This is a genomic window from Thermostichus sp. MS-CIW-25, assembly GCF_054060015.1.
The window spans coordinates 1-52789 of sequence record NZ_JBSSCS010000021.1 but is presented as its reverse complement, the minus strand read 5'-3'; the positions used below and the strand labels follow the sequence as shown (position 1 = coordinate 52789).

The 52789-nt window shown below is 57.3% G+C and carries 49 protein-coding genes, 1 tRNA gene, 1 other RNA gene and 3 pseudogenes; 22 read left to right on the top strand and 32 right to left on the bottom strand.

What is annotated here, in order from left to right:
* The coding region (locus tag ACVWZ1_RS09015) for a helix-turn-helix domain-containing protein (RefSeq protein ID WP_457503184.1) at nucleotides 1-137 on the bottom strand (137 nt) is incomplete at its 3' end.
* Nucleotides 138-194: 57 nt separating this feature from the next.
* Between ACVWZ1_RS09015 and tnpA the strand changes: the two are divergent.
* Nucleotides 195-634, top strand: a pseudogene (gene tnpA / locus ACVWZ1_RS09010) (IS200/IS605-like element ISSoc10 family transposase).
* 33 nt (nucleotides 635-667) lie between these two features.
* On the opposite strand, the pseudogene ACVWZ1_RS09005 reads toward tnpA, so the two are convergent.
* The 4 genes and pseudogenes from ACVWZ1_RS09005 to apcD form a co-directional block, all read right to left on the bottom strand.
* Nucleotides 668-1123 (bottom strand): annotated as a pseudogene (locus tag ACVWZ1_RS09005) (Uma2 family endonuclease); the annotation flags it as partial.
* A 307-nt stretch (nucleotides 1124-1430) separates the two neighbouring features.
* The gene (locus ACVWZ1_RS09000; RefSeq protein ID WP_457387765.1) at nucleotides 1431-2831 is read right to left on the bottom strand and encodes a chlorophyll a/b binding light-harvesting protein; all 1401 of its coding nucleotides are present in this window, start codon (nucleotides 2829-2831) and stop codon (nucleotides 1431-1433) included.
* 39 nt (nucleotides 2832-2870) lie between these two features.
* Nucleotides 2871-3356 carry an allophycocyanin subunit beta gene (locus ACVWZ1_RS08995; protein ID WP_099812041.1) on the bottom strand — a complete coding sequence of 162 codons (486 nt, stop codon included), beginning with the start codon at nucleotides 3354-3356 and terminating at the stop codon, nucleotides 2871-2873.
* A gap of 267 nt (nucleotides 3357-3623) precedes the next feature.
* Nucleotides 3624-4097 carry an allophycocyanin subunit alpha-B gene (apcD, locus tag ACVWZ1_RS08990; protein ID WP_099812040.1) on the bottom strand — a complete coding sequence of 158 codons (474 nt, stop codon included), beginning with the start codon at nucleotides 4095-4097 and terminating at the stop codon, nucleotides 3624-3626.
* A gap of 331 nt (nucleotides 4098-4428) precedes the next feature.
* On the opposite strand from apcD, the pseudogene rpsU reads away from it, so the two are divergent.
* Nucleotides 4429-4572, top strand: a pseudogene (gene rpsU, locus ACVWZ1_RS08985) (30S ribosomal protein S21).
* Here the strand turns inward: rpsU and ACVWZ1_RS08980 are convergent.
* From ACVWZ1_RS08980 to ACVWZ1_RS08965, 4 genes are all read right to left on the bottom strand, one after another.
* Nucleotides 4569-8189 carry a PAS domain S-box protein gene (locus tag ACVWZ1_RS08980; RefSeq protein ID WP_457503180.1) on the bottom strand — a complete coding sequence of 1207 codons (3621 nt, stop codon included), beginning with the start codon at nucleotides 8187-8189 and terminating at the stop codon, nucleotides 4569-4571. The pseudogene rpsU and the gene ACVWZ1_RS08980 overlap by 4 nt on opposite strands.
* A 287-nt stretch (nucleotides 8190-8476) precedes the next feature.
* Nucleotides 8477-9064, bottom strand: a complete 588-nt coding sequence (locus ACVWZ1_RS08975) for a hypothetical protein (protein WP_414424759.1) — start codon at nucleotides 9062-9064, stop codon at nucleotides 8477-8479.
* A gap of 92 nt (nucleotides 9065-9156) precedes the next feature.
* Nucleotides 9157-9771: a Uma2 family endonuclease gene (locus tag ACVWZ1_RS08970; protein WP_457394103.1), complete on the bottom strand. Its 615-nt coding sequence runs from the start codon at nucleotides 9769-9771 to the stop codon at nucleotides 9157-9159.
* A gap of 111 nt (nucleotides 9772-9882) precedes the next feature.
* Nucleotides 9883-11214, bottom strand: coding sequence for a serpin family protein (locus tag ACVWZ1_RS08965; protein ID WP_457503179.1), 1332 nt, complete (start codon nucleotides 11212-11214; stop codon nucleotides 9883-9885).
* 36 nt (nucleotides 11215-11250) lie between these two features.
* On the opposite strand from ACVWZ1_RS08965, the gene ACVWZ1_RS08960 reads away from it, so the two are divergent.
* The 10 genes from ACVWZ1_RS08960 to ACVWZ1_RS08915 all read left to right on the top strand — a co-directional run bounded on the left by ACVWZ1_RS08960 (nucleotide 11251) and on the right by ACVWZ1_RS08915 (nucleotide 20883).
* Entirely contained in the window at nucleotides 11251-11427 is a 177-nt protein-coding gene (locus tag ACVWZ1_RS08960) for a hypothetical protein (RefSeq protein WP_457503177.1), read from the top strand.
* Between the two features lie 72 nt (nucleotides 11428-11499).
* Entirely contained in the window at nucleotides 11500-12024 is a 525-nt protein-coding gene (locus ACVWZ1_RS08955) for a DUF192 domain-containing protein (RefSeq protein WP_414352063.1), read from the top strand.
* Between the two features lie 166 nt (nucleotides 12025-12190).
* Nucleotides 12191-13486: a bifunctional sterol desaturase/short chain dehydrogenase gene (locus tag ACVWZ1_RS08950; protein WP_457503176.1), complete on the top strand. Its 1296-nt coding sequence runs from the start codon at nucleotides 12191-12193 to the stop codon at nucleotides 13484-13486.
* 183 nt (nucleotides 13487-13669) lie between these two features.
* The gene (locus tag ACVWZ1_RS08945) at nucleotides 13670-14440 is read left to right on the top strand and encodes a DUF4397 domain-containing protein (protein WP_457503174.1); all 771 of its coding nucleotides are present in this window, start codon (nucleotides 13670-13672) and stop codon (nucleotides 14438-14440) included.
* 183 nt (nucleotides 14441-14623) lie between these two features.
* Nucleotides 14624-15514, top strand: a complete 891-nt coding sequence (locus ACVWZ1_RS08940) for an FAD-dependent thymidylate synthase (protein ID WP_414373723.1) — start codon at nucleotides 14624-14626, stop codon at nucleotides 15512-15514.
* Between the two features lie 77 nt (nucleotides 15515-15591).
* The gene (locus ACVWZ1_RS08935; protein ID WP_457503173.1) at nucleotides 15592-16329 is read left to right on the top strand and encodes a class I SAM-dependent methyltransferase; all 738 of its coding nucleotides are present in this window, start codon (nucleotides 15592-15594) and stop codon (nucleotides 16327-16329) included.
* Nucleotides 16330-16835: 506 nt separating this feature from the next.
* On the top strand, nucleotides 16836-18395 hold the full coding sequence (locus tag ACVWZ1_RS08930) for a sugar transferase (RefSeq protein ID WP_457503172.1): 1560 nt from the start codon (nucleotides 16836-16838) through the stop codon (nucleotides 18393-18395).
* 9 nt (nucleotides 18396-18404) lie between these two features.
* Nucleotides 18405-19181, top strand: a complete 777-nt coding sequence (gene purC, locus ACVWZ1_RS08925; protein WP_099812564.1) for a phosphoribosylaminoimidazolesuccinocarboxamide synthase — start codon at nucleotides 18405-18407, stop codon at nucleotides 19179-19181.
* A gap of 7 nt (nucleotides 19182-19188) precedes the next feature.
* On the top strand, nucleotides 19189-19773 hold the full coding sequence (locus tag ACVWZ1_RS08920; protein ID WP_457503171.1) for a DUF2157 domain-containing protein: 585 nt from the start codon (nucleotides 19189-19191) through the stop codon (nucleotides 19771-19773).
* Between the two features lie 246 nt (nucleotides 19774-20019).
* Nucleotides 20020-20883: a hypothetical protein gene (locus ACVWZ1_RS08915; RefSeq protein ID WP_414344428.1), complete on the top strand. Its 864-nt coding sequence runs from the start codon at nucleotides 20020-20022 to the stop codon at nucleotides 20881-20883.
* Nucleotides 20884-21356: 473 nt separating this feature from the next.
* Here the strand turns inward: ACVWZ1_RS08915 and hemC are convergent, their stop codons facing one another.
* Nucleotides 21357-22343, bottom strand: a complete 987-nt coding sequence (hemC, locus tag ACVWZ1_RS08910) for a hydroxymethylbilane synthase (protein ID WP_457503170.1) — start codon at nucleotides 22341-22343, stop codon at nucleotides 21357-21359.
* A gap of 278 nt (nucleotides 22344-22621) precedes the next feature.
* On the opposite strand from hemC, the gene ACVWZ1_RS08905 reads away from it, so the two are divergent.
* The 4 genes from ACVWZ1_RS08905 (at nucleotide 22622) to serS (ending at nucleotide 27150) form a co-directional block, all read left to right on the top strand.
* The gene (locus ACVWZ1_RS08905; RefSeq protein WP_011433386.1) at nucleotides 22622-23083 is read left to right on the top strand and encodes a YlqD family protein; all 462 of its coding nucleotides are present in this window, start codon (nucleotides 22622-22624) and stop codon (nucleotides 23081-23083) included.
* A gap of 187 nt (nucleotides 23084-23270) precedes the next feature.
* Nucleotides 23271-24752 carry a glycosyltransferase gene (locus tag ACVWZ1_RS08900; RefSeq protein WP_457503169.1) on the top strand — a complete coding sequence of 494 codons (1482 nt, stop codon included), beginning with the start codon at nucleotides 23271-23273 and terminating at the stop codon, nucleotides 24750-24752.
* A 63-nt stretch (nucleotides 24753-24815) separates the two neighbouring features.
* Nucleotides 24816-25808 (top strand): ketol-acid reductoisomerase, encoded by a 993-nt coding sequence (gene ilvC / locus ACVWZ1_RS08895; RefSeq protein ID WP_457503168.1) that lies wholly within the window; start codon nucleotides 24816-24818, stop codon nucleotides 25806-25808.
* Between the two features lie 34 nt (nucleotides 25809-25842).
* A complete protein-coding gene (gene serS / locus ACVWZ1_RS08890; protein ID WP_414380859.1) occupies nucleotides 25843-27150 on the top strand; it encodes a serine--tRNA ligase in 1308 nt (435 codons plus the stop codon).
* A gap of 202 nt (nucleotides 27151-27352) precedes the next feature.
* Here the strand turns inward: serS and ACVWZ1_RS08885 are convergent, their stop codons facing one another.
* From ACVWZ1_RS08885 to ACVWZ1_RS08830, 12 genes are all read right to left on the bottom strand, one after another.
* The gene (locus ACVWZ1_RS08885) at nucleotides 27353-27775 is read right to left on the bottom strand and encodes a hypothetical protein (RefSeq protein ID WP_457466947.1); all 423 of its coding nucleotides are present in this window, start codon (nucleotides 27773-27775) and stop codon (nucleotides 27353-27355) included.
* Between the two features lie 62 nt (nucleotides 27776-27837).
* Nucleotides 27838-27935, bottom strand: an RNA gene (gene ffs, locus ACVWZ1_RS08880) — signal recognition particle sRNA small type.
* A 72-nt stretch (nucleotides 27936-28007) separates the two neighbouring features.
* Nucleotides 28008-28724: a carbon dioxide-concentrating mechanism protein CcmK gene (locus tag ACVWZ1_RS08875; protein ID WP_011433391.1), complete on the bottom strand. Its 717-nt coding sequence runs from the start codon at nucleotides 28722-28724 to the stop codon at nucleotides 28008-28010.
* A 32-nt stretch (nucleotides 28725-28756) separates the two neighbouring features.
* Entirely contained in the window at nucleotides 28757-29440 is a 684-nt protein-coding gene (locus tag ACVWZ1_RS08870) for a hypothetical protein (protein ID WP_457503166.1), read from the bottom strand.
* A gap of 66 nt (nucleotides 29441-29506) precedes the next feature.
* Nucleotides 29507-31468: a ribulose bisphosphate carboxylase small subunit gene (locus ACVWZ1_RS08865; RefSeq protein ID WP_457503165.1), complete on the bottom strand. Its 1962-nt coding sequence runs from the start codon at nucleotides 31466-31468 to the stop codon at nucleotides 29507-29509.
* 71 nt (nucleotides 31469-31539) lie between these two features.
* Nucleotides 31540-31839, bottom strand: a complete 300-nt coding sequence (locus tag ACVWZ1_RS08860; protein ID WP_457503163.1) for a EutN/CcmL family microcompartment protein — start codon at nucleotides 31837-31839, stop codon at nucleotides 31540-31542.
* Complete coding sequence (locus ACVWZ1_RS08855) at nucleotides 31839-32180, bottom strand: carbon dioxide-concentrating mechanism protein CcmK (protein ID WP_011433395.1); 342 nt, start codon at nucleotides 32178-32180, stop codon at nucleotides 31839-31841. Before ACVWZ1_RS08855 ends, ACVWZ1_RS08860 begins: the two co-directional genes overlap by 1 nt.
* 71 nt (nucleotides 32181-32251) lie before the next feature.
* Nucleotides 32252-32560, bottom strand: coding sequence for a carbon dioxide-concentrating mechanism protein CcmK (locus tag ACVWZ1_RS08850; protein ID WP_011430450.1), 309 nt, complete (start codon nucleotides 32558-32560; stop codon nucleotides 32252-32254).
* A gap of 525 nt (nucleotides 32561-33085) precedes the next feature.
* Nucleotides 33086-33811 carry an energy-coupling factor ABC transporter ATP-binding protein gene (locus ACVWZ1_RS08845; RefSeq protein WP_457503162.1) on the bottom strand — a complete coding sequence of 242 codons (726 nt, stop codon included), beginning with the start codon at nucleotides 33809-33811 and terminating at the stop codon, nucleotides 33086-33088.
* A gap of 7 nt (nucleotides 33812-33818) precedes the next feature.
* Entirely contained in the window at nucleotides 33819-34646 is an 828-nt protein-coding gene (locus tag ACVWZ1_RS08840) for a cell division protein FtsQ/DivIB (protein WP_457503160.1), read from the bottom strand.
* Between the two features lie 57 nt (nucleotides 34647-34703).
* On the bottom strand, nucleotides 34704-34922 hold the full coding sequence (ndhO, locus tag ACVWZ1_RS08835) for an NAD(P)H-quinone oxidoreductase subunit O (protein WP_011433398.1): 219 nt from the start codon (nucleotides 34920-34922) through the stop codon (nucleotides 34704-34706).
* Nucleotides 34923-35051: 129 nt separating this feature from the next.
* Complete coding sequence (locus ACVWZ1_RS08830; RefSeq protein ID WP_457503159.1) at nucleotides 35052-35456, bottom strand: hypothetical protein; 405 nt, start codon at nucleotides 35454-35456, stop codon at nucleotides 35052-35054.
* Nucleotides 35457-36723: 1267 nt separating this feature from the next.
* Here ACVWZ1_RS08830 and petE point away from each other — a divergent pair.
* Both petE and ACVWZ1_RS08820 read left to right on the top strand, forming a co-directional pair.
* Entirely contained in the window at nucleotides 36724-37134 is a 411-nt protein-coding gene (gene petE, locus ACVWZ1_RS08825) for a plastocyanin (protein WP_457503157.1), read from the top strand.
* 183 nt (nucleotides 37135-37317) lie between these two features.
* Nucleotides 37318-37548: a hypothetical protein gene (locus tag ACVWZ1_RS08820; protein ID WP_414380853.1), complete on the top strand. Its 231-nt coding sequence runs from the start codon at nucleotides 37318-37320 to the stop codon at nucleotides 37546-37548.
* Between the two features lie 36 nt (nucleotides 37549-37584).
* Here ACVWZ1_RS08820 and ACVWZ1_RS08815 read toward each other — a convergent pair whose 3' ends face one another.
* The gene (locus ACVWZ1_RS08815) at nucleotides 37585-37797 is read right to left on the bottom strand and encodes a DUF2997 domain-containing protein (protein WP_414413734.1); all 213 of its coding nucleotides are present in this window, start codon (nucleotides 37795-37797) and stop codon (nucleotides 37585-37587) included.
* Nucleotides 37798-37951: 154 nt separating this feature from the next.
* Between ACVWZ1_RS08815 and ACVWZ1_RS08810 the strand changes: the two genes are divergently transcribed.
* Nucleotides 37952-38935, top strand: coding sequence for a potassium channel family protein (locus ACVWZ1_RS08810; RefSeq protein WP_457503156.1), 984 nt, complete (start codon nucleotides 37952-37954; stop codon nucleotides 38933-38935).
* Nucleotides 38936-38964: 29 nt separating this feature from the next.
* Here ACVWZ1_RS08810 and ACVWZ1_RS08805 read toward each other — a convergent pair whose 3' ends face one another.
* The 8 genes from ACVWZ1_RS08805 to ACVWZ1_RS08770 all read right to left on the bottom strand — a co-directional run bounded on the left by ACVWZ1_RS08805 (nucleotide 38965) and on the right by ACVWZ1_RS08770 (nucleotide 48242).
* Nucleotides 38965-39633: a PHP domain-containing protein gene (locus ACVWZ1_RS08805; protein ID WP_457503154.1), complete on the bottom strand. Its 669-nt coding sequence runs from the start codon at nucleotides 39631-39633 to the stop codon at nucleotides 38965-38967.
* 90 nt (nucleotides 39634-39723) lie between these two features.
* Nucleotides 39724-40917, bottom strand: a complete 1194-nt coding sequence (locus tag ACVWZ1_RS08800) for an RNA-guided endonuclease InsQ/TnpB family protein (RefSeq protein ID WP_457503153.1) — start codon at nucleotides 40915-40917, stop codon at nucleotides 39724-39726.
* Nucleotides 40918-41010: 93 nt separating this feature from the next.
* A complete protein-coding gene (locus ACVWZ1_RS08795; RefSeq protein WP_414419384.1) occupies nucleotides 41011-42174 on the bottom strand; it encodes a pyridoxal-phosphate-dependent aminotransferase family protein in 1164 nt (387 codons plus the stop codon).
* Nucleotides 42175-42208: 34 nt separating this feature from the next.
* Nucleotides 42209-42280 (bottom strand) — tRNA-Cys (locus ACVWZ1_RS08790).
* A gap of 82 nt (nucleotides 42281-42362) precedes the next feature.
* Nucleotides 42363-43544, bottom strand: coding sequence for a CO2 hydration protein (locus tag ACVWZ1_RS08785; protein ID WP_457503152.1), 1182 nt, complete (start codon nucleotides 43542-43544; stop codon nucleotides 42363-42365).
* Nucleotides 43545-43580: 36 nt separating this feature from the next.
* A complete protein-coding gene (locus tag ACVWZ1_RS08780) occupies nucleotides 43581-45089 on the bottom strand; it encodes an NADH-quinone oxidoreductase subunit M (protein ID WP_457466941.1) in 1509 nt (502 codons plus the stop codon).
* Nucleotides 45090-45101: 12 nt separating this feature from the next.
* Nucleotides 45102-46949, bottom strand: a complete 1848-nt coding sequence (locus tag ACVWZ1_RS08775) for an NAD(P)H-quinone oxidoreductase subunit F (protein WP_457466957.1) — start codon at nucleotides 46947-46949, stop codon at nucleotides 45102-45104.
* A 75-nt stretch (nucleotides 46950-47024) separates the two neighbouring features.
* Nucleotides 47025-48242 carry a lipid-A-disaccharide synthase-related protein gene (locus tag ACVWZ1_RS08770; protein ID WP_457503182.1) on the bottom strand — a complete coding sequence of 406 codons (1218 nt, stop codon included), beginning with the start codon at nucleotides 48240-48242 and terminating at the stop codon, nucleotides 47025-47027.
* Between the two features lie 101 nt (nucleotides 48243-48343).
* Here ACVWZ1_RS08770 and ACVWZ1_RS08765 point away from each other — a divergent pair, with 101 nt between their 5' ends.
* The 3 genes from ACVWZ1_RS08765 (at nucleotide 48344) to ACVWZ1_RS08755 (ending at nucleotide 51570) form a co-directional block, all read left to right on the top strand.
* Nucleotides 48344-48679 (top strand): hypothetical protein, encoded by a 336-nt coding sequence (locus tag ACVWZ1_RS08765; protein WP_457466940.1) that lies wholly within the window; start codon nucleotides 48344-48346, stop codon nucleotides 48677-48679.
* Between the two features lie 101 nt (nucleotides 48680-48780).
* Nucleotides 48781-49827 carry a thiamine phosphate synthase gene (locus ACVWZ1_RS08760; protein ID WP_414350712.1) on the top strand — a complete coding sequence of 349 codons (1047 nt, stop codon included), beginning with the start codon at nucleotides 48781-48783 and terminating at the stop codon, nucleotides 49825-49827.
* 219 nt (nucleotides 49828-50046) lie between these two features.
* Nucleotides 50047-51570: an AAA family ATPase gene (locus ACVWZ1_RS08755; RefSeq protein WP_457503181.1), complete on the top strand. Its 1524-nt coding sequence runs from the start codon at nucleotides 50047-50049 to the stop codon at nucleotides 51568-51570.
* A 3-nt stretch (nucleotides 51571-51573) separates the two neighbouring features.
* On the opposite strand, the gene ACVWZ1_RS08750 is transcribed toward ACVWZ1_RS08755, so the two are convergent.
* Nucleotides 51574-52536 carry a J domain-containing protein gene (locus tag ACVWZ1_RS08750; protein ID WP_457503150.1) on the bottom strand — a complete coding sequence of 321 codons (963 nt, stop codon included), beginning with the start codon at nucleotides 52534-52536 and terminating at the stop codon, nucleotides 51574-51576.
* Between the last annotated feature and the right edge of the window lie 253 nt (nucleotides 52537-52789).

Below are 52789 nucleotides of genomic sequence, written 5' to 3'. Positions count from 1 at the left end.
CAGCGGTTTTGTTCCCACCAGTTAAGCCGCTCTGCCAACCGATAGTTGTACTGCTTGCGCAACAGCTCCAGCCATTGCTCCATCAGGACAACTTGACTGGGCGTAGGCCGCAGGCGGTACTGATAGGCAGTCCTCATCTTAAGCGTACTCAGAAACCGCTACACTGATTATAGCACCAGCAGGGATTAGCGGCCATGAAGCATGATTTTGTTTCCAGCGGCAGAGCTGTATCTGATTTGAAGGCGCACTTGGTCTTAACCACCAAGTACCGTCGCAAGGTATTTACCAGCGAAATGCTGCAGCGATTACATGAGGTTATGTATGACCTTTGCCAAAAGTGGGGTTGCAAACTTATTGAGTTCAACGGCGAGGCAGACCATGTTCATCTGCTGTTCCAGTACTACCCGCAGGTGGATCTGTCCAAATTGGTAAACAACATCAAATCCGTCTCTAGTCGCAGGATGAGAAGCGAGTTTGCGGATTACATCAGCAAGATATACCGGAAAAATGTGCTGTGGAATGAATCTTATTTCATCGCTTCATGTGGTGGGGTGACAGTCTCGGCATTGAGCCAGTACATTGAAAGCCAAGGTACTCCCGCCTCTCATCCCGGCCAAGCGCTCCGCGCCGCTAGCGCGTTCGCTTCAGCGGGACGTAGTCCATACGTTCTACGGACAGAGGGGGGGCTTCTCGGCGGTTTAGCTAAATCCACCATCCACCCTAATTTGCTGCCGTGCTTTAGACAATGCAGGATATTATCGATTACACGGCTTACCCTTTGACCCGGCGAAAGAATTTCGATAATCCAGTCGGGTGCTGCGGTGAAGTCATCCTCTGGCTCGCCTGTTTCACTTAGGCGAATTCGATCCCACGCAATTACAGCAATATCGGGAACAATGGAACGACCGGCAAAAGTGCATCGCAATTCGGGTAGGGCAGTATAGCTGGTGGTGCTGCCGTCAACCTCAGCCAAAAGGCGTTTTTGCAAAATGGAATGGCGGACTTTGGGCAGCGGTTTTTGAATGGCAACTCCATCCACGTACTCCCATGCCGGAGACTCTTCTATGTGAGGCAACTTGAGGAAGTCTTCAAGAGTGAGAGCCAAATCTAGGCGAGTTGTCATAGGTTTAGGCAAAGCCCCCCCGGATCCCTGCCAGTACTGTATCCCAAACCCCAAAGCGAGGGGGAGCGGTGGAGTAGGGGTTAAAACTGCGGCAATTGGGGTAGATGGAGCGTGAAAGTCGTCCAACCGGCAGAGCTGTTGACCTCAATGGATCCCCTCAGTTGATCCACCATTTGCTTCACCAAGGCCAAGTCTAGATCGGTACTCCCTTCCTTAGCCCACACTGCGGAGCCCTAGCAAAGCAAAAAGCCCCCAGGCAGGGTAATCACCTCTCCTGAGGGCCAAACCCCCTCAAATCCCAGGTAGGTTAAGCCTGAACTCTGCTCGGCTCGTAGAAGACTTTGGGCAGAGATCGAGCAAACTTCGAGAAATCAGCCCTTGACTTGCGCGAACCATAATCTGCCTTTAAGTCAGAACGATTGAAAGCTATCTTCTCTCTTGCGGGCTCGTAGAAGATCCACCTCCTAAGGGTGTAGTTCACTTCATAGAGAGTTTGCCGAACGCCGTTTATCAACGATAGAGATCTGGAGCTGGGAGCCTTTGGCGGCTGATACCAGTAGATATCCTCGGGAGATACAGATAGAGGCTCTGGACCTGCAAAGGGCGGCTCGTAAAAAGTTGCAAAGTCAGGCTGAGGTCGGCACTGAAATTGAACCTGATACACCGACTGAGAGGTCATTTCCTGCCGACTCTGCTGCCAAAGCTGCAGCATCTTGCCGACATCAAATCCCATCGCTCGCTGAAAATGCCACAGGGATCCTTGTAGAAAAAAGAAGGCTAAGTAGAAGTGAGCATTCGCCAGCCAAACCCTTGAGGAGTAGTTCCACGCTCCCGTTTGATTTGGATCGAAGTAGTAAGGAGTAAAGGCGGATTTCAGCTCCAGGGTGGGGCCGTAAAACTCCACCGGGTAGGCCAGCGAGTTAAACCCACAGTAGTAAGAAGCCGCAAAACCGGCTAGGGCGATGCCGAATAGAGAGTAGGAGAGGATCCCATCTGCTGAGAAGAGAAAGCGAGCTTTAACCCACTCAAACGGCGGAACCAGGATATGCCACACCCCTCCCAACAAGAGAAGAGCTCCCACATAGATATGGCCCCCCACCAAGTCTTCCAAATTATTGACATCAAACAGGTGGGTGCGGTAGTTCCAAAGGGTGGCAAAGTCCAAAGTTGGAGCCGTAACCAGGCGTACCTGACCGGTGTTGGCGTCATACAGCCCCCCGAACACCATCGCCTTGGCCACCAACAATAGGGATCCCAGGCCCAAAATCAGTAGGTGGTGCCCCAAAATCACTCCCAACGTTTTGGCATCATCCCAAGTGAAGTGAAACTTGGCAGCCCTGCCGAATTCCATATCTAAGCTGGGGGGAAGTTGGGTTTGGTGGAAGTAGGCTCCTCCAGCCAACACGCCGGCAGCCACCAGGTGAATTGAGGCAATGGCCACATAGGGAAAGGTATTGACGATCTGGCCACCGGGGCCAACCCCCCACCCCAATGTGGCCAAGTGGGGCAGCAAAATCAGCCCTTGCTCGTACATGGGCCGCTCTGGCGAGAACTTGGCCAGCTCAAACAAGGTAAAGCCCCCCGCCCAAGCCATGATCAAGGCCGCATGGGCCACATGCGCCACGATAAAAGTATTAGAGAGGTTCATCAATCGAGCGTTACCTGACCACCAGGGGTAGCCCGATGGGTGCATCTTTTTGGCATTCATAGATAGCTCCTCAGTGAGCCCTCAAAAATACAGGCACGTTTAGCTCAGACCGGCAATGATATGGTCAAGATAAACGGCCATTTCTTGACTTGCCTCTGTGTCGAGACTTTCGGTCAGGACCTCTTTCATGGCATTGAGGGCCTGAATGACGCGATCGATGGGAACGCCGAGGGTGATGTAAGTTTCTTTTAAACCCTGCAACACGCGCTCATCCAAAATTGAGGGATCGGCAGCCAACATGGCGTAGGTGGCATAGCGTAGAAAATAGGTCAGGTCCCGCAAGCAAGCCGCGTAGCGCCGAGTAGGGTACATATTGCCCCCCGGTAGGGTAATATCCCCGTAGAGCAAGCTCTTGGCAACCGTTTTGCTGATAATGCTGCTGGCGCTGGAGCTGATGGTTTTGGCCGCCTTGACGCGCATGTTGCCACTCTGGAAATAGCGATTTAATTGTTCCAGAGCTGCGGCATCTAAGTAAGAGCCTTTCTCATCGGCGGGGTTAATCAGGGAAGTGATGGTATCTTTCATGGATTTTTCTCCTCTAAGCACTAGTAGGGACTGATTTCTTGAGGCAATTGGGCAAATGCTGTTCGCGTTAGCGGGACGGAGTCCTTGCACCGCTTGCTCAGGCATTGCCTGTGAGAACTCTTATGGATTGCAACTTAAGACAACTTCACAGCTTGCAGGTCAAGCTCGCAAAGCCAGCCGAAACCTCAAGCTCACAGAGGCAGGAGTAGCGCGCCTCAACTCTAAAACTGAGCGAGAGGGCAGCGATTTGTCTATCCATTCATCGATTCAAAAAGCGCGAATCAGTCGATCAAAGTAGGGGGCAGCTAGAGCCATCTCCTCTGAAGAAAGAATGCCGGCAGCTACCTCTTTTAGGCAGCTCATCGCCACCCGCAGGTTGGGTAGCGGCACGCCCAAAGAGATGTACATTTCTCGCATGCCGTTCAAGCCGATATCTTCCAGCGGCTTATCGTTGCCTGCCAAGATGCAATAGCTAACCAAGCGGATATACCAGCCTTGATCTCGTTGACAGAGGGCAGTTTTTTGAGGGTTGCCCTTATTGCTGGGGGTGTTGGGGCATTTGGCCCAAAACCGTTTGCTGCCTTCCTGGACAATTTTTTGCTCGTTCTCTGCTAACTTTTGGGCGGCTCGGATGCGAACTTGACCCTTGCTGAAGAAATCCTCTAGCTTGGCGATCTCGGCACTGCTGAGGAAGCGATCAGCCGCGTCCGACTGCGCGATGACTTGGGCAACAATGCTCATAGGTTTTTGGCAAGGAACACTCTACAGGTAACAAAGTAAGCCAGATCCTCAAGAACCGAAATCACTTATTAAGAAAAAGTTGTGAATTGAAACTTACTTGCAACAAATCCTCTCTGCCTCGCGTCTTCGGCAGCGTGACCAGATTGAGAAGGTTGGGTTGGCGGCCAATCCAGATCCCGGATACGACAGCAACCCTCAGAATACTCAGCCTCTATCTCTTCTGGCCGAGATGAGCATCTGTGTTGGGAACTATTTCCGTATCTGTTGCTACAGAACTTACAATAAGACGGGCTGTGCAGAGGTACCGGGGGAGAGAACCCCTAAGGTAGGGATCAAATCGGCGCTGCGCCGCTTTAAGGGCTAAGTTTCTGAGGCAGGAATCTTGCCAGATCTGCGTAACCATCGCTACTTTGAAACCAACCTGGAAAAGCGCAAGCGCAAAGCAGGAGTCCCCAGGGATCCGCTCAACCTTTAAAACTGGGGCAGAGGGGGCAGGTGGAGCGTGAAAGTTGTCCAGCCGGCGGCGCTGCTGACCTCGATGGATCCCCTCAGTTGATCCACCATCTGTTTTGCCAAGGCCAAGCCTAAACCCGTGCCCCCTTCTTTCCAAGGATCATGGCTGGGGATCCGGTAAAAACGATCGAAAATGCGGGTGAGTTCCTCAGCCGGGATCTCTTGGCTATTCCTGACTTGGATGCGAGTTCGGTTGGCCTCAACCCTGACTTCTAGGCGGATGGATCCCTGGCCGGGGGTGTATTTCACCGCGTTGTGCAGGAGCTCCCGCAGGATACGCCCCAAAAGGAGAGGATCTGTGGTGATGCTGCTCTCCAGAGGCACGTTGGCTTGAAAGGTTTGCCCCTTAGTACGGGCGCGTTCGCCAATAGCCAACAGCAAATCCCCCAACAAGGCTTCCCAGGTCAGCGTTTGCAGATTCAAAGCATAGGCTCCTGCCTCTAGCCGCTGCAAATCCAACAGGTCATTGATCAGCTCGATCTCCCGTTGGCATTCCCGCTGGGCGATGGATAGGTACTGGGCCTGCTTCTCCCTCGCAGGGGCAACTTGCAGCATGTGCAACGCCATCTTCAGGCTGGTGAGGGGGGTGCGCAACTCGTGGCTGACGGTGCTGATAAAGTCATCTTTGAGGCGGTTAAGGCGCTCCAGGGCTTGCACCTGCTCTTGGGCAGCTCGGAATAGGCGCGCCTGCCTTAGGCCGATAGCACATTGATTGGCCACTTGAGCTACGAGATCCATTTCCTGCTCATCAAAACTTTCCTCGCTGCTGCGAAAAACCCACAGATCCCCCAAGACTTGCTCCCCATCCCGCAGAGGGCAGACCAAGACTGATCCTTGGCGGGGGGCGTCAGGAAGTAAACAAAATATGCAGGGCTCTCCTCGCAACAACTGGGCGTAGAGATCTGGATATTGGGCAAAGGGAATACAAGTATGCAAGGCCGACCCCAAGCGAGGACAATACTCGTAGCTGATGGTGGAAAGGGTGAGATCGGCGTTGTAAAGGCCAATATCGCAGCCATCTGCATTTAGGTTTTCTCCCAGCTCGCGCAGAGCGGTGTTGAGAATTTCAGCTTCATCCAGAGAGTCGCGCACCCGGTCAGTGATGCGTTTCAGCAGGGCCTCAAATTGCAGGGATCGCTGCAACTCAGAGGTGCGTTGCCGAACCTTTTCTTCCAAGGTTTGATTGAGGGCTTGCAGTTGTTCATATAACTGGGCCTGTTGCAACGCGATGGCTAATTGATCGCTCAGCTCTTGTAAAAGCCGGATTTCCCACTCTTGCCAAGGGCGGCTGGATTGGCAGTGCTGAACTACCAATAGACCCCACAAAGCCTCACCCTGCCGAATCGGGATCACCAAGTTGGCTTGGGCCTGGAAAGATTCCAAGAGCTCCCGATAGCAAGGATCCAAATTGGCCGTCGCCACGTTGGCTATGGCTTGCACAAAGCCCTCTTGGTACTTGCGGTAGCAAGGACCCTGGGGAAGGCAAGCATCCCACACCCGGCGGCCCAGGTGGCTGGGCCAGGGATCCGCCACCGACTCAGCAGCTACAAACCCCCCTACACCTTCCTGCAACTGATAGATCATCACCCGATCCACCTGGAAAACCTCTCGCACTTCTGCAACAGTGGTTTGCAAGATAGATTGCAAATCCAAATCCTGACGGATGCGTCGCAGCAAAGCTCCAAGCAGCCGCTCCCGCTCTGCTTCTTTCAGCAACAGATCTTGGGCTTGTTTGAGGGGCGTTATGTCCACAGCGATGCCGCAAACGGCGTAAGGAGACCCCTGCTGATCCCGCAGGGCAAACTTGGTGACCCACCGGGTCAATCTCTTGCCATCGCGGAAAAAGGTTCGCTCGTAGCTGACAGGATGCGGAGATTGCAGGACTTTTTGATCCTGATCTCGAAATTCTAGAGCCTCTTCTGATGCGAACAGCTCACTATCCAACTTTCCAAAGAGCTCTTCTGCCTTGCAGCCTCTCTGTTGTAGATAAGTCTTGTTTACATGAAGATAGCGCCCTTCCAGATCTTTGAGAAAGATACAAAAAGGGATCCCATCCAGAATGGCCCTAAGCCGAGCTTCGCTTTCTTGTAGAGCCAGCTCTGCTTCTTTCTGCTCCGTAATATCTTCGGTAATGCCTGCGATGTGAACGACTTCCTGCTGCTCGTTCAAGACAGGGTAACAAGAGGTACGCAACCAGCGCAGCCTGCCATCTGGGTGGAAAATCCGATAGGTAACTGACATTTTGCCTTGGGTGGCAAGAGACAGGGTTTCCATCACTCTTGGCAGATCCTCTGGGTGGATCCTTTCCTTCCACAGATCCGGCTGGCGATAAAGCTCCTCTGGTGTATATCCGAAAATCTGTTCACAACGAGGACTTTTGTAAAGAGCGCGGCTAAAGTCTGCCGACTGTAGGAAGAAAGTCACCGGTACAGCCTCTGCAATTTCCCGAAAGCGGGCTTCGCTCTCTCGCAAAGCCAGTTCCACCTGCTTTTGTTGGGTGATATCGCGGGTACTGGAAACGATCCCCTGAACCAAAGGATCATCCAAGAGATTGGTGCAGAGGCTCTCCAGCCACACCCAATGGCCGTCGGCATGTTGCATCCGATAGACAAAGCAGAGAGTCTGGCCGGGCTGGGACAGGAGTTGCTCGCAGGCAGACGCGATGGCCTCGCGGTCTTCGGGATGAACCAGCTCCAGGGGTTGAGGCTCTCCTGGCTGGGGGGTAAGACCTAGAATCTTCTCCGCCACCGGGGGATTAAGGCAATACAGCCGGCCCTGGGCATCAACCCGGTGCAAGATGTCGTGGCTGTTGTTGATAAAGGCGCGAAAGCGTTCTTGTTGATCTGTTAGCTCTCGTTGCAGGCGCTTCTGCTCGGTGATATCTAGGACAATGCCGAGAAGCCCTAATCCTTTAGACTGATCCTGAAGCTTTACAGCGAAGCGATAGGTGTAGCGCTCCTGACCTTGAATTACTTCCTTGCCCTCGAGTTGGGAAAACCCTTGCCGCTCTAGATCGGCTAGAACTTGAGGGATGTACTCCGGCCAGTGAGGATATTCTTGAGCCACCTCCTCCAGAGAAGTACCCAGCAGATCGCCAAACCAGGCGCGGTCAGTGGCATTTTGCAAAATTAGCACTCCCTGGGGATCCCTGGCCCACACCGCCAATGGCAGGGCATCCAACAAGGTGCGCAGTTGGGCCTCCCGCAGCCGCAGGTTTTCTTCCAACTGTTTCTTCTCGGTAATGTCTCGGCCCACCCCGCGGATGAACTGCAAGCGGCCCCGCCGGTCAAAAATGCCTTGGTTGATCCACTCAAACCACCGCACCTGCCCCGCTGCATCCGATACCCTGCCAACTCGGGTGAAGGTAGGCTGCTGAGGGGTGAGCTGGGCTATCTTTTGCCGCACCTGCTCTTGCTCTTCTGCCGGCAGCACGTCAATCCAGCGCTTGCCTCGCCAATTGCCTAAGAGTTTTTGGCAAGCTCCGTTACATTCCACCACCGTCGTATCTGCACGCGCCAGCATGATGACATCGGGAAAACCCACCTGATCCCGCTGCAGCCAGCGCTTTTGCCAGTACATCACCACGGCCAGTGAGGATCCCCAAAGGAGCAGCCAAAGCCATCCGGGCAGAGTGTTTCGGTCGAGTAAGGTGTTTAGGTTGACTAGATCCCAGCAGGCGCTCATGAAGGTTGTCGATTAAGTTAAGTTTAGAGAGTGTCGAGGAGTACGCTGCTTTTCGGTAGCATTTCTAACCCAGGATCAAGCACTGTGACAACAATTCCCCATCTCCCCGAAAACTCCCCGAAAAGGAGAGCAAAGTTTGAGTCTACTGGAACGGTGGGGCAGTATCCTCGAAAAGGGGGCTTTCAGGGTGAAGAGTTGTTTCTTAGGTTTCCTAAGTGTTCGGATAGATAGTTCTGAATCCAGCGCACCAGCCGCTGAGAGAGCACGAAAGCTTCTGGTTCGTCCCCTTTGATGCCGACTTGGCTGCTAAAGCAGGCGATGACCTCCTCGTTCAGCTCCGGTTTAGAAGGATCGCTGTGAAACTGCAGCCGCACTTGGCTTTGGACCTGAAAACTCTCTTGAGCTTGGTTATCCAAAACTTCCTGACCCACTCGATGCAGCCGCACTCCTTGCAACTGAGCCAAGGGATAAGAAAACACCTGCTGCCGCCAAAAGCCCCAAGGGCCACCCAGCCGGGTCAAGGTCACCCGTTGGCTTTGGCAATCTAGATTCAGGATCTGCCCCAACCCCCAAGGGATCCCAATCCACAAGCCCATCCCCACAGCCACCAAACCCAACAGCGGCGAACGAGCCCACAGTTGGGATCCCACAATCAGCAGCACCAAGCCTGCTGCCGCCCGCCAAGCCAGTTGCTGGGAAGTGAACCGTTGTAGGGCAATGCGCAGCCGTTTGGGATTGCGCTCCAGAACCTGCGGATAAACCAATGCCATGAAATGGGATCCCACTGTTGAGACTAGTTTAACAGGGCTGCTCTTCCCTAGGTGCTGAAGGTGTCTTATCCGTACATTGCGTTGGTGAAAAACTACAACTCCGGCTCGGCAAAAAACTCTGATAAATCCAGCGCAAATCCAGGGATCACCTCTCCACCTTCCAGGATGTCGCCGGGTTTCTTCAATGCTTCAGGCTCAGGCCGGCGATAGACCAGAACGTATTTCTCTTCAGGATGAATGATCCAGACCAGCCGGGATCCATTCTCGAAATACTCAACAACCTTGTCGTGGATCTCTCCAATGGTGTTGGCATCCGAGAGAACCTCTACAGCCAAGTCTGGGGATCCCTCAATATAACCCCTTGGGATCCCGCCCAGAGATTGCAGTCGTTCTTTGGAAAAGAAAGAACAATCTGGAGAACGGCGATTGCCGGATTTCATTTTGAAGGAAGTATCGGAATCGAAGGTAAATCCAATCCTTTGACTGCGAACGTAGGAGCCCAGAATGATGTGAATCAAACTTACGTAGTACCCATGCTTTGCGCCTGCCGAGCCCACAGTAACCAGTTCTCCATTCACAACCTCATAGCGATTGCCATCCTCCGGTAAAGCCATAAACTCTTCGTCAGTCCAAATTTTTCGAGAAGCTGCCGGAGAACTATCAGCAGGTGCCTCGGCCAATTTTTCTCTTTCCAAAACCTCGACCATCATGACCTCCGCAATGAAAAACGGCTAAGGGAGCCGGTCTGGGGTCAACACATCCTGAAGAGCGATCTGCAGGCCCGGTAAGAAGTCAGCAAGCTGCCCTGAGGGATCCCCTTATTTAGGATCCACCAGGGATCCCATGAACAACACGGTTTGGGCCGCTGGGTTGCCGCCGGATCTGGAGGCCACAATGGCAAACCAGAAGGGCCGATCTGCCACAAATTGAAAGGGCTCTTGCCGGTCGACAGCAGTCCGGGAGACAATCACCCCAGTAGCGGCTGCCGCCTCGGATCCCTCTTCGTTCACTTCAATTGCTGCTTTGTGCAGGACTTTGCTGATCCGCGCTGGCTCTGGGGTCATCTGGCTGAAGTCGGCTCGGTTGGAAAAGGCAACTCCCAGGCCCAACTGCTGCAGAACGGAAGTGAGATCCGTTTCATAAGCCAATTCAAATCTCGGGATCCGCACCGAACCTGCACGGGGGCGCAGGGATCCCGTCCATTCTTGCCAAGTTTCCGGGCTCAGCTCTGCCCGCAGCGATTCCAGCTTCACTCCCTTCTTGGGCAGCAGGATCAGCATTTCCAGTTCTCCTTCCCCGTAGGGCAGGCTCACCACCTGCAACTGCTCGGTTTCCAGGTAGTCGTAACGACCTGATTGAACCATCATGGGTACTCGGACGCGGCGGCCATCCAACCGAGTAAAGGGCTGAGTTTGGGTGCGCTCCGGATCGAAGGGCTGAGTCCACTCGCCTTTGAAGTAGATGGCATTGAGCAAAACCATCAAATCCTCGCGGCTGAGGCGATCCACAATGCGGTTGATCTTGCCCTGGGTGCGCTCGGCCACCCAGCCGTTGATCTGGTTCACCGTTTGCCGGGATCCCAAATTCACCCGATTCACCACCGCTTGGTAGTAGGTGGCCAAAGCCTGCAAAAACTGGGGCTGTAAGGTGAGGGTTTGATCCACCCAGAGGCCGTTGGCCATTTGCACCTGGACTGGCCCTCCTGCCGGGGATCCCTCCGCCAGCCAGTGCACCATCTGGGCATTGGTCCAGTTCAACTCATTCAAGGAAAGGTCTTGTACCTCCAGCACCTCGGCCATTGCCGTTTGGGTCTCCCCAGAGGCGCCGTTGTAGAGCATGCTCAGGGCCAGGCGGATGCTCAAGGGGGAGAAAAAGAGGTTCTCTTGGGGCTGCTGACGGAGCAGGTGATCAAACAGTTTCAGCGCAAAGCGGCTTTGGGCTTGTTGGGCCACGGTCTTTTCCCCATACCCTTCCCCATAGGTCACCGTTGGCTCAAAGGGAATCCGCACCGGGGTTTCCTGTGAACGGGATCCCATCCCGTGAGTGGGCCAGAGGCCCAGGAGCCCCAGGCCAAGCAGAGCCAGAAGCGGGATCCGGCTCACCAAGGATCTATTGAATCTATTGAAATTGAAATTGAAAGGGTCTTTCATACGGCTCTCCTGGCAGGGTGGGGAACGATAAAGTCTATGGCTATGCTATCGGGTCGGTTGTGGGCTGCCCTTGCCCAGAGCCGCCATTCCGGCTGCGCTCAAGGGGGAAAAGCACAGGCCGCTTCCGGCAAGCAAGAATTGGCAAGGCTCTCCCAGGGGGGAACTTCCTGCATCTGGCTGGTCAAGTCGCAGCAGCAGCGTCTGGCGCGATAGGATGAAGCCTGCACAGGAGAGTGCCACATGGTTCTGTTCACGATACACGTTCCAAAAGGGTGCAGAGTCGCCTTGGGCCTGGCTCTACTGCTCCTGGGATCCGGCTTGGGATGTACTGCTGCCACGGAGAGATCTCCCGCCTCACAAACTCAGGTAACCGAAGCCATCTCTCCATCCCCCCCAGCCATAGGGCAGCCCCAGCAACTGCCGGTTGAAGCCGAAGTCACCCTTGCCGGCCAACGCTTTGAGCTAGAGGTGGCCCGCACCCCTGAGCAACAGCGCTTGGGCCTGATGTTTCGCACCGATTTGCCGCCGGATCGGGGCATGTGGTTTCCCTTTGATCCGCCCCAGCCAGCTTCTTTTTGGATGTTCAACACCCTGATCAACCTGGACATCATTTTCCTTCACCAAGGCAAGGTGGTGTACATTGCCGCCGATGTGCCCGGCTGCCCCGCCCAACCCTGCCCCACCTATGGGCCGCCTCCTTCCCAGTTGGTGGACGGTGTGCTGGAGTTCCGCGGCGGGACGGCTGCTGCTTTGGGTTTGGCCGTTGGAGATCCGGTCGAGATCCGAGAGCTTCAGCCCGCAGCCCCTTGATTTCTACCTCCCCTCTCCCTGAGGGAGAGGGGCCGGGGGTGAGGGAAGACAGGCTCGCAGATGATCTTTTGAAGAATCTTTGCGATGATTTTTGAGGGTTGCTAACTAAGCCTACAGAAGAGGCGACGACAAGCCCAAAAGCAGTTTGGCCACCGCAAGCGAGTCTATGGATGTCAGCAGCGTAAGTCATTGGATAGGGGTGGGGGCTGTCGCCCTAGCCTCCATCCTTTGGGCTGAGATCGTGCGGGATGTGCGCCATTGGCTGGCCCACCGGTGGCCCTGGCTGATGCCCAAACACATCCTGCACCACCGCCTGTTCCGCCCCGACCTTAGCGTGGTGGATGCACAGCTGTACCGAGAATCCCAGTGGCACCACGACGTTCCCGAAGCGGCGACGATGATCCTGGCCGGGATCCCTTGGGTGGTGGTGTTGGGCTGGGGATCCTGGCTGTACGGCCTGGCGGCAGCGTTGGGGGTGGTCTACTCGGCCAGTTTCTGGGTGGCTGGTATGCTGCGGGGTTGGGGGCTGGCCCTGCAGACGGATATCACCCACCAGCCGGGGCCTTTCCCCGTTCCTCCCAGCCAATGGCATGTCAACCGCGCCTACCACTGGCGGCACCACTTCGACGATACCAACGCCTATTTTTGCGGCACCCTGACTCTCGTAGATCGGCTCATGGGCACCAGTCTCTCCTTGAAAGGCAAGCGAGTAGCCGTCACCGGCGCCTCCGGCACCCTGGGCCGGGCCTTGCTCAAGCATTTTCACCAGCAGGGGGCCAAAGTCATCGCCCTCAGCTCCCATTCGGATTCGGTTCACATCGAAGTGGACGGCCAGATCCAGCCGGTGGAGACCGTTCGCTGGCAGGTGGGGCAAGAGGGATCCCTGGCTGAGCTGCTGGAGCGGGTGGATATCTTGGTGCTCAACCACGGCCTGAACGTCCACAGGCAACGGGATCCCGAGTCTGTCCGCCAGTCCTATGCCGTCAATACCTTCTCCAGTTGGCGCCTGATGGAGCTATTCTTCCAAACGGTTCGCAGCAACCCTGAGATGGCCACCAAAGAGGTGTGGGTGAACACCTCAGAGGCTGAGGCTAGCCCTGCTTTCAGTCCCCTCTACGAGCTCTCCAAGCGGGCCCTAGGCGATCTGGTTACTCTGCGCCGCCTCGATGCTCCCTGCACAGTGCGCAAGCTCATCCTCGGCCCCTTCAAGAGCCAGCTCAATCCCATTGGGGTTATGTCGGGAGATTGGGTGGCCGCTCAGATCTTGGCCCAGGCCAAACGAGACTGCCGCAACATCATCGTCACCATCAACCCCCTGACCTACTTGCTTTTCCCGCTCAAAGAGCTGGCTGTGAGCACTTATTTCCGCTTGTTTAGCCGTCGGTCTCCCCAGCCAGGGATCCCTGCCCCCAACCCAGATGCTGCAGGTGGGGCCGAGTCCGGTGATTTGCCTTTGGTTTAGTTAAAAGGAACTAGATCCCAACCCGTTCCATAGCTCTATGGCATTGGGCGCAAAAGTGGAGTAAGACAAGAGCAGGTTCCTTGGCGTGCCAATGGGAACTTTTGGGGAGCGAGAGTGCCCTCCTTGGGTTTGCAGAAATACAGCAGTTCGATCCCTGATGAGCGTTGGGTGTGAGGAGTAGGAGTGAGCGTGAACATGGTGCGACAGTGGGTGAGCGCAGTACTCTGCGTGGTGGGTGGATCGTTGATGTCGGGGCTTTTGTCCGGCTGTGCCATCCCGATGCCTTCGGCATCTGCGGGAGTTTCTGAAGTCCAAGTGCGCTTGGTGCATGTGGCCCCCAATGCCCCTCGGATCGACTTGGAAGTGGGAGGGGTGAGAGCTGCTCGGGGCATAGCCTATGGCTCGGTGAGCGAGTACGTGCGCATACCGGCGGGCGAGTACGACATTGTTTTGTTTTCAACGCCTGAGAACCCTGGCCAGCCTGCGAGTTCTTTGGTTGCGGCCAGAACCGTAGCCAATCTCAGGGGCGGGGGAGTGTTCTCGGTGGTGGCCGCCAATGAGCCGAATCGCATGACAGCCCTGGTCTTAGAGGACAACATCCATCCGCCGTTTGATCAGGCCCTGGTGCGGTTTGTCCACGCTGCTCCCGATGCGCCGGCCCTGCAATGGCAAGGAGAGCAAGGGCGGGTACTGCTGCCCCAGTTGGCGTTTGGACAGGTGTCCACCTTTCAAGCCATGCGCCCCGGCTTTACCCAAATTCAAGTGGCCATAGCCCCTTCAGCCCCTGGGCCAGGTGTGCAGTCGGCTCCCAGCCGGAGCATTCCCTTGCAACGGTTTGACCTGCAGTTGGAGGCGGGGAAAGTCTATACCCTCTATGTAGCGGGATTGTTGCGCAGCAATCCGGCCTTAAGCCTGGTGCTGGCAGAGGAAACTCGAGCTCGCAGGCTCCTATAGCCAAGGTGTTTCGGTCTCTCTTCTCCTTACACTGAGTTAAGGAATACCTCAGGGTGGGGGCAGATAGGGAATATGCTCTGTGGTGGAGCAGGCCAATGCCGTTGGCGTTCTCCGCTGCCAATATGATCTTACAAGGATCTCAGAATCCTAACATGCGGTGCGAAGCACTAGGGGATGCAGCCTGTGGATGCTTTGTTTCAAGTTGTGGTGCTGAATCAAACCCCAGATCCAGAACGGGTCATCTACCAGGCAATGCACCAGGATTACAGCCCTGATTTTGTCACCTCAGAAAGCCGGATCCCGGAAAAGTATGGAGAGGCCGTGGTGCGGCATTTGCTGGAGGGCAACCGTGGCCACTATGGGCCTCTAGAGCATCCTCAGATCACCTTTGGGGTGGGCTATTTTCCCCACGCCGTCATGCAACAGGCCCGTACTCATCGGGTGGGAATTTCTTTTGATGTTCAATCCTTCCGATATACAGGCCAGCAAATTGCCGATTTGGGCAAAAAGCTCTTGTTCGCGTCAGCGGTGCGGAGCACAACCGAGACTGCTGCTCCTGTTGGCGAGACCGGCTACGGTTGCGTCAGCGATCGCGTCAGCGGGCCGGAGGCCTATCGCGACAGCGGTGCGGAGCACATTGCGGAGCACAGTGGCGGGACGGAGTCCTCCTTGTCTTTGCAAGAGCTGGAAACTTTGTTTTACGTTCCTGCCAGCGTCAAGGAGGGCAAGGCCAAAACCCGCCAAGGCTTTAGGCCCATCTCCCCCGAAGCTTTGGATATCATTCTTGCGCAATATCGCAGCCAGGCCATTGCTTATTATCGCCTGGTAGAAGAGTGCGGATTGCCCTATGAAGATGCTCGCAACATCATTGGCTACGGGATCCGACAACACTTCGTGGTCTCTTTCAATTGCCGTAGTCTAATGCATTTTTTGGATTTACGAGCCAAAGAAGATGCTCAACGAGAAATTCAACATCTGTGTGAACTGATTTGGCCCCACTTTGAAGCGTGGTGTCCCCACGTGGCGGCCTGGTATCGTAAGCATCGCTGGGGAAAGGCTCGATTATCCCCCTAAACTTAGTTTAGATAGATATGCTCTGCTAACCCCTTCTGCGGCTAATCCTGTTTTTGATCTTTTGTTGGGTTACGGGTATGGATCCCGAAGCTTATGAGCAAATGGCAGGCTTGGAAGACCGGCATTGGTGGTTTTTGGGTCGCCGTCACATTCTGAGTCGGGTTATTGGATCCCTGTCGCTTCCCCCCTCTGCTTATATTTTGGAAGCTGGCTGTGGTAGCGGCGGCAACCTGGAGATGTTGTCCAGATTTGGCAAAGTTTGGGCTATGGAAAAGAGTGAAATTGCACTGCCGCTGGCCCAAGCTCGCGGTATTGGGATCGTGGCAGAGGGGGAGTTGCCAAACCGGATCCCCTTTGGTTCTCAACGATTTGATTTGATTGCTTTGCTGGATGTGCTGGAGCATCTGGAGAATGACAAAGAAGCTCTCCTAGCCCTCAGTCAAAGGTTAACCCCATCTGGCTACTTAGTTGTAACTGTTCCGGCTTATCCGTGGCTGTGGAGTTTACATGATGAGCTTAATCATCACAAGAGACGATATACCCGCGGGCAACTTTTGTCGTTGCTTAAAAGCTCAGGTCTAGAAGTTTATACCCTTGTTTTCTTCAACAGTTTTCTTTTCCCAATCATTTCAGGGATCCGCATAATGCAGAAAGTGCTTCGCCTGAGGGAAAGCCAAGATCTGAAAATGCCGCCGCTTTGGCTCAATCGACTGCTGACGGGTATTTTTGCTGCAGAAGCCTATCTGATACCTAGGTTTTCCCTGCCCTTTGGTGTGTCTCTGCTGGCAGTAGCCGGCCCAGCAAAGAGATCGTAGTATCCTGCCATCGTTGCTGTTCTCAGACTGCACTTTGATCGTTGCTTAATCTCTCATGTTTTGACGTTGAATGCCTGCAACTCTGGTAGTTTCTGCTGCAGTTTTTTTCGACATTGCTTAGCTTGCTCAACACGAATTTTTATAGTCATTTTAGGCTGGGGTGAGATGCCCGGACTACTGAGGAAGGCGTTCTGGCCCTGTGCATTATTGCTCCGCAACGCTGACGCGAAGACGCGACGACGCGACCGACGTTTTAGGTGTGGGCCCAGTGTCCTAGTTTGAATCAAAATGATCCTATCTCTGCACAATAGGAATCCCAATCGCTTAAAGAACTTCTTTTGTGTCTGCAGCATAAATCCCTTTGAAGCCGGGAAAGGCTGCAAGTTGATTATCTGGCGAGGGCTACCCATTCAAGTTTTGGCCAACACTGATCTCGTCCAATATCTTCAGATGCGCAATCTTTTCTGTAAGATTGTCAACAGTCTTGATGCCGAAGGAGATAACCCTTGGCCGAACGCGGCTATAAAACTCGTCTGGATCTGCATCGTTTGTGGGTGCCCTTGGCCTGTTTCGGGGATGGCCTTTGTATTTGGTTGGCCTTTGGGGCGGGCTACTGGCTGCGCAGCTTGCGTCCTCATCAGCTCTTGCCTTGGGATGTCTACGCGGCCTTGGGATTGTTGACCGCCCTCAGTTATTGGGGCATTCAGGCGGGCTTAGGCGGATACGGTGAGTCGAAGCGCTTGTCTCGCTTTGAAGAATGGGCCAGTTTGCTGGTGGGGTTGGGATTGACGTTTGGTTTGGTGCTGGCAGGGGCCTTTTTCGTTCGCTCGGTCTCTTTGTCGCGGCTGGTGGTGGGCTACGCCGGCTTGTTGGCTCTGCTGAGTTTGACTTTGGTACGGGTGGGGTTGCGGCTGGGCATGGGCTGGTTGTGCTCTAGGGGCTACGGTCGGCGGCAGGTCATCTGGGTGGGATCCTGGTCGGTGTTGGCGGAAGTGTTGGAGCGATTGCAGCGATCCCCGCAGTTGGGCTTCCAGGTAGTCGCCTGGGCAGGCGTAGAGCAAGGCTCTTTTGAGGAAGATCCCCCATCTCAAAATGGGGATCCCTGTCAAGATTCATATCCAGTACTAAACACCGCCCGCCCTACCTCTGACGGGGTTAAGTCTGCCGCCAGGACTCTGTCCGGCTCATCCCGAGGAACCCTCTCCTGCTTGTGCAGTCAGCTTGAGCCTTCCTGGTCGGCTCTCGAGCGGCTGGATCTGGCCCATTTGATCGCCTATCTGCAAGCTCACCCAGAAGTGCAAGAGGTGTGGTTTGGGCAACCGGAGCTGGCAACTGCTCCTCTATTGCTCAGTTTGCAAGCGTTGTCGGTGCAGGTGCGCTTGGTGCCGGATATCTTAAGTTTTTTAACGGTGAACTTCAGCCTGCAGTCTCTCGACGGGATCCCGCTGCTAACTCTGCGTCAGCCCCCTTTGCGCTACGCCCACAACCGTCGCATCAAACGGGCCATCGACATTCTCGGCGCCTCTCTAGGGCTTGTGCTGCTGAGCCCCCTGTTGTTGGTGATTGCCCTGTTGGTAGCCTGCACTAGCCCTGGCCCCATCTTGTACTGGCAGGAGCGGGTGAGCTTGGATGGCCGCCGCTTTTGGATTGCCAAGTTCCGCACCATGCGAGTGGATGCTGAGGCAGCCGGCCAGCCGGGCTGGACGCGCCCCGGGGATCCGCGCCGAACCAAGATAGGAGCCTTTTTGCGCCGCACCAACCTGGACGAGCTGCCCCAACTGTGGAACGTCCTGAAAGGGGAAATGAGCCTAGTGGGCCCCCGCCCAGAGCGGCCCTACTTTGTCGAGCAGTTTAGCCAGGAGATCCCCAAGTATCCGGATCGGCATTTGGTAAAAAGTGGCCTCACCGGCTGGGCCCAGATCCACGGCCTGCGGGGAGATACCAGCATTGCCCGCCGCACCCAGTATGATCTCTACTATGTGCAAAACTGGTCGCTGTGGCTGGATCTGCGCATCCTGGCCATTACCCTTTGGCAAGGGATCCGCGGACGGCTGACCGGATATTAGGGGTTGCTTATGCCATCCTCGCCCACGCCCCAAGAACTCCTTTACGAGGGCAAAGCCAAACGGGTCTACCGCACCGCCGATCCCCAGGTTTACCTCTGCCAATACAAAGACGACGCCACGGCTTTTAATGCCCAAAAGCGGGGATCCATCCCCGGCAAAGGAGAAGTCAACTGCACCGTCTCTAGCCGGGTGTTTGCCTACCTGGCGCAGCAGGGTATTCGCAACCACTTCTTGAGCCAGACCGGCCCCCGTGAGATGCAGGTGCGCGCCCTACAGATCCTGCCTTTGGAAGTGGTGGTGCGCAACCGCACTGCCGGCAGCCTCTGCCAGCGCTTAGGCCTGGAGCAGGGCCTGCCCATCGAGCCACCCCTGGTGGAGTTCTACTACAAAAACGACGCCTTGGGAGATCCCCTGGTCACTCCCGACCACATCCGCCTGTTGCACCTGGCCACGCCGGAGCAGGTGGAGAAACTGGGATCCCTGGCTTTGGCAGTCAACACTCACCTTGGCAACTTCTGGCGGCGCTGCCGGCTGGAGCTGGTGGACTTTAAGCTGGAGTTTGGCCTGGACGAGGAAGGGCAGATTTGGCTGGCGGACGAGATCAGCCCCGACACCTGCCGCCTGTGGGATCTCCAAGGGACTGAGCCGCGGGTGCTGGATAAAGACCTTTTTCGCTTTGATCTCGGCGATCCGGCAGCCGGCTACCAAGAGGTGCTGCAGCGAGTGCTCCAGGCTACTGATCCCAATCTCCCCTCTCCTGCAGCGCGGGAGAGGGGCAGGGGGTGAGGGTGCCATGACTTCTCCCCGCCCCCCCGGCCCTGACGAGCGCTTCCGCCGCCAACTGGCCGACCTGCTGAACACCTGGGTGGAGCAGGGGTTGATCGAACCTGCCCAACGGGATCGCCTGCGGGAGTATTACCAACTGGAGAGTTTGCAACGCTCAGCCGGCGGGCGATTTGCCCTGGTGCTGCTGCTGTTTGGCGCAGTTCTGGTGGGCCTAGGGGTGATCTCCTTTGTGGCGGCCAACTGGGCTGCCATTCCCCGCTGGGCAAGAGCCTGGGGGTGCTTGGCCCTCATGGTAGGGCTGCAGGTGGCTGGCTTCCAGGTTTGGCAGCAGGGATCCCGACGGCTGGGCAGCGCCCTGCTGATAGCCGGTGAACTGACCCTGGGAGCCTGTATTGGCCTGATGGCCCAGTGGGTTCAGCTTGGGGGATCTGCGGCAGGCTTGTTTTGGGCCTGGGGGATGGGCAGTTTGGCCATGGCCTACGGCTTGCGTCACAGCCCCAGCGGTGTACTGGCCTGCGTTCTGCTGGGCTCGGAGATGGTAGCCGACTTCGTGGATTGGGGGACTGTCAACTTCCTGATACATTTACGCTGAACACTGCTGAACATCACTGTTCAACTATGCAGCGATAGCATTCTGTTTGTTTCCAACCAGAATGGCGGTATCCCGCAAAGCTTTGAGTAGAATACCCAAAGCGCAGTTTCCGTGTCGTCTTACTACCAATTTTCTGCTTTGCTTTGGCTACCATGTTGGCAGACTCGAAAGTAAACAGAAAGATCAACTGGTAGTAATCCGTACTGAGCATATTATACATTATTTTCAGTATAGTTGAGCTTATTATTGACTAGAGTCATCCTCTATCCTTGGTTGACCCTGGGCCTGCTGGTTCCTCTGGCCTATTGGTGTTGCTCTCGCTGGGTTTTTGCCCTGGCCGTGGTGAACTTTGGCCTGGCGTTGCAAGGGTTAGCCGAGCGTTTGGGCAGCTCTTTCCAAGGTTTAACCCTTTTGCATCTGCTTGGTGTTGCAGTTGTGTGGGGGTTGGGTCTGTGGCACCAACGCCATAAGCCTTGGCTAAGCCGGGTTTTAACTGAAGGAAGGGATCCAGAGCTTCCCGGCGAGCTGGAGCAAGGCTTGGATTTGGCCCCGACAGCCCAGAACTTGGCTCTGCTGGGGTTGGGTGTCCTGCTCTATGTCTGGAGCTTTGTCGGGACGTGGGTCGATCTTTCCGAGGATCCCCTCTGGAACGTTGGGGATCCCTGGGCGAGCTTGTCGGCAGTGGGGTTGCTGCTGCTGGCGGGCTGGGGCTGGTGGCAGGGTTGGCAGGAGAAGAGATCCCAGCCCGTTTCGTCTTGGCTGAAGGATGCTGCTGTTCTGATTTCTCTGGTTGCCTTGGCGCTTTTGCTGGGGATCGGCAGCGCTGTGCCTTTGAACGTGACGGCAGGAGCAGCCTTGGTCCTCTTTGCCCCCTGGATAGTGACCTTGCTGTTGCTGGGGCTGTCAGCAGTGCTCTGCTGGGAAGGGCTACAGCAAGGGCGGCGGGGGCGCTTCTGGCAGGGACTGTTGGGGCTAACCCTGGTGGTGCTGACCCGCTTTTTCGAGTACCCAACCGGCCTGTTGGCCAAGTCGGCGGTGTTGGTGGCCTGTGGGATCGGGGTGATCTGGATTGGGCTGAAGTTTGAGCGGCGCATCTTCTCCAGATCCTAAGTTTTCTTTCCCTTCTGGGAAGCCAAGTCCGCTTGGTTTAATTTGGTTTAACTAAGCGCACCTTAAGGCAAAGACCTAAATTAAGCTTAATTAAATTTCACAAGGTTTGAGGAACCTGCTCGTATTCCGGAAAGTCTTTGCTACCAGATTATTTTTCCTCTCCGTCGGCTTTAGCTGTAACTGAGGAAGAACGGGCATCTCTATACTTTTAAGGTTTGGAGAACACAGATGAAAGCAGGGCTTCACTTGGGCATTTTGGCTCTACTACTCACACCGTTTTGGGAGAGTGGTTTTCTTTCGGGTGTTGCCTTGGCTGAAGATCATCTTTTAGTGGCTCAGGCCCCGGAGCCAGCTAGGCAGCCTATGCCTTCTGTGCCTAGATCGATACCCTCCCCAGTTCCCATAGCTCCGGCAGAATCCTCAGCTGACCCTAGCTGAAGTTCTCAAAGCCTACTCAGAAAAAGTAGGAAAGCCTAACGGCGGGCCTGGGCAAAAATGGCCTGCAAAATCTCGTCGGCCCCCTGTTGTTTTAGCTTTTCTGCAAGAGCCATCCCCACTGCCTCGGGATCGGCGGTGGATCCCGTCTGAGTATCGCGGATGAGCCGCCGGCCATCCAGGTCGGCCACCATACCGGTTAGGTGCAGCGCCTCCCCTCGGACTTGGCTGTGAACGCCAATGGGCACTTGACACCCTCCCTCCAAAGCCCGCAGGAAAGCTCGCTCTGCCAAGCAGCGGGCTGTGGCCTCCGCATCGGCCAAGGGTCGGATAAGCTCCAGAATCCGCTCATCTCCCTGCCGACACTCGATTCCCAGGGATCCCTGCCCAACCGCGTACAGAGACACGCTGGGATCCAACACCTCGTGGATCCGGTCGGCTTTGCCCAGACGCTTCAAGCCGGCCACCGCCAAAATCAGGCCATCGTACTCTCCCCGCTCCAGCTTAGCCAGGCGGGTGTTGAGGTTGCCCCGCACATCCTTAAAGTGCAAGTGGGGAAAGGCATGGCGCAGTTGGGCCAGCCGCCGCAGCGAGGAGGTGCCAATCACTGTTCCTTCGGGCAGGGTGGCCAGTCGGTAATCCCGGAACTTTTCCCCCACCACCAAAGCATCCAGGGGATCCTCCCGCCGCGTGATTGCCCCCAACACCAAGCCCTCCGGCAGGCGAGTGGGCAAGTCTTTAAGGCTGTGTACCGCCAAGTCGCTGCTGCCGTTGAGCAGGCTAACCTCCAATTCCTTGGTAAAAAGACCTTTGTCTCCAATTTTGGCCAGTGCCACATCCAGGATGATGTCTCCCTGGGTGGAGAGAGTGTTGAGCTCCAGGGGTAATCCCGGATGGTGTTCTTGCAACTGACCCATCACCCACTGGGTCTGCACCAAAGCCAACTCGCTTTTTCGAGAGGCGATCCGCACCGGCTTGGTGATCCCAGCAGAGGGCTTGGAAGGGGTCGAGGCCCGTTCGCTCATGGCTGCCGCAAAAAAGAACACTGTCTCTCACGCTAGCCGAATCTGTGCCAGGGCAAGGCGGCGGCCTTTAAGATCCTTAACCAAAATTGCAGTTTCCCGAAATCAAGACTTTACCGCAGGGATCCCAGCCGGTAGGATAAGTAGATGGATTCTCCGGCTCGGCGGGGGAGGATCCGGTCTGTCAAGCTCCTCTTCCCCAACCCCAGAGCTTTTGAGGGGAGCTTTCTACAATGGGCACAAGCCCCTGGTTTGGTTGGTCGTCTGCCTGGATGAGTCTTATGGAAGAAAACAACGTCAGCAACGGCACTCAATTACTGCTCAAACGCAACATTCCCGTTAAGGTGGTGGTCACACCCCTTTGGAAAAAGGAAATGCAGGAGCAATTAGAGCGGCAGATCGAAGCCACCGATGCTCAAATGCAACAGCTGGAGTTTCAGGGCAAGCGGGCTATTGCCGAACTGGAGAAACAGAGCCCCAACCCCAACAGCCCCCAAGTGCTCCAACAGGTGGAAGCGGTGAAAAGCCGCGTGAACGAGCAGAAAATCCGCCTCTTGGATCAGAAAAACCAATTGTTGCAGCAGATCAACCAACTGAGCACCCTGGAGCTTAACCAAGAAGTGCTGCAGGGCAATGTGGAGAGCTTCTTCCGAGTCCAAAAAGGAGACAACCTGATCCAGAAAATGCAGGTCGAGATCCTTCTGGAAGATGGGGTGATCAAAGAGATTCGCGGTAACCCATAGGCTACTCACCCCCTTGCCGGAGAAGCGGCAGTCGGGATCCCCAATTTTTCTCGCCTGTAGGTTCTCGAGAACTCCGTTTCGCCAACACAATGGGTGACAATAGGTAACAACCTCTTAACAGCCTTTGGGTTAACGCTTGGACAGGCTGGTGAGGTTGGGTAGCGTTGTCGCCCGGGGGAGGATTCCCATGTCTGAGTTCGTCTGGTCAGAGCCAGAGCCTCTCGAGGATCTTCATCTTCCCGATTGGTTGCTCACCTCGGCCCAGCGCCGCCGTCTCAAGGCTCTGCTGGTTCTGGCCATGGTGTGGGGGTTGGTCAGCCTGATGCATGTGGTGCCGACGGCCCGTTGGATCACCGTTGGTTTGGCTACGTTCATGGTGATCCACATTAGCCGCTTATTTCGCCTGCAACCGGCGACCTCCCTGCCCCCTCTGAGACTTCCTCCTGCCGCTGCGACCCGCCGGGATGCCAGGTCAACAGATAACAGCGATGACCCTAACAACAATGACTCTGTCCTGCCAATGCAACGGGATGGGCAGAGCGGGCTTTCTGAGTTGGGCGGGCTGGCCTTGCCCCGTGTGGCCGTGTTGATCCCAGCCAAGAACGAGAGCGCAGTACTCCCGCGTCTGTTGCACAGCTTGACCCAGCTCCGTTACCCCACCAGCCATCTGGAGCTGTGGGCCATCGACGACAACAGCAGCGATGCCACCCCTGACGTTCTGCGGGAAGCCCAAAAGCGGATCCCCCATCTGCGGGTTTACCGGCGGCAGCCAGGACGAGGGGGGGGCAAGTCCGGCGCCCTCAACGAGGTACTGCCCCTGACTCAAGGGGAGATCATCCTGGTCTGCGATGCCGATGCTGTGGTGCCCTCGGATTTTCTTGCCCGCACTCTGCCCTTGTTTGTTCAAGTGGGAAGCCTGCGCAGCCGTTTCAGCAGACGGACGGTAGGCGCTGTCCAGGTGCGCAAGGCCCTGAGCAACCCCAAGGTCAACTTCTGGACTTTGGGGCAGGTGGCGGAAATGGCCTCTGATGCTTACTTCCAGCAGCAGCGCGTGGCCGTGAGGGGTATTGGCGAGCTACGTGGCAACGGCCAACTGGTGCGGCGAGATGTTTTGGAAAAGTGCGGCGGCTGGAACGAGGCCACCCTCACCGACGACTTGGATCTCACCTTTAAGCTGCACCTGGCGGGCGTAGATATCGCCTTTCTGCCAGAGCCGGCCATCGTCGAAGAAGGGGTCACCTCTTGGAAAAGTCTCTGGCACCAGCGCTGCCGCTGGGCGGAAGGGGGCTACCAGCGCTATCTCGACTACTGGCCAGGGATCCTCGGTCGCCGGATGGGGATGGCCAAAACGGTGGATCTCTGGGCCTTCTTTATTTCTCAGTACTTGCTGCCGATGGCCTTGGTTCCCGACACCCTCTGGGTGCTGTTGGCGGGCCACTCCTCGGTGCTGCTCCCCTTGAACGCTCTGGTGATGGGCTGCCTGACGGTGGCTTTTTACCGGGGGCTACGCCAGGTGGAGGGCTTGCGCGGACGGCGACTTTGGTGGCACACTGCCCTGGGCTTGGTCTACATGCTCCACTGGCTGCCGGTTATGATCGCCACAACCGCTCGCATGTGTGTACAGCCCAAGCGCCTAAGGTGGGTGAAAACTGTTCATCACGGCGCTTGAGGTCAGCAAGTTGGATCCAATCCTGCTATCCTAGTCAAGCACCTGCTCACGCCCCGCTCGACCATGGCCCGCCTCTACTACGACACCGACGCCAACCTGGAGCCTTTGGCCGATAAAACCGTTGCCATCATCGGCTATGGCAGCCAAGGCCACGCCCACGCCCTCAATTTGCGCGATAGCGGTGTCCAGGTCATCGTTGGCCTTTACCCTGGCAGCCCTTCCTGGCCCAAAGCCGAGCAAGACGGCTTAATGGTCAAAACGGTGGCGGATGCTGCCGCTGCCGCCGATTGGGTAATGGTTTTGCTGCCCGATGAAGTGCAAAAGGCCGTTTTCCAGAGCGAAATCCGTCCCCACCTGCAGCCGGGGAACGTGCTCCTCTTTGCCCACGGCTTCAACATTCACTTCGGGCAGATCCAGCCGCCGGCAGACGTGGATGTCATCATGGTTGCCCCCAAAGGCCCTGGGCACTTGGTGCGGCGCACCTACCAAGCGGGGGAAGGGGTGCCCTGCCTGTTTGCCGTCTATCAAGATGCTTCGGGAATAGCACGGGAGCGGGCCATGGCCTATGCCAAAGCCATCGGCGGCACGCGGGCCGGCATTTTGGAAACCACCTTCCGGGAAGAGACCGAAACCGACCTCTTTGGCGAGCAGGTGGTGCTCTGCGGTGGGCTGACGGCTCTGATCAAAGCGGGGTTTGAAACCTTGGTGGAAGCGGGCTACCAGCCAGAACTGGCCTACTTCGAGTGCCTGCACGAGGTGAAGCTGATCGTGGATCTCATCGTCGAGGGCGGCCTGGAAAAAATGCGCCAGAGCATCTCCAACACGGCAGAATACGGCGACTACACCCGTGGCCCCCGCATCATCACGGAGCAAACCCGCGCCGAGATGAAACGCATCCTCGCCGAGATTCAAAGCGGCCAATTTGCCCGTGAATTTGTCTTGGAAAATCAGGCCGGCAAGCCAGGGCTTACTGCGATGCGGCGCCGCGAGGCCGAACACCCCATTGAACAGGTGGGCAGGGAGCTGCGGGCCATGTTTAGCTGGCTAAAGAAATAGGTCGGATATCTGGAGCTGAGGGTAGACCATCTCTGTGCTGGATCTGAAGCTGCTGCGGGATCGCCCTGAACAAGTACGCCAAGCCCTGCAAAATCGCCGGGCCACAGTCGATCTGGACGGGATCCTGCAGTTGGATCGGGAGCGGCGGCAGTTGGAGGCCCGCAAGGGCTCCCTGCAGGCTGAAAGCAACAGCCTCGGCAAAAAAGTCGGCGAGATCCTCCGCCAGGGGGCGGATCCCCAAGGCCCCGAAGTGGCTGCCCTACGGCAGCGGGGGGTGGATCTCAAGGCCGAGATTGCCCAACTGGAGCAGCAGGAACGGGAGCTGGAAGAGGAGATTCGCGCTCGGCTGCTTACCCTGCCCAATTTGCCACTGCCCAGCGTGCCGGTTGGCCGAGATGAGGCCGACAATGTAGAGGTGCGCCGCTGGGGTGAGGAGCTAAAGCCGGCCCATCCTGTCCTTCCCCATGACGAGATTGCCGAAAAACTGGGGTTGCTGGAGATTGGCCGTGCGGTCAAAGTGGCCCAAAGCCGCTTTGTGGCTATGGTAGGGGCGGGCGCGGCCCTGGAACGGGCTTTGATTGCCATGATGCTGGAGCGCCACGTTGCAGCCGGCTACACCGAGGTGATCCCACCCTTTTTGGTCAACAGCGCCGCTTTGCAGGGGACGGGGCAGTTGCCCAAGTTTGCCGAAGACAGCTTTCGCTGTGCTGACGACGACCTGTGGCTGATCCCGACGGCGGAAGTTCCCCTCACCAACCTGTACCGGGATGAGGTAATCCCTGCGGAGTCCCTCCCTCTTTACTTCTGTGCTTACACCCCTTGTTTTCGCCGTGAGGCGGGCAGCTATGGCCGCGACACCAAGGGGCTGATCCGGTTGCACCAGTTTCAAAAAGTGGAGCTGGTCAAGGTCACTCGCCCAGATCAATCGGAAGCCGAACACGAGAAGCTGGTGCAGGATGCCGAGGCCATCTTACAGATGCTGGAGCTGCCCTACCGGGTGGTGGAGCTGTGTAGCGGCGATTTGGGCTTTGCGGCAGCCCGCTGCTTTGACTTGGAGGTGTGGTTCCCCTCCCAAAATCAATACCGCGAGATCTCCAGTTGCTCCAACTGCTGGGACTTTCAGGCCCGCCGTGCTAACCTGCGCTACAAAGAAGCCGGCCAGAAAGGCACCCAGTTTGTCCACACCCTGAACGGATCTGGCTTGGCGGTGGGGCGCTCTCTGGCTGCCCTGCTGGAAAATCACCAACAGCCGGATGGCTCGATTCGCATTCCCAAGGCGCTGCGTCCCTTTCTCAGCTCCCGGTTTCTCTCGGAAGACGGGATCCTCATTCCTGCTGTCTGAGCTCAAACTCAACCCAGTTTGATTGAGACTCGATTGAGACGCTCCTGCCCACCCGGCAGACGCCCTTATCTTTTCTGCAGTTTGGAAATGAATCAGCTTGACCTGCTCCTCGCTCTACAAGGATGAGGATCCCTGACGCCTCAGGGAGACGTCTCACATAGTCTCACATACAGGTAGTCTTCAAATCCATTTTCCTATTGGGCTATCCTTTCGCTTGGGATTTGCCCTTGATGCGATCCAACTCAGCTTGCAATTCGGCGATCTTCTGGCGCAAACGGGCCGCTTCTGAAAGTTCGATGGCCGTGCCTGCCTCGCCCTCGGCATTGCTAATGTCGTCGATGGTGATCTTGCGGGGACCGGCAGTTTGTCTGTCTTCTCCCTTGCGGTTGGCGTTGGCGGCGATGGCATCCATGTAAGCCCGCGCCTCTTCAGCGGTCATCGCCCCCCGCTCCACCAGCTCGTCCACCAAAGCTTGCGCCTGCTTGCGCAACTCCATCAGACGGATACCCGCTTTGCTGGCCACCTTGGCAGCATTATCCGCCGCCACAGCCGCCAAACCCATGCCGAAGTAAAAGGCTTTTTGAGCCCAGTTGGCGAGGGGATTGTCTGTTTCGGACTCGGACATAGTGTAATGCGCTGCTAGGGCAAGGAGGAGAGAACCCAGCAGAGAGAAGTAGGGCTGCAAAGGGCGACCCGGGTTGACGCGCCTGCTCAGAGCATCCCGTGGTGCTGCTATCTTCCGATCCTGACACGGTTTGGGCGTCGGAGCTGCACGGACCCAGGTCTTTCAGTAGCCTAGCATTTTTCCGTTCTGCCCTGCTCGGCTTTCTTGGGCAACAGATGGATTGCTCAGGGGGCTAGGGAGTTTCAGGCGGCTCCAGATAAACAGGGATCCGTTCCACAGCCGTATCGTTGCGCTGCACTTCCTGTTCCTGAACTTGAGGAAGGGTTACCGGCAAGGTCACTGGCTGGGCAACAAAACAACTGGCCACCGGCAGGGCTTGCTCCAGTTCGTCCAGAGGGCGGGGGATCACCGCCACCGCGTGCAGTTCCCCAATGCGCTCTGCTTCGTACATGCCGGCATCGATGGCAATGGCCACGTTGGCTACCGTACCGCGGATAATGGCCGTACATAGGCCATCCCCGATGGTTTCATAGGCCGCCAGTTGGACATCCGCCGTTTTGAGCATGACATCGGCAGCCCCCACCATCGCCGGGAAGCCGCGAGTTTCCAGCAGGCCCACGGCCAAGTTGCTGAGGCGGCTATAGCCGCGGTTTTGCGCCAGTTGAGACAGCTTGCTGCTGATCGGCAGTACCACTTCCAAGTTGGGCAGGGGGCGCGGGATCACCAAACTGGAGATCTCCTCTTGGTCAAACTGGCGGGCCAGCTCAATGCCCTCCTCAATGGCAATGCGCACATCGGCAATTCCCCCCCGCACAATGGCTGTGCAGTAGCCCCCCGAGGTTTTCTCAAAGCCGATCAGCGTCACGCCTGCCGACTTGGTCATGGCGTCAGCAATGCGCACAATGACCGGAAAGCTGCGCGTCTGAATCAGGCCCAGAGAGGTTGACATTGGCATCCTAACCACTCATGCCAGTTTAGCCATCAGAGCCGGCCATCCCCAGAGGAGAGCACCTGTCGATAGGGATAAATCTTGCCCAAGAGGCGATCCAATTCCGAATGGCCAGGGATCCCGTTGAGGTTGCGCGTTTTGGTCCTTGGGGAACCGGACTTTTCTTGGGTTTGCTCGGCAGCTTCCTGCCAGCGGCGGGTTTGCTTTTCAACATTGGCCACCGGAGAACTGGGCGGGGGGGCTGACTCAGGCAGCGTCTTTTGAGCCCCTTCCACTTCCGCCGGCGAGGGTTCTGCCGGGGTGAGCTTGCTGCCGTCCGCCTCCTGGAGATCGAAACCATAGGTGGGATCCCCGAGCAGCGAGCCGGGGGGAATAACCGCTTGGCTGAGCACCGAACAATTCAGCACCGTGGTTTCCGAGCCGATGCAGGCATTTTTGCCGATGGTGCCCTGCCCGATCACCAGCACCCCCATTCCCAAGGTTGCGCCCGCCTCCACGATGAGGGATCCCCCACAGGCGTGCAGGACGGATCCCATGCCAATACACACGCCGCGCTCGATGTAGATCCGACAGCCGGGGTTAGCCCGCAGCAGCACCCCTGCCCCAATCCCCACCCCAGCTTCCACCTGCACCTCACCACTGACAAAATAGCGAGTTTCGCCGTTTTGGCCGAGCAAGGTGCGGAGCGTCATGGAGTTGGGCAAAGTAGAGGCCAACAGGGTGCTCCTCATCGCTGGGGGGTTGGACTTGAACCAACAGAGGTCAAAAAAAGCTGGGATCCCTCAAGGGGTTTGGATGATCTGCTCCAGCACTCGCCGTTTGGCCTTGGGATCGATCCCCAGCAGGCGGACGTATTCGCCGCGATGTTCCTCCAGACAGGCTTCCAGAGCTGCCACCACTTGCGGCACTTGGGTGGCCTCGATGGGGCTACAGCTTTGCCAGGAAGACGTGCGAAAACGGCGCTTGTCCGCATGTTCGGTGCCGATGCGGTAGCCTTGGCTGAGCAACTGCTGCACCTGAGCCACCACCTCGGCGCTGAGGCGGGTGCCAGAAAGGGATCCCTTGGTCGCGGAAGCGGGAGCCACGGCAGCAGCAGCAGATTTTCCGCCAGGGGTTTGGATGATGCGCTCATAGACCCGCCGTTTGCCTTTGGGATCGATCCCCAGCAGGCGCACATATTCTCCCTGGTGCTCCGCCAGGGCAGCCGTCAGCTTGGCCAACACCTCTGGCCCGCGGGTGGCGCGAATGGCCGGCCCACTCTGCCAGGAAGAGGTTTTGAAGCGGCGCTCGTCGGCATATTCGTAGCCGATGCGATAGCCCTGAGCCAGCAGCCGATGCACCTCCTCCTGCACCTCCAGATCCAGGCCGGCACTGCCCCCTGCCGCAGGAGCCGTATCTGCCACCACGCCGGTTCCTGCAGGACTGCTGCTCACCTGGCCTTGCGGGGTTTGAATGACCTTCTCCAGCACCCGCCGTTTGCCTTTGGGATCGATCCCCAACAGGCGCACATATTCTCCTCTGTGCTCTGCTAGGGCAGCCTGAACAGCGGCCAGGATCTCCTGCGGCTGACCGCTCAAATTGCTCAAGGTCTGCCAAGAAGAGGTGCGGTAGCGGCGGGCATCAGCCACCTCCAGGCCAACGCGATACCCCTGCGCCAACAAAGTCCGGATCTCCTCCTCCAGCCCTGAGCCAGATCGAGAGCCGACCGCCCCAGAACCCGGAGCAGCGGCTGCCGAGACGCGGCTGGGCATCCCAGAGACCAGCGCCGGCCCATCGGGGGTTTGGATGATCTGCTCCAGCACCCGCCGTTTGGCCTTGGGATCGATCCCCAGTAGGCGCACATATTCTCCCTGGTGCTCCGCCAGGATGGCCCCCAGCGATCGCACCACCTCCGCCTCGTGGGTGCTGGCGATTGGGCTTTCGCTTTGCCAGGAAGAGGTTTTGAAGCGGCGAGCATCGGCATACTCTAGCCCCACGCGATAGCCTTGGGCCAGCAGGGCGCGAATTTGCTCCACCACCTCCGGCTTGAGAGGGGATCCGCCGCCGTTCCGGCCATTGCCGCGATGGGAGGAATGAGTCATGGGTGCCGTCTCCGTAGCCGTTGAGTGAGAGGTGCGCTGCAGTTCGTTGCGGATGGGAGCGATACAGACGAGGTTTTCGCTGCACTGGTAGCCCTCTCGCAGGGCTTGGTTGATGCCGATCACGTGTTGGGCAAACTTGGCATCGCTATCCTGGACGTCGGGCAGCCGGTCGGCCTCGGCCTGGGTGGTGATGATGGATCCAGAAGGCACGTACTTGCCTGGGGGGATCTCCACATCCTGGATTAGGCAATGCAACATGATGATGCAGCCATCCCCCACTCGCGCGTTGAACACGGTCGAGCGGAAGCCGATAAAGCAGTCGTTGCCCACGTAGGCCGGCCCATGGATTAGAGCCATGTGGGCGATGGAAGTATTTCTGCCGATCCAAACAGAGTAGGGCTGGCCGTCTTCTCCTATCACCCGCCCCTGTTCCAGACCGTGGATGACCACCCCATCCTGAATGTTGGATCTGGCGCCAATGTGGAAGGGGGATCCCTCGTCAGCGCGAATGGAAGTTCCCGGGGCGATCAGCACCTCCGCTTCCACCCGCACATCCCCAATGAGGTTGGAGAAAGAATGCACGTAGGCTGTGGGATCGATCTTGGGCTCCGCCAGTCGGCGAGACCAGGGCGTTGGCGGTGCAGCATAGGTGTGAGCAGGCATAACCGTGAGCCTCTAGAACGCAGTAGGGCGGACAAGGGCAGCAAGAGAGATGAGAAGGGAAGGGATCCCAGCTAGCGTTGATCGCGCTTGTTGTAGAGAGAGCGACCGCCAACGCTGACCGTATCGATAATCGCCATCACCACCGCATCCAGCGGGCGAGTCTGGTTTCCTTGCGGCTGGCGAGCGGCACTGCCTTGGCTGATCAGCACCCACTCGTCGTTGCCGGCCCCCACCGGATCGGCAGCCACAGCGTAATCGGGTTGCGGCTGGCCCTCGAGATCGACGTACTGCACCAACAAAAACTTCACGCCCGTCAAGCTGGGATCCTTTTGAGTGCTGGTGACGGTGCCCCGCACAATGGCAATACGCATCAGGGACGGGTGAAGGGACGGATGGCATTTACCCCTTCGCGGAACTGAGCCACATCCTCGGTGTAGCGAATGGGCAACACGTACTCCAGGTTCTCGTGGGGACGGGCGATAATGTGCCAAGACAACAACTGGCCGCCGTTCACCCGCTTCACCGAGTCAATGCCGGCAGCCACCGAGGCTTGCACCTCCGAGACATCCCCCCGCACGATCACGGTGACCCGACCGCTGCTGATTTTCTCGTAACCCACCAGGGTAACGCGGGCCGCCTTGACCATGGCGTCGGCAGCTTCTACCACTGCCGGGAAGCCCAGGGTTTCGATCATTCCAACTGCAATAGCCATAGGTACTCCTTACGCTGAAAGTGAAAGTGGGGTGCGAACTTTCTGGGGTGCGAACTTTACTGAAGTGGGGACTAGGTGCGGAACTGCTCTACCGCCTCGGTATAGCGGATGGGCAACACAAACTCCAGGTTCTCGTGGGGACGGGCAATGATGTGGTGGGAGAGAATCTCACCCCCGCTCACCCGCTTGGCAGACTCCAAACCGGCGGCTACCGAAGCTTGCACCTCCGAGACATCCCCCCGCACGATCACCGTGACCCGACCGCTGCCGATTTTTTCGTAACCCACCAGGGTAACGCGGGCTGCCTTGACCATGGCGTCGGCAGCTTCCACCACTGCCGGGAACCCGCGGGTCTCGATCATTCCAACTGCAATAGGCATATCAACTCTCCACTTCTGAACACTCAGTTCCTGAACGTTGTCGAACCCAGCAACAAGGCAAATTGATCTCGCTTATTGGGTTCGCTCATGCAATCTCCTTTCGATTTCATCAGAGAGATCCTCTGCCCAAATCTCGATTGACAGCTTTTCCCGGCGACACCTACCCCAGCCAACACGAACTTCCCTGAGGGGAGAAGGTCCTGCCCAGCCGCAGACCTCAGACTGAAGTCGGAAAAGGTTGTAGGAGCCATCAGGGTTAAGCGCAACTGTCACTCAGGCGGGCAAAGCTGCCAACTCTGAGCTAAGTCCACATCTTTCTTGTACAAAATCGATCATACAAAATTGACTAGGACAGCTCAGAGAAGGGATCCCCGACTTAACAAAATGATATCCCCACTCAATCCTGGACGAAAATCAATATTTTTAATTAGCACGATAGCTTTTTATTAAGAGAGGCAAAATTGTTATCAATTCAAAAATAATTCTTGACATCTTTTCAACTTTCACCGCTCATCGACTCCTGGATCATCGGCGCAGTGAGGGGGGCACTTCCAGGCCGTGGGCTTCCATGAGGTCGGCTTGGCCCATCAGGTGGGCCGGGGATCCCTGGGCCCAGATCCGCCCTTGATCCAACAGGATGACCTGATCGCACACCTCCAAGATCAGCTCCAGATCGTGGGAAGCCAGCAGAAAAGTGTGGGCGGCCTGTTGCAAAAAAACTATCAACCGGCGCCGGGCTCGCAAATCGAGGTTGGCCGTCGGCTCATCGTAGAGCACCAACTGGGGTTTCATCGCCAGGATCCCGGCAATGGCGACCATGCGCTTTTCCCCACCGGAGAGGTGATGGGGGGGACGATCAGCCAAGTGCAGGGTGCCGGTCAGGTGCAAGGCCGCTCGAACCGCAGCCGCAATCTCCCCCTCAGGACGGGCCAAATTGCGCAGTCCAAAGGCCACATCTTCGGCCACCGATGGGGCAAACAGTTGGTCGTTGGGATCCTGAAACACCAGCCCCACCTCGGGGCGAAACTGGCCGGGCCGCAGTGGCTGGCCAAACAAGCTCACCTGGCCGGAGCAGGGGGGCAACAGGCCGCAGAGGGTGAGGAACAGAGTGGTTTTGCCCGCGCCATTGGGGCCGATCACCCCCAGATGTTGCCCAACCTCGACCCGTAGATCCAGCCCTTGCAGCACCGGCGGATGACCGGGATAAGCTGTCCACAATTGGTTCACCTCCACCGCCGGCACCGGGTTCATAGCAAAGCTAGGGCATCCGCACGTCTTTCCAGCGCTCCTGGGTGGCCGTGGGGGTAAGTTGCAAGGTGGGCACACTGGGGCTGGTGAGGTCAATCTGGACGATGTCGTCGGGCGTACACTCGCAGTAGCGGCGCAGATCCCGCATTTGGTTGAGGGTCTGAATTTGCAAGGGCAAGCGGTCGGAAATCGGCCCCAGGTAGACGTTGCCCAGCTCAGTATGCAGGGTAATTCCCGCTCCAGATTGCCAATCCACTGCCCTGATCTGAATTTCAGACTGCTGTAAAGCCCTGAGCAACAGCGCCCATTGGTCTGGGGTGTGGTTCTCCCAGCCCAGCAGCTCCAGCTCAGGCCAAGACGCGGGGGAACGGTAGGGATCCGGAGACAGCCAGTTGCCTTGGACATCCACCCAGCCCATCTGGTCGCCCCATCGCGCGCGCGCTACAGGTTGCCGTTCCCGCACCTGGACGATGACACCCACCGGCAGCAGCCGTCGCTGCACCTGGACGCTTTCGATGGGAGAGGGGCGGGTCGGGGATCCCAGCAAAGCCCTTTCCAAAACAGCCGGTTGCACCTGCCAAATGTTGAGGGGATACTGCAGGGGCAATTGTGCCCGTATCCAGGCGGGATCGACCCGGTGGGCACCCTTTACCTGAATCTGTTCTGGCTGACGAATTTGCCAGTGGGGCTGCCGTAGGCCCAGCACCAGCAGCGTCAAGAGGGTCATCGAACCGGTCAGGCGCCAGGATCCCTGCCAAAACCGGCTGCGCCGTTGCCGACGCAAAAGCTGCCTACGCTGCAGGATTTGTTCACGGTTGGGAGCAGCCAGGAGTGCCATGGATCCCCCTTCACCCCATCACGGGGTATGCAGATGGGGAACATTCCGTGCTTCTACTCAACCCGCCATCTCCTGAACCTGATCCGCCCGCAGCCAAACCGTAGGGGTGGGAACAGCCCCAAACTTAATCTGCAGGTAGTCACCTTTGATATCCACGACTTCTCCGGGGGTCTCGAAAACGTAGTTGGGAATAAAAGGATCGCTTGCCTGCGCTTCTAAGCTACCCTCCAGTTTCTCGCGGATAGCCCGCACCAAGGTGCCTCGCTTAATCGCCATTGCTCCTCCTCAGTTCAGTCGCAGATTAGCCGGTTCGATAGCAGTTGTATCACGCCTGCCGCTGCTGCGAAGAGGAAAGCTGGGATCCAGCCTCTGGTTGGCTCTGACAGGGATCAACCTGAATTTGGCTTATTTGCGTTTTAGGCTGCGGGCCATATTGCGGAAGGTATCCATGTCCGATCCCCCTTGACGGCGTGGGCTTACTGCGCTGCTGCTTGAAGCGGAGGATCCCTGCTCAGCAGCAGTTTCAGGAGTTTTGGCTTGCTCTGTGGACAACTTAACTTTGCTGAGGGAAGAGACCTGCTCCACCACCTCCATCTTCTCCTTGCTGCCGAAATCCTGGAAGGTGTGCTTCACGATCCTGGGGGTGCGCATGTACTCAATGTTGCCAAGGGTTTTGGCTTCATCTGGGTCGAGAAAAAAAGTATTGTCTTTCCTCTCTTTCGTAGGGGTTGGTTTAGCAAAAGTTTCCGGTGAGGACGTGGCCGCAGCTTGACCACGCCAGCCGAACAAGCGCTTGAAGATGCCTACCATGGTCGTTTTGCCTGCAATGGGAAGGAAGTTGAGCCGGATCCCTAGGCACTGATATTGGCCACCCGCCCTTGGCAAGGTGAGGGCCAGGCCCGGTCATGAAATAATGTTAAGCCAACTTAGAGCACCCTGCCCTCCGGGGCAGAAGGGTTTCTGGATCCCGCACCTCAGAGGGAGAGAGTTTCAACCTCTGGCAAAGGGTTTGGCCGATGGCAATGTAACTCATCCCCAAAGCATCTCAGGATCAGGAAGTTCAGGGATCCCTGTAGCCGACTGCCATACAACCTTCTGGCCGAGAAATTGGCTTACGCTCGCTCCTCTCTTCTAGAGAGCCAGAGGAGTTTCCTCATACGCTAGATGCGTTGTCTTAGCTAGCAGTGGCTATATGGCTATACAGTGAAGTAAGAAGTCCAAAAACTCACTCCAGGCTCAGATAAGTAAAAACTGCAGTATGAAGCTGTGCCTCCAGATCGGCCTGGTAAGAAAACCTTACTGCTGCACTTTTGAGGTGTAGTGTACTTCAACCCTGAGGGGAGCGCCCAGGTTCAAGGCACTGCCGATGCAACGGGCCAGGATTTGAACGTTAAGCCGCTGATCCAGCGATTCTAAACTTGTTGCAAGCCGACTCTTGCTTGGACCAACTACGGGTGAACGCTGTACGCTCATCTTAACAGACTCCCTATTTTGGTGAGGGCTGAACAACCAACTGACTTTCAGGTGATGTTATTGAGGAATCTCAAAGGAATACCGACCAGCAGCATCCAAGAACCTGCTCTTTGAGATTAGGATGATTTGCCCTTCTTGTGCATCGACAACCCTACGGATTTGTTAGGCAAGACACTCTTGGACTTTAAGGGATCCCACGGAAAAGGAATCTCTACTTTGCGAAGTGCCCTTGGGTAGAGATGAGATCAACCCAGAAAACTTGCTCTCGGTCACCTGCGCACGCTCACCAACCGCCAAAACATCCTGCCCCAACTGGCCGGGGATCCAGCCGCATCGGATTGCCTGGCAACAGGGTTGCCGTAGGTTTCTGGAAGAGCTGTGCTGTTTGGCGGGTTCGGTCTGCCGCGGCTCCCTGTAAAGGATGGATGTTGCCGCCCCGCAGTTGGGCATTGCTCTATTCTGGGATGAGCCCTCTTATAATGAGCATTGGGAATTCAACTGTCCCTGCTGCCCATCCGCCTGGCTGGGTGCTCTTCGTAACCTGGAAAGGGGCAACCGAGCCGCAAAGTCTGGGATAACTGCTGTTACGTTTTGAGAGGAATCCATGTCTCTAGTTTTCAACCTGGTGAAGCGTTTGCAGCTCATCCTGCTCAGCCTTGTGGTTGGGGGGGTAGCTGTGGCGCTCTTGTCCAACCCTGCTGCTGCCGAAACCTACATCGTCAAAATGGGATCCGACAAAGCCCAGTTGGTCTACGATCCGCCTTCTCTCACCGTCAATCAAGGGGATACCGTCCAATGGGTGAACAACAAGGTCTATCCCCACAACGTCGTCTTTGACAAGGTGCCCGGTGGAGATGCGGCTTTGGCGGCCAAACTCTCCCACAAGGCGCTGCTTACAGCTCCCAAGCAGGTTGTGGAGTCAGCTTTTGTCGATGTTCCTCCAGGTGAGTACACCTACTACTGCACGCCCCACCGCGGGGCCGGAATGGTCGGCAAGATCATCGTGAACGGCTAAATCCGCACCCCAAGTGCTGAACTTCTAGGGATCCCACTTTTGGTTTTGCCTTGCTGGACAGGGATCCCTGCTCTTAGCATGAAAGGTAGCCCTCTCAGGAGTGGGAGGGCTTTTTGGCGAATGAATACGCATTCGACCGGCTTGCCCTGTACTGCGCAAGTGTAGTTCTCAAACGGGTTCTCTATGACCACCAGCGTTAAAGGTTACCTGCTCTTGGCCGTTTCCTGCCTCAGCGCCATTGCTGCTGTTGGCTCAATTTTCGAGCTGGCTTCCGGCGAGCCGGATTTTGGCGTCGGCACCACCAGTATCATCTTGGTTGTCGCTGCTCCATTGGCCGTTTGGCTGTTTCAGGCTGCGGTTGGAGCGGCACGAGCCGGCAATACTGCCGGGAAGGGAAGCAAAAAGAAAAAGTGAGAAGATGGTGAGAACCCTGAGCAAATGGATATGGGGTCAGCAGGTTTGCTTCAAGGAGACCTCAGACTCCCTCTCGATTTCAGTCAGTTGGTGAAACTCCGGCAAGAGCTCCCGGTTCTGCACAGTTCCAAGAGCTGATTCCAAGCCGGCGGTAGCTAGAGTACAACTGGAGCCAGAACCATTCAGTACGGTCTCGGTAACCTGTCCGTTTTTGTCGATCCGATATTCCACCTTGATGTATTCAGGCATCGGCACTCCGCTTGTTACCGAACAACAACGGGTTCTTCCCCATTCTAGTTCTTGCTTCCTTTTCCTGGGCTAGATCTGGCTGGGCTCTATGGCTTCTGCTCGTCCCCCCTTCCAGGCTGCCAAAAGGGATCCCGGGATCCGGTGAGACCTCGGCTTGGGTGTGGGGGCATTGGTGTGTGTGGTGCTGATCGGCACCCTCTGGTACCGCGGGGTGGAGCAGTGGCCGTGGGTGGAGGCTTTTTACATGACCATCATCACCCTGACCACTGTTGGCTTTATGGAGGTGGAGCCGCTGGGGGAGCGGGGGCGTTTGTTTACGGTGGCCTTGATCCTGATGGGGGTCTTGAGCATCGGCTTCATGGTGAATCGCTTTACAGAGGCCCTCATCCAGGGACATTTTCAGGAAGGGATCCGGCAACGGAAATGGAAGAAACAGATGGAAGCGCTGAACAACCACTACATCATTTGCGGTTTTGGGCGCATTGGGCGGCAGGTGGCTCAAGAGTTTCGAGCAGAAGGGGTGCCATTTTTGGTGATTGATCAGTCTGCCGAGGCCATTCAGGTGGCTCAAGAGCTGGGATACGTGGCCCTCCAGGGGGATAGTACTCTGGATGCCACTTTGCTGGAAGCGCGGGTGCAACAGGCGGAGGGACTGATTGCCGCCCTATCTTCCGATGCCGAGAACCTGTACGTGGTCTTGTCGGCCCGCACCCTGAACCCCCGCATTCGCACTATTGCCCGCGCCAATACGGAAGAGGCTTTGCAAAAACTGCAGCGAGCGGGCGTTGCCCATGCCATTTCTCCCTACATCACGGGCGGAAAACGCATGGCGGCGGCTGCCCTGCGTCCTCGGGTTGTGGACTTTGTGGATGGCATCCTTGCCGGTCGGGATCGCACTTTCTACCTGGAGGAGTACGAGCTGGCAGCCCAAGAATGTCCTTATGTCGGGCAAACCCTACGGAAAGCCGATTTGCGCAACCGATCCGGAGCTTTAGTGGTGGCAATCCGGCGGGCCGATGGCCAGTTGATCGGTGGCCCCAGCGGAGAAACCCTGTTGCAGCCGGGGGATCTGCTGTTGTGCATGGGCACCGCAGAGCAGTTGCGTCGGCTTGGACAGTTGCTCTATCCACGCCCGTAGCAGCCCGTTCTCCACCTGGGTAGCCTGGCTCAAATCCGCCTCAGAATACTGGGGCCATGAGAGTCGGTGCCACAGGTTTTCAAAAGTCCGTAGGTCTCGGCCAGCTCTTCGGCTTTCTCCGTCACTTCCGGGCTGGGGATCCAAATCTCCGGGTTTTTGTAGGCGTAGTAGACCTCAAGGCCATCTATTCCCAACTCCGCTGCTGCTGGGACAATTTCCTCTGCAGGCAGGCAATAGCGAAAGGGATGGGCCAACACCGCCAAGCCTCCTGCCGCTTGAATGGCCTGGATCACGTCGGCGGCGGGCAAGCCGGGAACCTGCTCCCCTTGGGCAAAGGGATCCAGGACACCATCGGTGGGATCGAAGCCGTAGCCGAGAATATGCACTTCACAGCCCAACAGGTTTGCGGTGATCTCGATCCCCGGCCACAGGATGGGGTCGTCGGGACGATCCAAGTGGGTGCGTGCTCGTTCGTAGCCCTTCAGGGTGTGGTGATCGGTGATGGCTAGGCCCTTGAGGCCGTGCCGGCGCGCCTGCTCCGCCAGATCCACGGGATCCATCTGCCCATCCGAACAACGAGTGTGTAGGTGAAAGTTGTACTGCAAGGGACAAGAACGAGGGCCAACCCCCTGTAGCACCTGCCGCAACTCCCCAGCAGAAGGCACCACGCAGGGATCCCGTTCCAAGCTGACAACCATAGCCACCCTTGGGTTCTGAAGTTTTATTAAGCATGTCCCCCCATTGTAGCCAGGGGCAAGGGTCAGTGCTATGGGTCAAAGACTAGTAAACTACCCGACCCTGACTGCTTCGCAGTACAGGGCGGGCTTTCGGTAGCCCTGCAGTTGGCAAGCCAACCACGAACCTCTAGGCTGGTTTACAGCAGCCCCCAAAAGCGCAATCACATTCGCACCATTCAAATCCGCATCCCCTTCCCATCCACAGTGTCCACACTTAAACTTCTTTCCACTGCGGTAGGATTGCGCAGGGTCGGGATGAATGTGCAAACACCGGTGGCAGGTCTGCGACGTGTAGGCAGGCGGTACCAGAATCAAGGCAACCCCTGCACGCAGAGCCTTGTACTCCAGAAAATGACGGAGTTGATAAAACGCCCAACCGTTGGCCCTGCGCCGTTCGGCTTTGCTCCGCGGCTGTTGATTGACTCTTTCCCGAATCCCTGTCAGGTCTTCCAGAGCGATAGCGCTGTTGGTAGCTTTTGCCCTAGAGACAATAGCTTTAGAGATGCGATGATTGACCCACGTTTGAAAGCGTCTCTCCTTGCCAGACAGCCGTTGCAGCAGTTGACGGCACCTGCGCCGCGAACTGCGTGTGCCCTTACTGGCTTTGCGTTGGAGTGCCGCCCTCAGCTTGGAGTAGTGGTCTCGGATTCGGTTCAACTGCTGTCCATTCCAGTTATCCCCTTCTGACGTATGAGCAATATCCGTCCTTCCCAAATCCACCCCGATCACCTTGTCGGTTTCTTGTTGCTTGGGTGGCTTTTCCTCTACGCAAATCTGGATGTAGTAGGAGCCGTCTTTCCGCTTGACCAGCGTGGCGGCTTTTGGGTTGGAGCCAGCCAGCATCCCACGCTGGTAGTTGCCAATGGCCAGTCCAAAGCGCTCTCGCCCTTCCACCGTGGTCAGCGACACCGTCCAGTCTTTCTCGCGGAACGAGAAGATACGAGCGTCGTAGGTAGCGAACCTACGCTTGAACTCTTTAACTGGACGGTTGCGCTGTCTCGCCACTTTGCGGGCGCCGGCCACCCGTCTGCAGACCTGTTGGGCCAAGTTGCTAGACAAGCCGAATCGGGCGCGAATCTCGTAGTAGCAAAGGGATTGCAGTTTGACCGCGTTGACGATCTTCTCCGGCGTGTTCTGGTTGACCCAGTTCAGTGCCTGCACAAAGACATCCATCGTCGCGTCCAATTTGGCGGCTTGTGACGGGAACGCCTTGAGCTTACAGGATATGGTCAGGACTTGGCTCATAAGTCCATTGTACTTCATCAAAGCGCATTCCTCCCGGCACTGACCCTACGGGTACAGTGCGGGGCTCCTGCGATTTCTAGCTGAGCTGGGGGCTCAGAAGCCGTGGGCCAATACTTCCTCGGCGGCGCGAGTTCCCGCCCCTGGGGTGAAGTCGCTGTAGCCCACGGTGTGTAAAGCTGACTCCAGAGCAGCCAAGGTCATCAGCACATCGCGGTCGCTGATAAAGCCCAAATGGCCAATGCGGAAGATTTTGCCCTTGAGGTGGTCTTGTCCAGCGGCAAGGGCGATGTCGAAGTGTTTCTTCAAGGTGCTGCGGATGGTGTCAGCGTTGATCCCTTCGGGAGCGAGTACAGCTGTTACCGAAGGACTGGCCGCTGACTCTGGATCAACCAAGAGCTTTAGCCCCAGAGCCTTGACGCCAGCACGGGTGGCCTGGGCCAGCTTGGCATGACGCCGGTAGATGGCTTCCAACCCTTCTGCGCGCATCATGCGCAGGGTAACCTGCAGGGCGTAAAACAGGTTCACCGCCGGTGTAAAGGGAGTGGTGCCTTGGCGCAGGGCCTTTTGCGCCAGCTTAAAGCTCCAGTAGTACTTGGGAAACCTAGAGCGCTCCGTAGCGGCCATGGCCCGCGGGCTGACGGCCACAAATCCCAGCCCTGGTGGGATCATATAGCCCTTCTGGGATCCCGAGGCCACCACATCCAAGCCCCATTCGTCCATTAACACCGGCATTGCCCCCACGCTGGTGACCCCATCCACCAGGACGAGGGCTTCCCCGTGCTCGCGGGCAGCAGCAGCAATGGCTTGGACATCGTTGGCTACGCCGCTGGAAGTCTCCGAGTGGGTGAGGATGACGGCTTTGATGGTTTTTTCCCGGTCGGCAGCCAGCTTTTCTTGGAAGATCTCGACGGGGTAAGGGATCCCCCAGGGGGTTTCCACCCGCTCACACTGAAGGCCAAACTGCTCGGACATTTCCGCCCAGCGCTCCCCAAACTTGCCGTTCACCCCCACCAAAACCCGATCCCCAGGGCTGAGGGTGTTGAGGATCCCGGCTTCCATGGCACCAGTGCCACTGGCGGAAAAGACAAACACATCGGAGGTGGTTTGGTGCAGCCAGCGCAACCCATCGGTGACCTCTTCCAAAATGGCGGTGAACTCTTTGCTGCGGTGCTCGATGGGCCCTCGTGCCATCGCCAGCAGCGCACTCTCGGGAACGGGAGTGGGGCCGGGGATCATCAATATCAGCTTGTCTTTCATGCTTGCCCTGCTTAGGATGCAAGTGAGGTTTAAAAGGTGGCGGCCAGATTCGAACTGGCGCATAGAGGTTTTGCAGACCTCTGCCTTACCACTTGGCTACGCCACCCCATTGCTCAACTGGGCGCAGATATTGTATCCGAAAAGGGGATCCCCCTTCCAGTAACCAAAAGTAGCAGTTCCCAGCTCAGCTAGGCCTCAACCCTTTCTTCCTGCACCTTTAACAGACGGGATCCCAGCAGGCGCTGCAGCCAAGGAGCCAGAAACTTGCGGTTGGCCAACTGCTGCTGGGGATCCTGAGTTTCCAGAGGGAAGGGGGCAAGAGCCCGCAGGGCGGCAGTGGTAACACAGAACATGGCCTTTTGGAAGCTAAGGCAGATTTTCACCCGCAGGTCATCATCCCCGCGAGGCTGGCGGCGGTAGTGCTCTCGCAAGTAGGGGGGCAGGTGGCGCATCATATCCTGCATCAACAGGGTAGGCGGGATCCCAGCGCTGCCTACCGGCAGCGGATCGGCGTAGAGGGCGCCGTAGGCAAAGTCAGCCTGCTCAGCCGGGATCTGGTGGGCCTGGGCGTTGTAGGAAACCGTGCCCATAAAGGGAAAGGAGCGGAAAAACACCGCTTCCACATAGGGGATAGCCGTATCTGATAGGAAAGTCAGACCCGCCGAGAGAGGGATGATCTCGTAGCGGCGGCCCCAGATGCAGGGAGCGTAGGTGATAGGCTTGTCGGCAGCTGCCACCAACCCCTGCTGGATGTGAGCCACCACGTCGGGAATGGTGAGGTGGGGTTCTATCTCAGAGCGCTTGGCCAGCGCCAGGAAAATATCGCTCATCACCCGCCAAAACTGGCCCAAGCCGCTGTACATGGCCAGCATGCGCACCTGTTCCAGAGCAAAGTCGGGAAACAAGATCGCCAAGCCCTGCAAGAAGGGATTGAAGCGGATTTTGGCCCGGATGGCTCTCTTGGCCCGCTCGACAAATTCAGGGGTATCCAGGTAGCGGTCTAGCCCCCCTCCCCCATGCCAGAGCATAGCCTTCATGCAGTATTCGGCAAACTCGTAGTTGATGCGGTCATGCCACAGGTAGCGCAGCCATTTGCCCAGGGTAATCTCGCCGTTGAAATACTTGAACGCCGGAAAAAGCTCCAAAAATTGGTGGTCGGCAATAAAGATCAAATTGCGCGAATAGGCATCCAGCACCTCGCCGTAGCTATGCAGGATGCCAATGACCTCTAGGCGATTGGCAGGGGCATCCGGCACAAGGGCTCCCCCTGCCTCTAGGCGCTGGACAATAGGAGCCAGTTGCAGTTGCTCCAGAGGAGATAAGCCGGCCAGAAAGAAGCAGGAAGGAGCAGGAGCAAGAGTGGCAGTCATGGGAGCAAAAGAAACTCCGTCGATCTCATCAAATCATCAAAAGGAAGACAACCCAAACTGAAAGGCAGTGACCAGTCCTGCAACACCAGCTAGGTTAGCCTTGGCCAAGGCCAAGGTGGTGGACTCCACCCAGCGGGTTGCCCAGCTAGGCTGCAGGCCCAGTAACACCACCAGCGTTGCCAAAACAACAGCAGGCAGGCGCTCTTCAGTGGCGTGGCGTTGCATGGCTATGGCCACTTGCGAGAGGCGCCCAAAAAAGACACGGTTCACCATCAGCAGAAAATAGGCCGCCGTCAATCCCGTCCCCACCATGCACAGGAGCGTTTGCAGGGGAAAGACGGCAAAGCTGCCCCGAAAGAGGGTGAACTCAGCTATAAAGCCCACCATGCCCGGTGTGCCGCCACTGGCCATCACCCCTAGCACCATCAAGCTGCCAATAAGCGGTAAGCCCCGCTCCGGGTTGAGCAATCCCCGCAGCAGCTTGAGATCCCGTGTGCCGGTGTTGGCATAGACGGCTCCCACCAGAAGAAACAGCAGCGAGGAGATGAGGCCATGGCTGACCATCTGAAAGATGGATCCCACCAGGGAGAGGGGAGTGGCTGCTGCTACAGCCAAGAGGATGTAGCCCATGTGGGCAATGGAGCTGTAGGCCACCAGCTTTTTCATATCCTGCTGCACCAAGGCGTTCAGGGATCCATAGAGCACGTTAACCACCGCCCAACCGGCCAGCCAAGGCCCGGCTTGATCCCAGGCATCCGGCAAGAGCTGCAGGCCAAAGCGCACCAGGCCGTAGGTGCCCAACTTCAAAAGCAAACCCGCCAGCAACACGGAAATGGGGGTGGAAGCCTCCACATGGGCATCCGGCAGCCAAGTGTGGAAGGGAACCAAGGGGATCTTGATGGCCAGCCCCAGCAGAATGGGAATAAGCAACAGGGTTTGTTGCACCAGGGGCAAGGGGTGAGCCTGCAGGACGGTATAGGTAAAGCTGTGGGCATCGCTCAGCCAACTGAGGCCGAAAAAGCCTACCAACAGCAGGATCCCTGACAGAGCTGTGTAAATCAAGAACTTGGTGGCTGCATAGGTGCGCTGTGGCCCTCCCCAGATGGCGATGAGCAAATACAGGGGGATCAGCTCCACTTCATAGAACAGGAAAAACAGCAGCAAATTCTGAGCCAAAAAAGCTCCGGCCACCGCTGCCGCCAGCATAAGCACCAAGCTGTAGTAGAGGCGGGGCCGCTCCACCTGGCCGCTGGCCCAAATGGCCATCAGCACCAGCAGCCCGGTCATCACCACCAAAGGCAGAGAGATCCCATCCACTCCCACCTCATAAACCAAGCCCAACTGGGGGATCCAGGCCATCTTTTCCGCCAATTGCAGGGATCCAAGGTGGGGGTCAAAGATCAGCAACAGCCCCGCGCTCAGGCCAAACAAAACCCACCCAAACCCCAAGGCCAAAGCCCGGTGCAAGCCCTTCCCCGCCTGCTCGGGAATCAACCCAATCAAGATGCTCCCCAACAACGGGATCCCGATCAAAAGGCTCAACATGGCTCTCTCCCATCAATAGGCCAACCCCAGATGGAGCGAATGCAGCAGCCAAGCTGTAACCAACACCACCCCCATGACAATCACCAGCACATAGAGTTGCATCCGCCCCGACAGGGTGTACTTGAGGGCTTCGCCGCTGAAGAAAAAGGCCAGGCTCACCCCGTTCACCAAGCCGTCCACTCCGTTGCGATCCAGCCACTCCAATCCGCGGGAAAGGGCGCCGACCGGTTGCACCACCAGGGCTTGGTAGAGGTGCCCCGTGTAAAAGTCGTGGGCCAGCAGATCCTGCAACTCCGGCCAGGGCAGGTGCACCCTCCGTTGGCCTCCCCAGTACAGCCAGCCGCCAATGGCTGCCCCCACCAGCCCAGCAGCCGTCAGCAGGGCTGCCATCCACCTCAGCTCCGGGCTCCAGTCGGGATAGAGTCTCCACCGCCCAAACAGCCAGGGCATGAGCAAGGTTTGCACCGTCAGGATGCCCATGGGCAGAGCCATCAGCCAGCCCACCTCAGGGGCCCGGCGGGTTTTGGGTTGAGGGGATCCCAAAAAGACCAGGCCAAACACCCGCGCCAGGTTGAGAGCCGTCAGCCCATTCACCAGCAGCAGCACCCCCACCAGGGCCGGCTGCACCCCGCTGTAGACCAGCGCCAGGCGGGCCAGCGTCCAAAAGCACCCCAGCGGCAGCAGGGCCACCATCCCCAGGGATCCCACGGCAAAAGCGGCCACCGTGGCCGGCATGCGGCTGCGCAGGCCCCCCAGCTCTGTCAAATCTTGGGTAGAGGTGGTGTAGATGAGGGATCCCACCCCCATAAACAGCAACGCCTTAGCCAGGCCGTGCATCAGCAGCAACTCCAGGGCCAGCTCCGGCTGCTGCATTCCCACTGCCACAAACACCAACCCCAAGTAGGCACTCGTGGAGTAGGAGAAGGTGCGTTTGATATCGATTTGCGCCAAGGCCACCAGGGATCCGCCCAGGGCTGTGATCGTGCCGATGGCCACCAAGACCCCATTCGTAATCGGCGACAGGGCCAAGAGCGGCTGCAGCTTAATCAGCACAAAAGCCCCGCAGGCCACCACTGCCGAATTGCGCAAAATCGAAGCCGGGTTGGGCGCTTCCATCGCCTCATCCAGCCACAGGTGCAGCGGAAACTGGGCGCATTTCCCCAAAGGCCCTGCAATCAAAGCCAACCCCATCAAAGCCGCCCAAGCCGGATCCAAGCTGGCCGTAGCCGCCCAGTCCCGCAGGTCGGAAAACGTCAAGGCCCCAGAAAAGTTGGAAACCGCCACCACCCCCATCAGCAGCAGCAGATCTCCTACCCGCTTGGTTAAAAACGCATCCCGCGCCGCCGTCACCACCAGAGGCTGGGCGTACCAAAAGCCCACCAGCAAATAGGTGGAAAGGGTGAGCATCTCCAGCAGGGCATAGCTGAAAAACAGCGAGTCACTGAGGGCGATCCCTGTCATTCCCCCCTCGAAAAAGCCCATCAGGGCGGCAAAGCGACCCAGGCCCCAGTCCCTATCCAAATACCCCAGCGCATAGATCTGGGCCAGCAAGCTCAAACCGCTGATCCAGACGACGGCCCCCATTGTCAGGGGCGAGATCTCCAAAGACAGGGTCAAATCCAGATCGGCCACCCGAAACCAGGGGTAGTTCAGGATCTGGGGATCCCGACCCCAAACCTGCCGCAACAGCCAAAGGCCATGGGCAAAGGCGGCAAAAGTCAGAAGGATGTTGAGGTAAGCTGCCGGACGCGGGCCACTGCGCTTGACCCACCCCGTTGCCCAGGGAATGGCCAAAGCTGTTCCCGCCCACCCATAGCAAGGGATCCACCAACTGCTCTCCAACCCCAAAAGGTTTGACATCATTAAATGCTAAATAAAACGGAAAACTGGATCCAACGGAAATCAGTCAGGCTTTTGAATCGCTCGTTCTCTATTTCACGATATACCTGGCTCGAACGGTTCCAAAACCGGGCCGGATGGCTTGAGCCAATCTCGAAGTTGAGCGGCAATGCGCCGGGCGGCCCCTGGGGATCCCATGCGGCGGCGTCCATGGGCCCGCAACTCAGCCGCGTAGTTGGGATCGGCGGCCAGGCGTTCCAGAATCCGGCCAACCACGGCGGGAGCCTGCTCCACTGAGGTCAGGTGGACGGCGGATCCCAAAAGACGGGTCTGCGCTTCAGCAAAGCGCGGGGTAAACTGGGGCCCTTCTCCCGGCAGGGTCACCACCGGTTTTCCCAAGCCTACACATTGCTCGGTAGCCGTTCCCGCCATGGCCAGCACCACTGTTGCTCGTTGGGCACAGGCCCCGAAGTCCCCCCAAACCAGAAGCACATCGCTGCGCTGAGATGGGATCCGAGCCTGAAGCGGGTCTCGCTCCAGGTTGGGGCTGAGGGCAGCATAGACTTGCAGCTCCTTTGGGAGCCGCTCCACCACCTGCATCATCAGAGCCCAGTTGCGATAGGCTTCCGGCGGACGGGATCCGGGCAAGAGCAGCAAGGCCGGTCGGTGGAGATCCAAAGGCAATGTCCCGCGTGGCTCTAGGCCATCCATCATCGGGTTGCCCAGGTAAAAGGCCCTTAGGCCCCGTTTTTGCAAAGCTGTAGCTGTCAGCTCATCCCGCAAAAAAGAACCCAGGCAGCGTCGGTGGGCCATCAGCCAGCGCTCCCAGGGCAGGTAATCGGAAATCGGCTGCCCAAAAGGGATCCAGGGGTGTCGGTAGGGACCCCCTTCATCCCGCCAGTAATAGTCCGACTTGGCCGTGCCCACAAAGGCGTAGGGGATCCCGCTCCACCATGCCATCAGCAAGGGCACAATATCCCCCACGGCCAGCACCAGGTTCCTCTGGGCTGCTGCCCGCCGAACCAACGCCAATTGCCGCCCCGTCAGCCCCAGCAAACCGGCCCGCAAATCCCGCCACAACTGCCGCCAATCCTGATAAATAAACCCCCCCGACGGCATCACCTGGGCAATGGGCAGCAGGGGGATCCCTTGGCGTTGGTAGGCTGTCCCTTCTCCCACAATCGGCAAGGCTTGCACCGGGATCCCCAGTTGGACTAGGGCAACAGCAAGGCGACTGCCCACCTCATCTTCCCCGTGTCCATTGCTCAGACACAGCACCTGCGGTGGATTCGTTGGATTCCATTGGGTTTCCACAGCTTGCCGTAGGCGCAATCTGGGCTGAATCAAGAGGGATCCCCCAGCTCACCAGAAATCTCCTCATAGAATAGAGCCAATCCAAGAGGGGAACCCGGGAGATGATCCGAAATGAGCGACAACGAGCCGAACTGATTGCAGCGGTAGAAGCCCTTCAGCTGGAAGGCCCCTATTTTGTGGAAGAGCGCCTCGCCCGCCATCGCGGCCCTTTCTTGCGGGCAGTGAAAGATGTGCCTGTAGGGGGAACTTGGTGGGAGATCCGCTACTTTCCCGCCTGCGAGCGCTATGCTTGGGCCTACCTTCCGGAAGGGGCTGGCCCACGGGCTTTTGCCTGGGGACACACACCACAGCAAGCCTTTCTCAACGCCTTATGGCATCACTCCCTTTCTCCTCAGAGCCAAGAACAGCCTCAGGGAAACCATTCCGATTTACAGTGAATGGACGCCCTCTTGGCTTGCTTCCGCTTAGTGGTAGGACGGGGCTTTAGGCGCATTTTTTTGGTAAAAATTAAGCAACTCTCTTCCCACGTATAGGGAACATGAAACCCCAGGCCGTCGCCCGTATTCTGGATGCCAACCTCGATCGAGCTCGTGAAGGACTACGGGTATTGGAAGAATGGTTTCGTTTCGGCCTGGAAGAGGGAGAGCTCTCTGCCGAATGCAAGGCCATGCGCCAAGCCCTAGCCCGCTGGCACAGCGATCCCCTGCGTTTGGCCCGCGATACCCCCGCCGATCCAGGCACCCAGATCTCCCACCCCCAAGAGGAGCAACGGCGGGATCTCCGCCACCTCTTGCAAGCCAATTGCAGCCGTGTGCAAGAAGCCCTGCGGGTGTTGGAAGAATACGGCAAGTTGGCCGAATCCCACCACTGGGTGGCCCCTGGCCTGGCCAAGCTGGCCAAAGACATGCGCTATCGGCTCTACGTCCTGGAAAGTGAACTGCTGGGCGGATCCCTGCGGCAGCGTCTCCTGGCAGCCCATCTTTATTTGGTGACCAGCCCTGTGCCCCACTGGCTAGAGGTGGTGGAAAAATCCCTGCGGGGCGGGGTGACCCTGGTGCAATATCGCCGCAAAAACCTCCCCGACGGCGAGATGCTGCGGGATCTCAAACAGCTGCGGCAGCTGTGCGACCGCTACCAGGCGCTGATGATCGTCAACGACCGGGTGGACTTGGCTCTGGTCAGCCAGGCTGATGGGGTTCACCTGGGCCAGACGGATCTGCCGGTCGCCCAAGCTCGGCACCTCCTGGGATCCCAGCGGCTCATTGGCCTGTCCACCACCAACGCCGAAGAGCTGGCCCAAGCCCTGAACAGCGACGTGGACTACATTGGCGTCGGCCCCGTTTACCCCACCCCCACCAAAGCGGAGAAACCCCCTGCCGGCCTGGAGTACGTGCGCCTGGCTGCCGAGAAAGCCCACCTGCCCTGGTTTGCCATCGGCGGCATCGATCCCCACAACCTGCCCGAGGTGCGTCGAGCTGGGGCCACCCGTGTAGCTGTGGTGCGGGCTTTGATGGAAGCTGCCGATCCCACCCAGACTGCCCGCACCATGCTGGCCGAACTGCAAGGGATCCCTGCCCTATCCTAAAGATCAACCGTGAAGCTCAACCGTGAGCATTTTGCTGCTTATTGGCTGTTCCAATCCAAATGGTTTCTGAACAAGTGAGAGGAAGATGAAGTAAGGATGTTCTAAACTCCAGAGGCGATGACAGAAGCCGCAAGAAAAACAAATCCAGACAGCAGGGATCCTGCCCTGGTCGAGATCCCGGCGGAGCTGCAAGCAGGGCTGGTGACAGAGCTGGATTTGATGATCCGGGCCCGCTACCCCCTGGTTTACTTGGTCTCTCCAGAAGAAGAGCCTGCCGATGCCGTGCTAACCCAAGTAGCCAGACGGACAGACCCACCGCGGCAATTGTTGTTCTGGGACTTGGTGCGGGGCTGGCAAGATACAGGCGAGGATCGGGGCTCCATCATGGCAGCTCTGGGGCGGGTGTGGCGCTCTGCCCCCAACGAGGACACTCTCTTTGTGCTGCGGGATCTGCACTTTGTGTTGCGCAACGCCAGCAGCGACAAAAACGCTCCCATCATCCGGGAGCTGAAAAACCTCAGCCGAGAGCTCAAGCGCACCCGCAAGATGCTGATCCTGCTCAGCCACACCCTGGAAGTGCCCAGCGACCTGACGGAGGAGATCACCGTCGTCGATATTCCCCTGCCCAACAGCGAAGAGATCAGCCGCCTCATCCAGCTCTATGTGGCTCCAGATAAGCTCAAGCTTACCCCTCTGGCCCGCGAGCAACTGGTCAAAGCCTGTCAAGGGCTGAGCCGAGAACGTATTCGCCGCGTTTTGGCCCGCGCTTTGGCCGCCAAGCAGGAGGTCAATGAAGCCGATATCGACCTGGTGCTGGAGGAGAAAAAGCAGGCCATCCGCCAAACCGGCATCCTGGAGTTTTTCACCGCCCGCGAGACCCTCAAAAGCGTGGGGGGCCTGGATAACCTCAAGGCCTGGGTGCGGGTGCGCCAGGAAGCCTTTACCGAAGAGGCGCGTCGCTATGGCCTGCCCAACCCCAAGGGCGTGCTGCTGGTCGGGATCCAGGGCACCGGCAAATCCCTCTCCGCCAAGACCATCGCCAATGAGTGGCGGCTGCCCCTGCTGAGATTGGATGCCGGGCGGCTGTTTGCCGGCATCGTCGGCGAGTCGGAAAGCCGGGTGCGGCAGATGATCCAACTGGCAGAGGCGATGGCCCCCTGCGTGCTTTGGATCGACGAGATCGACAAAGCCTTTGGCAACATCACCAGCAGTGCCGATGGAGATTCTGGTACCAGCCGCCGGGTGTTTGGCAGCCTGATTACCTGGATGCAGGAGAAGACCAGCCCCGTTTTCATTGTGGCCACTGCCAACAACGTGCCGCTGCTGCCGCCAGAGCTGTTGCGCAAGGGCCGCTTTGACGAGATTTTCTTCTTGAACCTGCCCACCCACGCTGAGCGCAAAGAGATCTTCCGGGTGCATTTGCAGCGGTTGCGCCCCAGCCGCCTGCGGGAGTTCGACCTGGAAGCCTTGGCAGCCACAGCTCAGGACTTCAGCGGGGCCGAGATCGAGCAAGCCATCGTAGATGCCATGTACAACGCCTTTGGGGGCAGTGGCAGCAGCACTCGGCGGGACTTTACCCAAGAGGATATCCTGCAGGCCATCCGCGAAACCGTGCCTTTGGCCTCGATTGCCCGCGACCAAATCGAGAGTCTTAAGTGCTGGGCTGCTCAAGCGGGCGCGAGAACGGCCTCTCAAGATGCCCAGGTGCTGCAGGAGATGAAGCAGTGTTTTGCCTCTTCTTGAGATTCAGAATGGGTGAAATCCACCTCCCAGCCCAAATAAGGCGGCTAGTATGCCAATACCCACAGCAACTCCAGCCGCTATCTTCAAGTTTTCTTCTAGGCTTTCAGCATCTGCCCTTTCCTTTATTGCGGTTAGCAGAAATAGCTGATCCTCTTCACTAAGCCCACTTATAAAATCCGGGGATATAGATTCGATAGGGACGGTTTTAAAATGATCGATCCTGCTTCTACAGTAGAGCTGAAGCTGGGAAAGCTCCGAGTCTCTGTCTTTCTCCATCTGGGCTATTGCTGATGTTGCCTCTCCTTGGAGCTTTTTAGCCCTTTCTACTTGATCCTTACTGTATTTGGAGTCAAGGACTGCTGACCAGCCAGCAAGAAATGAAAAGAGAATAAGTATGACACCAACAAGCTCCCAGCCAATCGAGAGAGCCAAAACACCGAGCAAGAGAAAGGTTAAACAAGATTGTATGTTGTCGTCCTTCGTAATAAATCTGTAGTCAATTCTGGCATCTTCCTCCCTTACTCCAATAGCGATTAAGTTCTTCTTGAGTTCAGACTTAACTTGCTCTATTTTCTGGTTATAGTTAGCCTCGATATTTTTCTTGCGACGTTCTATCTCTTCTGCAGCTTCCTTTATCTTGTCGAAGTCAAAGGGCCAAGGGTTGCCGTCTTGGGTGCTGTAGCTGCGTTCCGCTTTCAAGTCTTGGCCATGCCCGCTCCCTTTCGTGGACGAAGTCTGGGAAAGTCTTTGGGAGTCATAGGCTTTTCGCTTCACAGGATCGCTCAGTATCGAGTACGCCTCCTGAATAGACTTAAACTTTTCCTCAATGTACTGCCGCGCTTTAACAGGCGTATCTGGGTGAAGTTTATCGGGATGGTATTCTTTGGCAAGCCGCCTATAGCTCTCTTTAATTTCTTCTAAAGTTGCATTGGGCTGTAATTCCAGCTCGCGGTAAAGGTCTTTCATGGGAGGATCCGGCGCAGGGGGCCTTGTGCCAGCTACTTTGATGCGGGGATCCTATTCCCTGAGGGGAAGCCTTGCAAAGTGCTACTCAATACCTAGACTCTTTTTTAAGCCTATTTTAGGGATCGGACAGCTCCAGCCAAGCAGCCCTTGGCTCCTCCCTCAGCTAGAAATCGCAGGAGCCCCGCACTGTACCCGTAGGGTCACTGCCGGGAGGAATGCGCTTTGATGAAGTACAATGAACTTATGAGCCAAG

Excerpts from the sequence above, each read along its gene's own strand:
- ACVWZ1_RS09000 (WP_457387765.1), bottom strand. The coding sequence starts at position 2,831 with ATGAATGCCAAAAAGATGCACCCATCGGGCTACCCCTGGTGGTCAGGT.
- ACVWZ1_RS08995 (WP_099812041.1), bottom strand. The coding sequence starts at position 3,356 with ATGAAAGATACCATCACTTCCCTGATTAACCCCGCCGATGAGAAAGGC.
- apcD (WP_099812040.1), bottom strand. The coding sequence starts at position 4,097 with ATGAGCATTGTTGCCCAAGTCATCGCGCAGTCGGACGCGGCTGATCGC.
- ACVWZ1_RS08980 (WP_457503180.1), bottom strand. The coding sequence starts at position 8,189 with ATGTACTGGCAAAAGCGCTGGCTGCAGCGGGATCAGGTGGGTTTTCCC.
- ACVWZ1_RS08975 (WP_414424759.1), bottom strand. The coding sequence starts at position 9,064 with ATGGCATTGGTTTATCCGCAGGTTCTGGAGCGCAATCCCAAACGGCTG.
- ACVWZ1_RS08970 (WP_457394103.1), bottom strand. The coding sequence starts at position 9,771 with ATGGTCGAGGTTTTGGAAAGAGAAAAATTGGCCGAGGCACCTGCTGAT.
- ACVWZ1_RS08965 (WP_457503179.1), bottom strand. The coding sequence starts at position 11,214 with ATGAAAGACCCTTTCAATTTCAATTTCAATAGATTCAATAGATCCTTG.
- ACVWZ1_RS08960 (WP_457503177.1), top strand. The coding sequence starts at position 11,251 with ATGGCTATGCTATCGGGTCGGTTGTGGGCTGCCCTTGCCCAGAGCCGC.
- ACVWZ1_RS08950 (WP_457503176.1), top strand. The coding sequence starts at position 12,191 with ATGGATGTCAGCAGCGTAAGTCATTGGATAGGGGTGGGGGCTGTCGCC.
- ACVWZ1_RS08935 (WP_457503173.1), top strand. The coding sequence starts at position 15,592 with ATGGATCCCGAAGCTTATGAGCAAATGGCAGGCTTGGAAGACCGGCAT.
- purC (WP_099812564.1), top strand. The coding sequence starts at position 18,405 with ATGCCATCCTCGCCCACGCCCCAAGAACTCCTTTACGAGGGCAAAGCC.
- ACVWZ1_RS08920 (WP_457503171.1), top strand. The coding sequence starts at position 19,189 with ATGACTTCTCCCCGCCCCCCCGGCCCTGACGAGCGCTTCCGCCGCCAA.
- hemC (WP_457503170.1), bottom strand. The coding sequence starts at position 22,343 with ATGAGCGAACGGGCCTCGACCCCTTCCAAGCCCTCTGCTGGGATCACC.
- ACVWZ1_RS08905 (WP_011433386.1), top strand. The coding sequence starts at position 22,622 with ATGGAAGAAAACAACGTCAGCAACGGCACTCAATTACTGCTCAAACGC.
- ACVWZ1_RS08900 (WP_457503169.1), top strand. The coding sequence starts at position 23,271 with ATGTCTGAGTTCGTCTGGTCAGAGCCAGAGCCTCTCGAGGATCTTCAT.
- ilvC (WP_457503168.1), top strand. The coding sequence starts at position 24,816 with ATGGCCCGCCTCTACTACGACACCGACGCCAACCTGGAGCCTTTGGCC.
- ACVWZ1_RS08885 (WP_457466947.1), bottom strand. The coding sequence starts at position 27,775 with ATGTCCGAGTCCGAAACAGACAATCCCCTCGCCAACTGGGCTCAAAAA.
- ACVWZ1_RS08875 (WP_011433391.1), bottom strand. The coding sequence starts at position 28,724 with ATGTCAACCTCTCTGGGCCTGATTCAGACGCGCAGCTTTCCGGTCATT.
- ACVWZ1_RS08865 (WP_457503165.1), bottom strand. The coding sequence starts at position 31,468 with ATGCCTGCTCACACCTATGCTGCACCGCCAACGCCCTGGTCTCGCCGA.
- ACVWZ1_RS08860 (WP_457503163.1), bottom strand. The coding sequence starts at position 31,839 with ATGCGTATTGCCATTGTGCGGGGCACCGTCACCAGCACTCAAAAGGAT.
- ACVWZ1_RS08855 (WP_011433395.1), bottom strand. The coding sequence starts at position 32,180 with ATGGCTATTGCAGTTGGAATGATCGAAACCCTGGGCTTCCCGGCAGTG.
- ACVWZ1_RS08850 (WP_011430450.1), bottom strand. The coding sequence starts at position 32,560 with ATGCCTATTGCAGTTGGAATGATCGAGACCCGCGGGTTCCCGGCAGTG.
- ACVWZ1_RS08845 (WP_457503162.1), bottom strand. The coding sequence starts at position 33,811 with ATGAACCCGGTGCCGGCGGTGGAGGTGAACCAATTGTGGACAGCTTAT.
- ACVWZ1_RS08840 (WP_457503160.1), bottom strand. The coding sequence starts at position 34,646 with ATGGCACTCCTGGCTGCTCCCAACCGTGAACAAATCCTGCAGCGTAGG.
- ndhO (WP_011433398.1), bottom strand. The coding sequence starts at position 34,922 with ATGGCGATTAAGCGAGGCACCTTGGTGCGGGCTATCCGCGAGAAACTG.
- ACVWZ1_RS08830 (WP_457503159.1), bottom strand. The coding sequence starts at position 35,456 with ATGGTAGGCATCTTCAAGCGCTTGTTCGGCTGGCGTGGTCAAGCTGCG.
- petE (WP_457503157.1), top strand. The coding sequence starts at position 36,724 with ATGTCTCTAGTTTTCAACCTGGTGAAGCGTTTGCAGCTCATCCTGCTC.
- ACVWZ1_RS08820 (WP_414380853.1), top strand. The coding sequence starts at position 37,318 with ATGACCACCAGCGTTAAAGGTTACCTGCTCTTGGCCGTTTCCTGCCTC.
- ACVWZ1_RS08815 (WP_414413734.1), bottom strand. The coding sequence starts at position 37,797 with ATGCCTGAATACATCAAGGTGGAATATCGGATCGACAAAAACGGACAG.
- ACVWZ1_RS08805 (WP_457503154.1), bottom strand. The coding sequence starts at position 39,633 with ATGGTTGTCAGCTTGGAACGGGATCCCTGCGTGGTGCCTTCTGCTGGG.
- ACVWZ1_RS08800 (WP_457503153.1), bottom strand. The coding sequence starts at position 40,917 with ATGAGCCAAGTCCTGACCATATCCTGTAAGCTCAAGGCGTTCCCGTCA.
- ACVWZ1_RS08795 (WP_414419384.1), bottom strand. The coding sequence starts at position 42,174 with ATGAAAGACAAGCTGATATTGATGATCCCCGGCCCCACTCCCGTTCCC.
- ACVWZ1_RS08785 (WP_457503152.1), bottom strand. The coding sequence starts at position 43,544 with ATGACTGCCACTCTTGCTCCTGCTCCTTCCTGCTTCTTTCTGGCCGGC.
- ACVWZ1_RS08780 (WP_457466941.1), bottom strand. The coding sequence starts at position 45,089 with ATGTTGAGCCTTTTGATCGGGATCCCGTTGTTGGGGAGCATCTTGATT.
- ACVWZ1_RS08775 (WP_457466957.1), bottom strand. The coding sequence starts at position 46,949 with ATGTCAAACCTTTTGGGGTTGGAGAGCAGTTGGTGGATCCCTTGCTAT.
- ACVWZ1_RS08765 (WP_457466940.1), top strand. The coding sequence starts at position 48,344 with ATGATCCGAAATGAGCGACAACGAGCCGAACTGATTGCAGCGGTAGAA.
- ACVWZ1_RS08760 (WP_414350712.1), top strand. The coding sequence starts at position 48,781 with ATGAAACCCCAGGCCGTCGCCCGTATTCTGGATGCCAACCTCGATCGA.
- ACVWZ1_RS08755 (WP_457503181.1), top strand. The coding sequence starts at position 50,047 with ATGATCCGGGCCCGCTACCCCCTGGTTTACTTGGTCTCTCCAGAAGAA.
- ACVWZ1_RS08750 (WP_457503150.1), bottom strand. The coding sequence starts at position 52,536 with ATGAAAGACCTTTACCGCGAGCTGGAATTACAGCCCAATGCAACTTTA.